The following is a 53941-nucleotide window of genomic DNA, read 5'->3' as shown; positions in this document are numbered from 1 at the left end:
GCCTCGCCCGTGAGACCGAGCTTCTCGGCCACGTAGTCGACGTCCTTGTCCCCGCGGCCGGAGAGGTTGACCAGGATCCGCTCGTCCCGTCCCATCTGCGGGGCGAGGCGGATCGCGTGCGCCACGGCGTGCGCGGACTCGAGCGCGGGGATGACGCCCTCGAGCCTCGTGAGCCGCTGGAACGCGTCGAGCACGGCCGCGTCGTCCTCGGCCACGTACCGGACGCGGCCGACGCGCGCGAAGTGGGCGTGCTGCGGACCGACGCCCGGGTAGTCCAGGCCCGAGGCGATCGAGTGCACGGGGTCTGGGGTGCCGTCGTCGTCGGCGAGGACGAGGGTGGCCATGCCGTGGAGGACGCCGTCGCGGCCCTGGGTCATGGTCATCGCGTGCTCGCCCTTGGTCGCGGAGCGGCCGCCGGGCTCGACGCCCACGAGCGCGACGTCGGCGTCGTCGAGGAACGCGGTGAACGCGCCCATCGCGTTGGAGCCGCCGCCCACCGCGGCGACGACGGCGTTCGGCATCGCCCCGAACCGCTCCTGGAACTGGGCGCGGGCCTCGCGGCCGACCACGGACTGGAAGTCGCGGATCATCGTGGGGAACGGGTGCGGGCCCACCACGGAGCCGATCGCGAACAGGTACTTCTCCGGGTCCGCCGCGTACACCTCGAACGCCGAGTCCACGGCCTCCTTCAGGGAGCGGCCCTCGCGCTCCACCGAGACGACCTTCGTGCCGAGCAGGCGCATGCGCACCACGTTGGGGTGCTGCTTGGCCACGTCGATCGCGCCCATGTGGATCTCGCAGTCGAGGCCGACCATCGCGGCCGCCGTCGCCAGGGCCACGCCGTGCTGGCCGGCGCCGGTCTCCGCGATCAGGCTGCGCTTGCCCATGCGCTTGGCGAGCAGCGCCTCGCCGATCGTGTGGTTGATCTTGTGGGCGCCCGTGTGGTTCAGGTCCTCGCGCTTGAGCACGATCCGTGCGCCGCCGAGCTCGTCGGAGAGGCGGTCCAGCGGGGTCAGGGGGGAGGGGCGCCCGACGGCGTCGCGCAGCAGGCGTCGGTATTCGGCGTAGAACTGGGGGTCCTGGCGGGCCTCGGCGTACGCGCGGGCGACCTCGGCCATGGGGCCGGCCAGCTGCGGGGGCAGGTGGGCGCCGCCGTACTGGCCGAACATGCCGTCCGCGGAGACGTCCAGGTCCGGGGTGGTGACGAGGTCGCAGGCCTCGGCGAGGGTGCGGGGTTCGGCGGCGCCTCTCAGGGCGTTGTCCTCGGGGTTGCGGTGGGTCATCGGGGGTCCTTCTGGGATGGGGCCCGCCGAGCCGCTCATGATCGAGCCGCCCGGCAGGCGAGCGGCTCGTCGTGTCAGATGCGCATGACCGGGGCCGCCCTCAGGCGGTCCACCACTGCTGCGCGTGCATCTGCATGGGGCCAGCGTACTGCACGTCGGGGCAGGCGTGCGTCTCACCATGTGATTGCAAATCTCAGAATATGGACATCTCTCCCTGTCTCAGTGAATCGCGATTCACCCTGGATCCATGACCATCACCGCCGTCGACACCCCGTCCCTGACCACCGAGGCCGCCGCTGTGCTCGCCGCCACTCCGGGCATGCGGTACGCCGATTTCCTCACCGCCGCCCCCGCAGTGCCCGGCATCGTGGCCGTGGTGGCCGAGGAGTCAGCCCGTGCCGCCCTGGGCCTCACCCCCGCCACCGGTGACGTCCTCGCCGTCGACGTGGCCGACGAGAGCCTGCAGTGCCGCGAGGTGCGCGCCGCCTTCCAGTCCGGTCGTACCGGCGCCTCGCAGCTGCGCCAGGGCCTGGCCGCGCTGCTCAGGGACGTGCTCGCCCTGGATGTGGAGCGCACCAGCCCGGGCGCGGCGGGGGCGGGCTTCGCCCTCACCCCGGAGTCCGAGGAGACGCTCACGGCGTGGATGCGGGAGCACCTGACGCTGCGCGCCTGGGTCGCCCAGGACGCCTCCGCCCTCGAGGGGGTCGCCCGAGAGGTGGCCGCCGACCTCGCCCCGGCCCTGCAGCCGGGCGCCCTGGAGGCCTCCGTGGCGCAGCGGGTCGCGGCCATGCGGGCCTCCGCCCGCCGTTCCGCCACGCTCTGAGCCGGCCGGTCGCCCGGGCGACGCCCTCGCCCGTGGCGCTCGGTCTCGTCGTGCCGGGAGATCGCCCCGAGGCCGCTGACAGGATGGGTGCATGAAGCACGAGATCGTCCTCACCCGCGGGGACCTCACCCTGCGCCCCCTCGCCCCCGAGGACGGCCCCGCCCTGCGTGAGCTCGTCGACGCGGCCATGTGGGCGGGGAACAGCGCGCCCCTGCCGGTGGACGGCGCGGCCATGTCCGCACACCTCGCCGAGCTGATCGAGCGGGAGGGCACCTTCGCGTTCGCCGTCGAGCAGGGCGGGGAGCTGGTGGGGCGCACGAGCCTCTATGACCTGGTACCGGGGCTGCGGGTGGAGGTGGGGCACACGGTCTACGCCCGTCGGGTGTGGGGCACCTCCGTGAACCCCGGCTGCAAGCTGCTGCTGTTCGGGCACGCGTTCGAGGAATGGGCGCTGGAGCGGGTGGCCCTGCGCTGCGACCACCGCAACGCCCGTTCACACGCCGCCATCGCCCGCCTGGGCGCGACGTTCGAGGGCACTCTGCGCCGCTTCCGCCCGGCGGCGGACGGCACGATCGCCGACGTCGACTACTTCAGCGTGGTGCGCGAGGAGTGGCCCGCGGTGCGCGCCGGGCTCGAGGCGCGCCTGGCCGCCTAGAAGTGTACAACGGGGGGATGCCACCCGAATCCTCTGCCCCGTCCGCCGAGCGCGGACCCGCCCGCCCCCGCCCGGCCGACGTCGCCGCCCGCCCGGACGCCCCTTCCCCGCGGGCGACCGCCCTGCTGTTCGCGCTCGCGGTGGCCGCCGGCTCCGTGATGCCGCTGCAGGGCCGCATCAACTCCCGCCTCGCCCACCTGACGGGCGACCCCGTCCTCGCCGCGCTGTGCTCCTTCGCGGCGGGCTTGGTCGTCATGGTGCTCGTGAGCGTGCTGACGCCGCGGGGCCGCCGGGGCCTGGCCCGCATCCGCCCGGCCCTGGCCGCGGGGTCCGTGCGCCCGTGGTATGCGGTGGCGGGCGTGATCGGCGGGCTCCTGGTGCTCACCCAGTCCGCGACGATCGGTCCCCTCGGCGTGGCCGTGTTCACGGTCGCCGTGGTCACCGGGCAGGTGGTCGGCGGGATGGTCGTGGACCGGCTCGGGCTCAGCCCCGCCGGGGTGCAGCGCCTGACGCCGCGGCGCCTCACGGGGGCGGCGCTCGCCCTGGCCGCGGTCGCCCTCGTGGTGTGGCCCTCACTCGGCGAGGTCGGCGGCGGGCCCGGCTGGGCGCTGCTGGCCCTGCTGCCCCTGCTGGCCGGTCTGGCCACCGCCGGACAGCAGGTGTTCAACGCCCGTCAGACCACGGCCTACGGCACCGCCATCCCGGCGACCCTGGTCAACTTCACCGCCGGCGTCCTCTTCCTCGGGATCGTGTGGGGCGGGATCGCCCTGGCCTCCGGCCACGGCCTGCCCGCGCTGCCGCACGACTGGCGGCTCTACCTCGGCGGCCCGCTGGGGTGCGTGTTCATCGGGGTGGGCGCCATGGTCGTCCCGCGCCTGGGCGTCTTCGCCGCCACCCTCGGTCTGGTCTCGGGCAACCTCCTGGGCTCCCTCGTGGTGGACCTGGTGGCCCCCACCGACGGATCCACGGTCACCACGACGACGGTGCTGGGCACCCTGGGCGCCCTCGCCGCCGTCGCGCTCGCGTCCTGGCCGGCGCGGCGCCGGTAGCGCCGCCCGCGGCGGCAGGCCGCCGTCACCGCGCGGGACTCAGGCGCGGGCCACGGTCTCCCGCCGCCCGTGCCGGCGTCCGTGCATCACGAAGTAGTACCCGGCGGCGACCACGAGCACGCCCGCCAGGGCCGCGTACATGGCGCCGTAGCCGGCTGAGGCCACAAGCCCGCCGAGGAGCACGGGACCCAGGCCCAGCCCCACGTCCGCGAACAGCATGAGGGTGGAGATGCCGGCGCCGAGCTGGTGGGAGGGCACCGCGTTCACGGCGATCGCCTGGGCCGCGGGCATGAGCGTGCCGTAGCCGAGGCCGCTCAGCGCCCCGGCCAGCACCACCTGCCAGTCGCGCGTGGCGAAGGCCAGCACCAGGAGCGCGGCTGTGAAGCAGAGGAGGGCGGGGTAGACGACGGCGTCGTCCCCCCGGCGGTCCTGCAGGGTGCCCAGGGTGAGGCGCATGACGAGCATCGCCGCGGCGTAGGCCAGGAAGAAGAGGCCGGCGCCGGCTGTGAGCCCGCGCTCCACCGAGTAGGCGTTCAGGTAGGTGAGGATCCCGGCGTAGCTCAGGCCCACCAGCAGCATGAAGCCACTGATCGGCAGCACCGCCGGGTGCAGCACGGAGCGCAGGCGGAAGCCCACCGCGGGGGCGGGGTGCTCCAGGGGGACCTCGCCGGCGGCGCGCTCGCCGTCGACGTCCGCCGCGGCGGGCGCCTCGCGCACCAGCGGGCCCAGCACGAGGCTGACCACCGTGATCCCCAGAGTCGCCCGGAACAGCCACACGTAGCCGATGGAGCCGGCGAGGAAGAGCCCCAGGGCGGGGCCGATCGCGGTGGCCAGGGTGGTGCCCAGCGCGAGGTGGCCGGTGGCCTCCGCGCGTCGCCCGTCGGGGATGGCCGCCTGGGCCAGGGCCATGACGGCGGTGCTGGCGAAGGCGTAGCTGGCGCCGTGGAGCATGCGCACCGCCACCAGGGCCGGCAGTGAGGAGGCGACGAGGTAGAGCGTGCAGGACAGTGCGACGGCGACCAGGGCCACCACCAGGACGCGGCGCTTGCCGAAGCGGTCCACCACGTGGCCGGTGACCACGCGGCTGAGGGTGGCGCCGATGACGAAGGCGCTCGAGGCCAGCCCCGCCCCGGCGTCCGAGGCGGCGAACTGCCGGACCGCGTACACGGCCATGGTGGTGACGAGGGCGTAGAACGCGAGGAACTGGAGGAAGGAGACCACCCAGGCGAGGACGAAGGTGGGGGAGGCGATGCGTTCCTGCTCGGCGATTTGCATGATGCAAAAGGTAGCATCGTTTGCATGATGCAATCATCTGAGGGGGCGTGGCCCGACCCGGTCCGCGGGATCATGTACGAGCACATGCTCCTGCTGCGGGTGGCCACGCAGGGGGTGGCCCCCTACGGTCGGTCGAGTGCGCTGGAGCGCAGCGCCACCGTGCTGCTCGCCCGCCTGGAGGCGGGCGGGGCCATGAGCGTCGCCGAGCTGGCCGAGGCCTTCGACCTCGACGTCTCCACCGTCCACCGGCAGGTGGCCGCCGCCATGAAGGCCGGCCTCGTCGAGCGGGTGGAGGACCCCGACGGCGGCCCCGCCCGGCTGCACCGCCCCACGGAGGAGGGACGCGCCCGCCTCACCGCGGAGCTGAGCTCCCGCGCGGACAACGTGGCGCAGATCGTCGCCTCCTGGCCCGCCGAGGACGTCGCTGAGTTCTGCAGGCTTCTGCGACGCTTCAACGAGGGGGCGGAGGAGCGCCGGGGCCACCCGTGGCCCCGGCCGCAGGCTGGCCCCGGGGCGGAGGACCCCCGGCCCTGAGCACCGCGCCCGCCCTCAGGTGTGACGGATGCGGGCGGCCAGCGCGGCCGACTCCGCCGGGTCCAGCACGGCCGCCGGATGCGGACCCGCCGCGGCGAGGCGCTCCGTGCAGCCGGCCTCTCCCAGCGGCGCCCCCGCGGCCAGCACGACGTTGCCCCAGTCCAGGCGCTCCAGCATCCCGTGGTCCGCGAGCGTCCACGGGCCGGGCACCCCGGCGTCGGCGGCCGCCTCCTCGAGGGCGCCCAGCTCCGCGCCCAGGAAGCGCAGGCCGGCGTCGTCGCCGATGTTCACCAGCAGCACCCCGCCCGCCGTCAGCAGCTCGAGCAGCTCCCCGTAGAACGCGGCGCCGCGCAGGTGCTCGGCGCCCTCCTCGCCGGTGCCGATGTCCAGCACGACGGCGTCGAACCGCTCCCCGTCCATCGCGAGGTCGACGGCGGCCAGGCGCGCGTCCGCGACCACGGAGACGAGGTCCGTGCCCGCCGGCAGGGGCAGCTCGGCGAGCACGAAGGACACGAGCTCCCGGTCCAGGTCGACCACCGTCTGCTCCGAGCCGGGTCGGGTCGCCTGGAGGTAGCGCGGCAGGGTCAGCGCGCCCGCGCCGAGGTGCAGGACCCGCACCGGCGCGCCCGCCGGAGCGACGCCGTCGAGCACGTGGGCCATGCGGCGCAGGTACTCGTAGCGAATGCGCAAGGGGTCGGCCAGGTCCACGTGGGACTGGACGGCCCCGCCGATCTCCAGGACGAACCCGCCGAACTCGTCGGGGGCGATGCGGGCGTCCACGCCCGACGTGGACAGGTGGACGGTGCGGCCGGAGGGGGAGGGCTGGGCGGGCATGCCCCCAGCATCCCACCCCTCAGTACGCTGGACGGATGAGTCAGAACGTCCTCACCGTCTACGGCGCCGACTGGTGCCGCGACTGCCTGCGCACCAAGCGCCAGCTCGACGAGCTCGGCGTCGCCTACGACTACGTGGACCTCGTCGCCGACCCGGCCCAGGCCGATGCCGCCGAGCGGATCTCCGGCCGGAAGAACATCCCCGTGGTCGTGTTCCCCGACGGTGACCACCAGGTGGAGCCGACCAACGAGGAGACCGCGGCCAAGCTCACCGCGCTGGGCCTGATCTGAGATCGGGGGCCGCTCCCGGAGCGAGCCCCGCCGACCCTCTCGGCGGGCGCGCACCGGGGTCTACGCTCTCCCCATGGAGCACTTCGACGAGACCACCCTGCCCGCCCCTGAGGACCGCGTCGTGTCCGCGACCCACCACGTCGACGCCCCGGCCGGCGTCGTCTTCGAGCTGATCGCGGACCCCTCCCGCCAGCCCGAGTGGGACGGCAACGACAACCTGGCCGAGGCCGCCCCCGGGCAGCGGGTGACCGCCGTCGGGGACGTGTTCGTGATGACCCTGCAGAAGGGCGTGGACCGCGCGAACCACGTGGTCGAGTTCGAGGAGGGCCGCCGCATCGCCTGGAAGCCCTCCGAGGTCGGCGGGGAGCCGTTCGGCCAGCTCTGGCGGTGGGAGGTCGACGGCGACGACGAGGGCGGCTGCCGCGTCACCCACACCTACGACTGGACCGCCCTGACCGACCCGAAGCGCATCCAGAAGGCGCTGCGGACCGGAGAAGAGCAGCTCCGCGCGTCGATCGACCGGCTCGCGGACCTCGCCGAGCGTCAGGGCTGAGCCGGCCGCGCACCCGGCCGAGGGGAATCCGTTGCGGTTCTGACCCTTCTGGCGGTCGAACGAGCAGCCAGAAGGGTCAGATCCGCAGAAGATCCGGCCCGGGCGCGGGGCGGTGCCGGCGTGGACGGCCACGTCGCGCGCCGCTTCACGGCAGCGCCAGCCGGAACACCTTCTTCCACGCGGAGCCCACCTGCCGCAGCAGCGGGCCGGTCGTGTACGGCAGGCCGTAGCGGGCGCAGATCTCACGGACCTGGGGCGCCACCTCGGCGTACCGGCTGGACGGCAGGTCCGGGAACAGGTGGTGCTCCACCTGGTGGGAGAGGTTGCCGGTCATGAAGTGCATCAGCTTCGAGCCGGAGATGTTCGCGGAGCCGATCATCTGCCGCACGTACCAGTCGCCGCGGGTCTCGCCGTCCACCATCTCCTCGGAGAACGTCTCCGCACCCTCCGGGAAGTGCCCGCAGAAGATGACCGAGTGCGCCCAGATGTTGCGCAGGCCGTTGGCCAGCAGCGTGCCCGCGAGCGTGGCCTTGCCCGAGCCGGTCAGCACCTCGGCGACGGCCGGCGTGGCCACGTAGTCCTTCGCGAACTGCCGGGCCGCCTTGACACCCACGGAGCGCAGATCCGTCATCAGCTCCTCGCGGGACTTCTCGCGGGCCTTCACGCGGTCCAGCTCGAGGTCGTAGAGGGCGATGCCCCACTCGAAGATCGGGGCGAGGCCCGCGTTGATCACCGGGTTGAGCAGGTGGCGGGGCCGCCACGGCTCGGACTCGTCCATGCGCAGGACGTTGTAGCCCACGTCGCGGTCCTTGCCCACCACGTTGGTCCAGCGGTGGTGCAGGTCGTTGTGGGTGTTCTGCCACGCCCGCGACGGCGTCACGAAGTCCCACTCCCACGTGGTGGAGTGGATGTCCGGGTCGCGCATCCAGTCCCACTGGCCGTGGAGCACGTTGTGCCCGATCTCCATGTTCTCCACGATCTTCGCGACCGTGAGCATGGCCGTGCCCGCCACGAACGCGGCGGGGTGTCGTGCGTTGAGCAGGAGGGCGCGGCCGCCGAGCTCGAGCCGGCGTTGCCAGCGGATGACGCGGCGGATGTAGGCCGCGTCGGAGGCGCCGCGGCGGGAGAGCACGTCGTCGCGGATCGCGTCCAGCTCCCGGCCCAGCTCGGCCACCTGCGCGTCCGTCAGGTGGGCGGCGCCGGGCGGGCGCACCGCCGGGCTCCCGACGACGCCCGGCAGCCCCGGCGTCGCGGTGGCGGTGGTGGGGCGGGACTCGGGGGTGTGCGGAGCCCAGCTCGTGGTGTCGGGGCGGTCCTGTGGCAGGACCCGGGCGGCGCGGCCGCGCACGGTGGTGCCGGGGATGGCCAGGGCCAGATCGTCCGGGGCGGTGGCGCCGGTGCGGCTGGGGGTGGTGGGGGTCTGGGTCATGCGGTGCTCCTGGGGACGGGAGGCGGGGGATGGTCGGGGAGGCCCGGGTCGCGGGCCGGGCGTCAGGTTCAGAGGTCGAGGCTCAGCGGGCCGGCGGCGGCGCTCACGCAGGTCTGGACCAGCTCGCCGGGCTCGCCGTGCACCTGCCCGGTCCGCAGGTCCGTGACCTGGCCCGAGCGCAGCGGCGTGAGGCACGCGTGGCAGATGCCCATGCGGCAGCCGGCGGGCGCGGCGACGCCGGCCTCCTCGGCCACCACGAGCAGCGGCACGTCGCCGGGAGCGTCCACTTCGACGTCGGCGTGCTCGAACACCACGCGGCCGCCGGCCCCCGCCACGCCCGGGGCGAAGTCGGCCTGGAACCGCTCGATGGTGAGGTCCGCGGCCGCCTCGCGCCGCCACAGGGCCTCGGCGTCGTCGAGGAACCCGGCCGGCCCGCACGCGTAGGCGGCGCGCTCGCGCCAGTCGGGGCAGACGCCTTCGAGCTGCGCGGGGGAGGAGAGGTCGAGGCGGCCCGCCTCCGCGGTGTGGTGGTGCACCACGCGCAGGCCCGGGAACTGGTCGGCCAGCTCGGCCAGCTCCTCGCGGAACAGGGCGTCCTCGGGGGTGCGGGAGGAGTGGATGAGCACGACGTCGGCATCCCGGCGCGCCGGCACGAGCGTGCGGATCATGGACATCACCGGGGTCAGGCCCGAGCCGGCGGTGAGCATGAGCAGCGGGCGCGGCTCATCCGGCAGGGTGAAGTCGCCCTCGGGGATGTCGAGGAAGAGGACGTCGCCGGGCTTCGTGTGGCGCACGAGCGTGCCGGAGACGAGGCCGATGTCGGACACCGTGATCTCCGGGTCCGCGCCCGCGGGTGCGGAGAGCGAGTAGGAGCGCCACTGCCGCACCCCGTCCACGTCGACGCCGACGCGTGCCCACTGGCCGGCGTCGTGGGCCCGCCAACCCGGTCCGGGGCGGAACGCGATGGTGGCGGCGCCGGGCGTCGCGCGGGTGACGGAGGTGACCACCCCGCGCAGTTGGCGGGAGGAGTGCACGGGGTCGAGCAGGCCGAGGACATCCTGCGGCGTGAGCGGGTGCAGGAGCGTCGACGCCAGACGGGAGAACAGAGACGGGCCGACCATGGCTCCAGTCTATGGCTCGGCATGCCGCAGTTCTTCGTCTTCAGCGTACGATCTGGGCCATCACTTCATCGCGAGGAGACAAGATTGAGTGTGACGCAGACCACCCCCGCCCCCGACTGGCGCCCGCCCTGGCAGTCCCTCCCCGACGACCTCGCGGAGCGCCTGGCCCCGGCGATCCCCGGGATCATGGAGCGCATCATCGAGACGGTCCCGGACCAGATCCCCGCCTACGCGGCGGCGCGCGACGGCCACTACGGCAAGAACCTCACCGCCGGCGTGACCACCGCCCTCGAGCAGCTGATGAGCCTGCCCGGCACCACCCGCCCGGCCCTGAACAGCGAGTCCCGCGTCCTCATGGCCCGCCTGGGGGCCGGCGAGTTCCGCGAGGGGCGCTCCATGGACGCCCTGCTCGGCGCGTACCGCACCTCCGCGCGGATCGTGTTCCGCGAGCTCTCCGCCGAGTGCGCGCGCCTGGGCCTGGAGATGTCCGTGGTGATCGAGCTGGGCGAGTCCATCTGGGCGTACATCGACGAGCTCTCCTCCGTCAGCGCCCAGGCGTACGCGGAGGCGCAGTCCGCCCAGGCGGGCGTGCTCGAGCTGCACCGCGCCGCCCTCGCCACCGCCCTGGTCCGGGGCGGGACCGAGGAGAAGGAGGTGCAACGGCTGGCCGCGCTCGCGGACTGGCGGCTGCCGCGCCGGCTGGCGGTGGTGGTGCTGCCCGCGGACGCCGGCGTCGCCGTCCGGGAGAGGCTGGGCCGGGCCGGGCTCGTGGTGGAGCGGGACTCGGAGGTGGTCGCCGTGATCGACGCGACGCCCTCCCAGGGCCGCCGCGAGCGCATGCTGCGCCTGCTGGCGGGGACGGCCGCCGTCGTCGGGCCGGCCGTGGACTGGCCGCTCGTGCCCCACTCCTACCGGGTGGCCCGCACGCTGGCCGTCCAGGAGGCGGCGGGCCGGACGGCGGAGCCCGCGCAGGGGGAGGACGACGACGGCGCCCCGTCCCCGATCCTCGCCGCGGACCACCTGGCGCGCGTGGTGCTGGGGGCCGAGCCGCGCGTCGTGACGCAGCTGGCCGAACGCGTGCTGGCGCCCCTGGACGAGGTGAGCGAGGCGAAGCGGGCGGTGCTGGAGGAGACCCTGCTCGCCTGGCTCACGCACTGGGGCCAGCGGGCGCCGATCGCCGCGGAGCTCGGCGTGCACCCCCAGACCGTGGGGTACCGGGTGGGCCGGCTGCGCGAGCTGTTCGGGGAGGCCCTCGAGGACCCCGACGCGCGGTTCGACCTGGAGATCGTGCTGCGGGCGCGGCGGGACGGGGTCGGGTGAGCGGGGCGGCAGGGGGTGCCGTCTGACGGGGGCCTTCACTAGCGTGGGTGGACCACGCATCCCGACGAGGGACCCCGACGAGAGAAGAGGGACAGTGCCATGACGAACGCCCCGAACCGCGACGAGCTCCCCCTGCCGGACTACGACCACATCCCCAACGGCACGCTGCCGACCCGGATCACCGGCCTCGACGAGTCGCAGGTGGAGCAGCTGCTCGCCTACGAGCGCGCCCACGGCGACCGCCTGCCCGTGGTGCAGGTCCTCGAGACGCGGCTCGAGGCGCTGCGCTCCGGCGCCCAGCCCTCCGGCGATCAGGTGCCGGACACCCCGGAGGTCGGCGGCTCCCGCACCGGCTCGCCCGTGACCCCGGAGACGAGCGGCCCGCCCGTGGAGCCCCTGAGCCGCGGCATCCCGGCCGACCCGCAGCACCCCGGCAACCGCTGAGCCGGCCGGGCGTCGCCTGACAGGGCGGCCCCCCGCGGAACGCGGCCACGACGCCCCGTCTCCTTCCTGTGAGAGGCGACGCGTCGTGGCCGCCTCGCGTTCCGGGCGATCCCGCGGTCCGGCCACGGAGCGCCTGCGAGGGTCCCCGTAGCGTGTTTGTGAGCTGGGTTATATTTCGACACAGCTGCGGCGGGCCTTCGGGCGCTGACGTGCGAGGCTGCCGGATTCCCGGCTGTCCGGCTCCTACTCACGGATGGGTGAAACGGCATGACTGAATTCGAGGACAAGCTTGCGCAAGTGGCTCGGCGAGCCCGCGACTACGCAAGCTCCCTGGACACGGAAGAGGCGACGAAGAACGCGCTCGTCATGCCATTCATCTCGCAGGTGTTGGGCTACGACGTGTTCGATCCCCAGGAGGTCGTCCCGGAGTTCGTCGCAGATCTGGGCCTGAAGAAGGGGGAGAAGATCGACTACGCCATCATGCGGGAGGGGAAGGTCAACATCCTCGTGGAGGCCAAGAAGGTCGGCTCGGAGCTGTCCCTGGCGCACGCGAGCCAGCTGGTGCGCTACTTCCACACCAGTGAAGCGCGGATCGGCGTGCTCACCAACGGGCGGGTGTGGAACTTCTACACGGACCTCGACAAGGCCAACATCCTCGACGAGCGTCCGTTCCTCGTCCTCGATCTTCTGGACATCGACCCGGTCACCGTGCCGAAGCTCGAGCAGCTGGCGAAGGGATCCTTCGATCTCGACTCGGTCATCGCCGCAGCCGAGGAGCTGAAGTACGTATCGGCCATCAAGCGCGAGATTTCTGCCGAGATGGCTGCGCCGAGCGATGAGTTGGTGAAGGTCCTCGCCAAGCGCGTGTACTCCGGGTACATGAACGCCAAGGCGGTGGAGACCTTCACCCGGCTCACCGAGGAGGCTGCGCGCCAGTACATCAACGATCGCGTCAACGCGCGGCTGAAGACTGCCCTGGGCGACCAGGTCGCTCCGGTACTGGCGGCTCCCGCTGAACCCGTGGCCACCGGCGATCAGACGGTCCTGTCCGACGAGGAGAACGGTCAGGAGGGCCAGCTCAAGCCGGGCGTGGTGACGACCGAAGAGGAGATCGAGGGTTTCCGCATCATCAAGGCGATTCTCGCCGGAATCGTGCCGATGAACCGCGTCTACATGCGCGACGCAGCCTCGTACTGCAGCGTCATCCTGGACGACAACAATCGGAAGCCGATCGCGCGCCTTCACTTCGACGGGAAGGTGAAATATCTGGTGCTGTTCGATGCGGACAAGAACAGGACGCGGGCCGACCTCGAGAACTTGGAGGACATCTACGAATCCGCCGAGGCACTGCGGAGCGTCGTCAGCTCCTACGTCGGGGCCTGAGCGGACTCTGACCCGCCTACTGACCGGATCCGGCCCGCGGGCGGGCAGGACTGTGCCCCGCCGCCGTCGATGCGCCACCCTGGTGCGCACGCCCCGGTGGGACAGACCCGCCGGGCGCCGACCCGAGAGGACGTCATGACCCATCACGAGCGCGACGACCGCCAGGCCCTGGCCGCCGGCGAGACCTACCTGATCCACGTGCTGGAGACCTCCGACCCGCCCGGCAACCCGGACCACTACCGGATCACGGACGCGGTCGAGGCCCACCACGCGTCCACCGGCTCCTACGACGTCGAGGCCGGCGGCCTGGACGCCGCCCGCGAGCTGCTCGCCCGCCACGCCAAGTGAGCGACCGGGGCTGAGACGTCCGGCCGGGCCGCGCCTCACGCGCCCGGCCGGAGCCTCATCCCCAGCACGGTGCGCGCCTCGAGCCCCAGAGCCGCGCGGGCCTCGGGCGCGCCGGTGCGGTCCTCGCCCACCACGGTCATCCCGATCCGCTCGGCCACCCGGCGCGAGGCCGTGTTCTCCGGGTGGATGATCGCCACGAGCTCGTGGTGCCCCAGCACGTCCCGGGCGTGGTCCCGGCAGGCGGCGGCCGCTTCGGTGGCGTAGCCGCGCCCCCACAGGTCGGCCCGCACGTGGTAGCCGACCTCCAGGCGAGGCTCCCCGTTGACCTCCTGCCACGTCAGGCCGCAGTCGCCCACGAAGCCGGACCCGCCGTCGTCGTGGGTCTCGATGATCCACAGCCCGTGCCCGTCCTGCGCGTACCGGCGCCGGTTGCCCGCGATCCACGCCGCCGCCTCCGCGCGCGTGCGCGGGGCGGGGTAGAAGCGCATCACCACGGGATCGGCGAGGAGGCCGGCCAGGTGGTCGAGGTCGGCGTCGGCCATCTCGCGGAAGCGCAGACGGGCGGTGGGGGCGGGCGGCATGCGCCCAGGCTAGCGGCGGGCGGATGCGCCCCGCCTCTTGTCTGCGCGGGGCCGGGCTGGTCGACTGTGCCCATGCCGCATTCCCTCTCCCTGCGCCCGTTGCGGGTGGATGACGCCGAGGCCATGGCCGCGGTCCTCGCCGACCCGGACCTGTACACGTACACCGGCGGGACGCCGCCGGGCGAGGAGGAGCTGCGGCAGCGGTACGCGATCCTCGCGCGCGGTCGCTCCGAGGACGGCGCGGAGGACTGGGCCAACTGGATCGTGGTGCTGGAGCCGGAGGGCCGGCCGGTCGGCTACGTCCAGGCCACCATCCCCGTGGACGGGGGACCCACGCAGATCGCCTGGCTGATCGGCACGCCGTGGCAGGGCCGCGGGCTGGCGAAGGAGGCCGCCGGCCTCCTCAAGGGCGAGCTGCGGGACCGGGGGGTGCGGCGCCTCGTGGCGGATGTCCACCCCGAGCACACGGCCTCCCAGCGGGTCGCCCAGGCGATCGGCCTGGCGCCGACGGACGAGGTCGTGGACGGGGAGGTCCGCTGGGCCGGGTCCGTGGACGACGGCGGCGGCCCGGTCACCGGCTGAGGCCGCGGCGCCGCTCCGGGTAGGAGCCGCCGAGCTCCACGCCCCGCTCGGCCAGGTAGGCCTCCGGGTCCACCGGCTCGCCGTCCACGCGCAGCTCCAGGTGCAGGTGCACGCCGGTGGCGGCGCCGGTCTGCCCGACGCCGGCCAGGTGGTCCCCGGCGGAGACGCGCTGGCCCGCGTCCACCACGGTGGAGTCCGGGGCGGCGTGCAGGTAGCGCCACACGTGGCCGTCCCCGGCGTCCACGGCGAGCAGGTTGCCGCCCGCGTCCCCGCCGGCCTCCACGAATAGGACTCGGCCGTCGGACACCGAGTGGAAGGGCGTGCCCTCCGGCACCCCGCCGAGGTCCACGCCGTCGTGGCGGGTCAGGGCCTCCTCGGACACCCCCGAGGGCACCACGCCCTCGCCGAACGGGTTGGGGCGGGGCCCGAAGCGGGAGGTCACGCGGCCCTGCACGGGCTCGGCGTACCCCTGCGTGTTCACCGTGGGCGGGGCGGGGGTGAAGCCGCCGTTCCAGCGCCGCCGCTCGGCGCCCGCGCCGGCGTCGTCCCGGCCGGCCGGACCGAACGCGAGGACCAGCGCCAGGACGGTCGCGATCAGGGCCAGCGCCCCCACTGCGGCCAGCACGCCCCCGGCCACCCCGCTGCCCGGGGAGCCGGCGCCGGGGGTCGGGGTGGTCATCCCCTCAGTCTGTCATGCAGGGTCGGGACGGCCTCGGCCTTCGCCCACGGCATCCCGGCCCGCCACCAGCTCCCGCCCGCGCTCGTAGTCCTCGTCCGCGTTGTAGGTCAGCACGCCCACCACGCGGTCCTGCGCGTCCGTGTACCAGAGAGTGAACCCGCCGGTGCGCTCCACCATGCGGGCCTGCTCGTGGCCGTCGCCCCACGCGGCGTGCTTGAGCGTGTGCTCGCCGATGGTGCTCCAGAACCCGGGCACGGCCTCCCACCGCCGCAGGGACTCCGGGTCCGCCGTCGCCGCGTGGGCCAGCACGGAGGCCTGGCCGGCGCCGCCCGGCACGCCGACCTCGGTGCGGGCCGCGTTGTGCCCGGCGACCTCGCCCATGCCGAGGGCGTCGCCCCAGTGCTCCACGGGGATCGGCCGGCCGGCCACGGCGTGGTGGGCGCGGGCCACGTCCCCGGCCACCCACACGCCCGGCGCCGCCGCCAGGTGCTCGTCCGCCACGATCCGCCCCTCGTGCATGGTCAGCTCGGAGTCCTCGAGCCACCCGCCCCCCGGCTCGACCCCCACCGCGGCGAGGATCAGGTCCGGGGCGAGCGTGGCGCCGTCGTCGAGGTGGACGGTGCGCGGGGCGCGCACCTGCCTCACCCGCACGCCCGTGCGCAGCGTGACGCCCGCGCCCGTCAGCCACTCGGCGATCCGCTCGCCCGCGGCGCGGCCCAGCCGTCTCTGCTGCGGCACCTCGTCCGGGGTGACCAGGGTGGTCTCCACCCCGCGCAGCGCCAGCGAGGCCGCCGCCTCGCAGCCGATGAACCCGGACCCCACCACGACGGCGGAGCGCGCGTGCCCGGCCGACGTCACCAGGCGGCGGGCGTCGGCGAAGGAGCGCAGCAGGTGCACCTCGGCGTCGGCCTCGACGTCCGGCAGGGGGACCGGACGGGCGCCCAGGGCCAGGATGAGCCGCTCGAAGCGGATCGGCTCCTCGGCGGCCCACAGCGTCCGCGCGCCCAGGTCCGCACGGGTGACGGTCACGCCCCGGCGCAGCTCGACGGCGTCCGGCAGCTCGTCCAGCACCGTCGGCTCCGGTTCGGCGGTGCCGCGCAGCACCTCCTTGGACAGCGGCGGGCGCTCGTAGGGGTGGTCCACGTCCGAGGTGAGCATGAGGACGGGGCCGGGTCCCCCGGCGTCGACGTAGGCGCGGGCGGCGCTGACGCCGGCGGGGCCGCTGCCCACGATCACGAGCGGGTACGGGGTGGAGCTGTGCTGGGCCATGGGGCCAGCATGCGCACCCGTCACGGGCGGGCGCCAGGGCCGACGGACACCCCGGCTCCGGCATACTGCCCGCATGGACCCCTCCCTGGTGTGGCTGCCGGCCGTCGTCGCGCTGGCCGCCATCACCGTGGGCGGCACGCTCCAGCGGGTGAGCGGAATGGGCGTCGGCATGATCGCCGCACCCACGCTGTCCCTGCTCCTGGGCCCGGTGGCGGGGGTGACGCTGTCCAACGTGGCCGCCTCGGTGTCCGCGGTGCTGCTGTTCGCGGTGCTCCACAGGCACGTGGACTGGCCGCGCTTCGTCCGCCTCGCGCCCCTGCTCGTGGCCGGCTCGTTCGCGGGGGCGTGGGCGGTGCGGGTCCTGGACGCCCACGCCCTCGAGATCCTCCTGGGGTCCTCCGTGCTGGTGGCCGTGGCCGCCGTCCTGGGCCTGCAGCAGCGCTTCACCGCGCAGGGCGACGGGGCCGTGTTCGTCTCCGGCGCCGTGGCGGGGTTCATGAACACCACCGCGGGCATCGCCGGGCCGGCGCTCGCGGTCTACGCGGTGGCGAGCCGGTGGGACCAGCGCTCGTGGGCGGCCACCCTCCAGCCCGTGTTCCTGCTGGCCAATCTCACCTCGCTGGTCACCAAGTCGCTGTTCGGCGCGGCCGTGCCCGCGGGGCTGCACGTGCCGTGGCCGGTGTGGGTCGCCGTGGTGGCGGGCGGTCCGCTGGGTGTGCTGCTCGGTTCGGTGGTGGCCCGCCGGGTGGACCCCGCGAAGGCGCGCGTCCTCGCGATCTGCCTCGCCGGCGTCGGGGGCACGGTGGCGCTGGTGCGCGGTGTGGCCGGCACCCTGGGCTGAGGCGGGGCCGGCGCGCAGGCGTCAGGGCAGGAGGGACCGCACGGCCGCGGCCAGCGTGGCCCGCACGTCGTCCACCGTCAGGTCCTCCGGGGCCAGGTGCCGCTCGACCGACAGCGTGTGCACGAGCATCAGGAGCATGGCCGCGGTGTGCGTGACCTGCTCGTCCGGGACGTCGGCCAGCACGCGGTGCTCACGCAGCAGGCCGGCCAGGAAGTCCCGCCGCCGGACGGTGAGCGTCCGGTAGGCTCTCCCCACGGCGGGCTCGCGCAGGCCCACGGCCTGGAACTCGTGGAGGAGCAGGGGCCAGGAGCCCGTGGTCTCGAGCACGACGTCGGCCAGGGCCTCCGCCACGCGGGCCACCAGGTCCTCGCGCGGCAGGTCGGGGTCGTCCAGGGCGTCGGCGACGCCGTCCATGGCTCGGGTGGTCGCCCGCTCGAACTGGACGGTGCAGGCGGCGGCGAAGAGGTCCGGCTTCCCCGCGAAACCGGAATAGACGGCGCCCTTCGTGTAGCCGGCCTCCGCCGCGATGCGGGCGAGGGAGGAGCGCGCGTAGCCCTCCCGTCCGAACACCCGGGCCGCGTGGTCGAGGATGGCCGCGCGGACATCCTCGCGGCGGGGTCGGGTGGCCATGTTGCCCTCTCGATGCCGATGGTATTGAATACCGATGGTATTGAATCCGCCTCGACTCGGCAAAGAGGGCCTATGTCTTCCACTCCCACCGACGCCGATCACCATGGCCCCGGGCCCGCCCCCGTCCCGGCGCACCTCGACGACCTCCCGCCTGCCACCCTCGTGGCGCGCGGTCTGACCCTGCGCGGCGGTCGCGGGCCGGTGTTCGGCCCCCTCGACCTGGTGCTGCCCCCGCAGACCCACCTGGCCGTGCTCGGAACCCAGGGCTCGGGCCGCTCGGCCCTGCTGCTCGCCCTCACGGGGCGCATGCAGGGCGTGCGGGGCGAGCTCGTGCTCACCGGCGGCCCCGTGGACGTCGCCCTGGACGGGCCGGAGCGGCCCGCCGCCCGCGCGTACCGGCCCCCGATCGACGCCGCGCGCCACCCGCACGCCCTCCGTGCCCGCACCGCCGTCGCCCACACCACCGACGTGGTGGAGCTCGAGCCGGCGCTGACCGCGGCCGAGGTCGTGGACGAGCGCTGCCTCGCCGACGGCGTGCGCCGCCGCGTCGGCCGCGCGCGCTTCGCCCTCCTCGCGGACGCGGTGCGGCTGAGCGTGGCGCCGGAGGCCGTCGTCGGGGAGCTGCCTGCACCCGAGCGCGCGCTGCTGGCCGCCGTCGTCGCCTGCCTGCGCCCGGCCCGCCTCGTCACCTTCGACGACGTGGACGCCACCCTGACCCTCGATGAGCTGGCCGCGCTCCACGCGGCCCTGGACGTCCTCAAGGACCACGGCCACCCGTTCGCGGTGAGCGCCGTGGCCTCCGCGCCCGTGCCGCGCGACGCCGTCGTCCTCACCCTGCCCCCCGTCCGGGAGAACTGATGCTGTTCCGCTACGAGCTGCGACGCTTCCGCCGTGGCCTGCCCCTGCTCGCCCTGCTGTTCATCTTCCTCGTCCCCGCCATCTACGGCGCCCTGTACCTGTCCGCGAACTGGGACCCCTACGGGGCCATGGACCGTCTGCCGGTGGCGATCGTCAACGAGGACGAGCCCGTCCAGCGCGGTGACACCACGCTGCGCACCGGCGCGGACATGACCGAACGCCTCAAGGACGACCGCGCCTTCGACTGGCGCGAGACCACGCGGGAGGAGGCCGAGGAGGGACTGCGGGAGGGCCGGTACTACCTCGTCCTGGAGATCCCCGCCGAGCTCAGTCGTGACCTCGTCAGCCCCGAGGGCGGCGGGACACCGCGGCAGGCGCAGATCACCCTGCGCCGAGACGACGCCAACGGCTTCGTGATCGGCTCCGTCACGAACGCGAGCCAGGCCAAGGTCGAGGCCGCCGTGAACCGGTCCGCGATCGAGGCGTACTTCGAGTCCGTCTTCTCCAGCCTCGGCGAGCTGCGGTCGGGCATGGTGGACGCCGCCGACGGCGCCGCGCAGCTGGCCGACGGCACGGCCTCCGCGGAGGACGGCGCGAGCCGGCTGGAGGACGGGATCGTCCAGGCCCACGACGGCTCGGGCAAGCTGGCCGAGGGCGCGGGCCAGCTCGCCACGGGTGCGGGTGACCTCGCGGACGGCGCCGCCCAGGCCGACGACGGCGCCCAGCGACTCGCCGAGGGCGCCGCGTCCGCGCAGGACGGGGCCGGGCGCCTGGCCGACGGGCTCGACCAGGCGCGCGAGGGCTCCCAGGCCCTCGCCGACGGCGCCGGGCAGCTCGCCGAGAACGCCCCCGCCCTGCGTCAGGGCGCCACGGACCTCTCCGACGGGCTGGCCCAGCTGCAGACCGGATCGGCCGAGCTCACCGACGGCGCCACGCAGGTGGCCGACGGCACCCAGCAGCTCTACGACACGGTGGTCCCCGGCCTGGACCAGGTGATCGAGCGCCAGGACGCGGTGGCCGCCGACGTCGCCGCGGTGGACGAGGACGTCCAGCGGGTCGCCGAGGTGGCCGGCACGGCCGAGGACGGCGCGGGCGCCCGCATCGCCGACGCGCAGACCGCCCTGGCCGCGCTCGCCGAAGAGGACCCGACGCTCGCCGAGTCCGAGCAGTACGCCGCGCTCCAGGAGGCGCTCACCGGCGCGGACGAGCGGGTGACCGCCGTCGCCGGCCGCGCCGAGGAGGCCGCCGCGACCTCCGCGGCCGCCAACGAGCGCGTCCAGGGCTTCGTCGAGGACGACGTCGCCGCCTCCGCCAAGGCGGATCTGACGGACCTCAACGACGGCGCCCACGCCGTGGCCGCGGGCGCCGAGAAGCTGCAGGGCGGGATCGGTGAGGCGAAGGACGGGGCCGACTCCCTCGCCGACGGCGCCGGGAAGTTCGCGGACGGCCTCGAGCAGCTGGGCTCCGGCGCGACCGAGCTCGACGGCGGCCTGGCCCAGCTCCAGGACGGCGCCGGGGAGCTGCAGTCCGGCCTCGGCGAGCTGACGGACGGGGCGACCACCCTCGCCGAGGGCAACGCCGCGCTCCACGACGGGGCGCTGACCCTGCAGGACGGTGCGGGGCAGCTGGAGTCCGGCGCGACCGAGCTCGACGGCGGCCTGGCCCAGCTCCAGGACGGCGCCGGGGAGCTGCGCGCCGGCCTCGGCACCCTCGACGACGGCGCCCACGAGCTCGCCTCCGGGCTCTCCGACGGCGCCGACCGCGTCCCCGCCCTGACCGAGGACGAGCGGGACGAGGCCGCCCTGGTGATGTCCCGGCCCGTGGAGGCCGTGATGCAGGTGGACAACTCCGCGGAGGTCTACGGCCGCGGCATGGCGCCGATGTTCTTCTCCATCGCCCTGTGGGTGTTCGGCATCGCCGCGTTCAACATCATGCGGCCCATCAGCGGGCGGCTGCTGGCCGGGCGCCGCAACCCGGTGGCGATCGCGCTGGCCGCGTGGCTGCCCGTGGGCATCGTGGCCGTGGGCGGCGGCCTGCTCATGCTCGCCGCGACGCTGCCGCTGGGCCTGGCCCCCGTGCACCCGGTGCGGGCCGTGGCCCTGACGGTGCTCGTGGCCGTGGTGTTCTCCCTCATCGCGCACCTGGTGCAGACGGCGCTCGGCACCCCCGGTTCGGCGCTGCTGCTGGTCCTGCTGGTCCTGCAGCTGGCCTCCACCGGCGGCACCTACCCGGCCGAGGTGCTGCCCGGCTTCTTCCAGGCGCTGCACCCGTTCATGCCGATGAGCTACTCCATCGAGGCGTTCCGCAACGCGATCTCCGGCGGTCCGGACCAGCGCTTCTGGGTGCCGGTGGTCGTGCTGATGGGCATCGGGGCGGCGGCGCTCGCCCTGGACGTGCTCGTGGTGCGGCGCCGGCGCCGGTTCCGCATGAAGGACCTGCACCCCGCGCTGCAGGCCTGAGCGGAGATGACTTCCGCACCCCGCGCCGCCGTCGTCCGTCCGGCCCGCCCCGAGGACGCGCCCGCGATCGCCGCGATCGCCGCGGCCACCTTCCCGGACGCCTCCCCGTCCTCGCTGCCGCGTGCCGCGGTGGAGGCGCACATCGCGTTGCACCTGAGCGAGGCCGCCGTGGCCGCGTGGATCGCGGACCCGGAGCGGATCGTGCTCGTGGGCGCCGCGGCCGACGCCCCGGAGACCCTGCTCGGCTACGCCATGTACGAGACCGCCGCGACCCCCGAGGCACCCGTCACGGAGCGGCTCGGCGACGTGCCGGCCGGCCACCTCTCGAAGCTGTACGTGCTCGCCGAGGGGCGCGGCACCGGGCTGGCCGAGGCCCTCGTGCACGACGGCGTCGAGCGGCTGAGGCGGCTGGGGTTCCGGCACGTGTGGCTCGGCACGAACGCGCAGAACACACGGGCCAACCGGTTCTACGAGCGCCTTGGCTTCGCGACGATCGGGGCGCGGCAGTTCGTGGTCGGCGGGGAGCGCGTCGAGGACGACTGGGTGCGGCTGCTGACGGTGGAGTGAGCCCGCCTCCGCTCAGCAGGCCTCCGGGCCGTCGGGGTCGTCGTCGGGATCGATCCACGCCGACGGGTGGTAGTGCACCGCGGCCAGCCCGTCGTCGTCGGCCAGGTGGGTCTGCGCCTCGGGCACGGAGTCCGTGTTCTGTCCGGCCACCGCCTCCCACGCCCCGGCCTCGGTGCGGCGCACCACGAGCAGCAGGACGCCGGTGCGCTCGCCGGCCTCGTCGCCGTCGGGCGCGGTCTGCCCCGTCATGGTCCACGGCGCGTGCACCACCGCCACGTCCCCGAGCTCGCGCACGCGCACCTGCCCGAGCACGAGCCGGGAGGCCGGGAACATCCAGCGGAAGCCGAGCGCGTGGTTCACCCGGATCTGCCGACGCCGCGTCCACCACACGCCCACCACGTTCACGAAGTCCGCGTCCTCGGCGAACAGGTCGGCGAGCGCGTCGGCGTCGGCGGCGTTCCAGGCGGCCGCGAAGGCCTCGGCCACCGCGGCGGGGCCGGCCGGCCCGGCCGCGACGTCGGCGGTGGGGTCCGCGGGGGACATGACTGCTCCTGGATCGGGGAAGGACGGGTTCAGCGGGCGGGCCCGTAGGCCAGCGTCAGCACGACGGCGGCGAACAGCACCGCCATCACGGCCAGGACCGTGAGCACGGCGCGCAGGGCCGCACGCGCGCGCGGGTCGGCCGGGGGTGGTGCATCCGGACGTCGGGTCACGCTCGCCAGTGTGGCATGCGGCACGGCACGAGGGGCGCGTGCGTCGGCGCGCGTCGAAGGTGCCTCCCAGCCGGGGCTCAGTCGACGCTGAAGCTGCGGATGTGGTTGCCGAACACGAAGCGGTCGAACACGGTCCGCGCCGAGCTCGGGTCGTCCGCGTGACCACTCTGTGCCGTCTGCGGCGGATCGAGCCCCGCCGCTGGCCGGCCTCCCATGCCGCGCCGTTCCCACCTCCGCCCGCCCGCCCGGCAGGGGTGGTCTCGGGCCGGGCGGCCTTGGGATGATGGGTGCCCCCAGAGAAAGGTGCCCGATGCCCCCGCCCGTGCCGCAGCCGACCCGTCGACAGATGCTCCTGGCCGGTTCCGCCCTGCTCGGATCGGGACTGCTGGCCGCCTGCGGGCAGGACGGGGAGGACGCGGCGTCGTCGTCCGTGCCGACCTCGTCCGCGCCCACCTCCGCCGCCCCCGCTGGTCCGCCGCCCGCCGGCGAACCGGTGGCCTGGCCGGACGTGGCCCGGGTTCCGCACCTGTTCTTCCACTCCCTGGTGGTGGACCCGGCGCGCGCCTTCGACGGCGACGACAAGGCCCGCGGCTACCTGGACTTCATGGTCACGGTGGACGAGTTCGACGCCGTCATCCGGCAGGTCTACGAGCGCGGTTACGTGCTGGTCTCCCCGCACGAGCTGTACGAGGTGGGGGAGGACGACGTCGTGCGCCCGAAGACCCTCATGGTCCCCGAGGGCCGGACCCCGCTGATCCTCTCCTTGGACGACTGCTCGTACTACCTCTACATGGACGGCGACGGCTTCGCGGACCGTCTGATCGTGGCCGAGGACGGCCGCGTCCGCAACGAGTACACGGACGCCCAGGGCACCACGCACGTCGGGGCGTTCGACGTCGTCCCGCGTCTGGACGACTTCCTCGCCGAGCACCCGGACTTCAGCCTCAACGGCGCCCGCGGCGTGCTGGCCATGACCGGCTACGACGGCGTGTTCGGTTACCGCACCTCGGCCCGCGAGTTCGGGGACAGCCCCACGTTCGACGCCGACGTCGCGGCCGCCACCGAGGTCGCCGACGCGCTCAAGGACAGCGGCTGGGAGTTCGCCTCCCACACGTGGGGCCACCGGACGGTGCCGAAGCTGACCATGGAGGAGCTCGAGTTCGACATGGGGCACTGGCACGAGGAGGTCGAGCCGATCCTCGGCCCCACGGACATGCTCATCTACCCGTTCGGCGCGGACGTCACCGGCCCCGGCAAGTACACGGAGGACAACGAGCGGTACCGCTACCTCCGCGAGCTCGGCTACCGCTCCTTCTTCCTCGTGGACGGCACCTCCAAGGCGTGGGGCCAGCTCGAGCCCGGCTACTACCGCGGCTCGCGCATCAACGTGGACGGCATCAGCCTCGCCGCGGCCGTCTCGGGCGAGCGGCCCGTGCTGGAGGAGTTCTTCGACCCCCGGTCCGTCCTGGACCCGGCCCGCCCCGAGTCCATCCGCGGCCCGAAGAAGCCGAGCCCGGCGCCGTCGTCGCCCGCCGCGGCCCCGAGAACCCCGCGACCCTGAGGAGAGCACCATGTCCATCCCCGCCACCGAGGTCGAGGCCCGCTGGAACGCGGCCGCCGAGCCGTTCACCGCCGTCGTCCGGGAGGTGCGGGACTGGGACGCCGCCACCCCGTGTGAGGGCTGGGACGCGCTGGACCTGCTGGACCACGTGATCGCCGGCCAGCGCGACTTCGCCGCCCGCCAGGGCCGGGAGGTGCCCCTCTTCGACGGGTCCCGCCAGCAGCTGGCCACCCAGTGGGCCAAGCACGCCGCCGCCATGTCCGCCCTCGCCGGTGACGAGGAGTTCATCATGCGGCCCATGAAGACCGCGCTCGGGGAGATGCCCGTGGGCGAGGCGTTGATCCGCTTCCACGCGTTCGACGTGATCGTGCACCGTTGGGACCTGGCCCGCTCGCAGGGCGTGGACGCGCGGTTCACGGACGCGGAGATCGACTGCGTGGAGGAGTCGCTGGAACTGTTCGGCGACGCCGCCTACACGCCCGGCATCCTGGGCGAGCCCGTCCCCGTGGCCGACGACGCCGACCGGCAGACCCGCCTGCTCGGTCGCCTGGGCCGTCGGGGCTGAGACCCGGGCAGGACCCGTCCCCGCACCCCAGGAGGCACCGTGAGCGAGTCCACCGGTTTCAGCGCCGCGGAGCAGGCCGCGATCGCCGAGCGCGCGCAGGAGCTGCGCGCCCAGCGCGGCGGCAGGAAGAAGGCCGACGCCCTGCAGGACCTGCTGGTGAAGATCGAGGAGATGCCCGAGCCGGACCGCGCCATGGCGGTGGGGGTGCACCGGATCGTCACGGAGGCGGCCCCGGAGCTCGAACCCCGCACCTGGTACGGCATGCCCGCCTACGCGCGCGGCACGGACGTGCTCGTGTTCCTGCAGGTCAGCAGCAAGTTCGGCGTGCGGTACACAACCCTCGGCTGACGTCCGGCGCAGAGTGGTCACGACACGCCGCGTCGCGCACGCGGAGACGGCGTGTCCTGACCACTCCGCGGGCTTTCCGGCCCCTCCGAGCCCGCCGGCTCCTCCGCGGACCGGGCCGCCCGTCGCCAGTGGCGCACCGCCCACAGGGTCAGACCGCCCACGGTGAGCCAGCCCACCCCGAGCAGCACGCCGTTCACGACGCCCGGGCGCACCGCGAACGCCCCCATCGCCACGAGGGAGAGCTGTCCGGGGATCACGCCGACCGCGGTGGAGCCGGCGAAGATCCCCAGCGGCACGGCGAGCGCGCCCGCCCCGTAGTTCACGGGCCAGTACGGCAGCCCCGGGGCGACGCGCAGGGTCAGCAGGGCGAGGAACCCGGTGTCCTCGAGCCGCCGCTCCACGGTCTCGGCGTGGCGGCCGAGCCAGCGCAGGGCCACCTCGCGCCCGACCGCGCGCGCGATGCCGTACGCCCCGAGCGAGCCCAGCAGGGCTCCGACGACGGACAGCACCGTCCCCTCGATCGCGCCGAAGAGCACACCGGCGGTGACCGCCATGATCGTCACGGGGATGGGGGTGAGCGCCACGGCCGCGTACAGCACGGTGAACGCCAGCCAGCTCCACCAGCCGAAGCCGTCCAGTTGGGCGCGCAGCTCGTCCACACCGGGCAGGCGCACGGTGAGTGCCAGCCACACGAACGCCGCCACCACGAGGACGAGGGCGGCGGTGCGCAGGATCGACACCCCGCGGTGCCCGGTGCGGGCGGGCAGGGTGGAGGCGGCGCCGGAGTCGCGCGGCGGCACGGCGGTGGAGGGCATCGACTCAGGCTACCGGGAGTCGCCCCGCCCCGTTCCGTCAGCATGTCCTCCCCGGTCTGCGGCCACGCCCCGCGCTGCTTCGGTGGATCACACGCGTGTGACTCATCCACACCTGTGGACAACTCTGTGGAGAACCCTGTGCACGCGGCCCGCCGGGTGTGGACGGAGGGGCTCAGACGGTGGACGCGCCGGGCGCGTCGTCACCCGGCCGCGCCTCACCCGGACCCGCGCCATCCGGCCCCGCCGCCGGCTCGTCCTCGAAGGCGGGACCGCCGTCGTCCTCCCAGGCCGCGGCGGCGTCGTCGTCCCTGTCGGTCTCCTGCACCTGGTCATGCAGCCGCTCCATGCGGGTGTCCAGATCCGCGGCCACGCGGGCGGCGGCCACGAGCTCGGTCGCGATGTCCGGGGGCACGCCGCCGTCGAACTTGTAGTTGATCTTGTGCTCGAGCGTGGCCCAGAAGTCCATGGCGCTCGTGCGGAACTGCATCTCCACGGTCACCGGGATCGTGCCGGTGGACAGGTGGATCGGCACCTGCACGAGGCAGTGCAGACTGCGGTAGCCGGAGGGCTTGGGCCGGGAGATGTAGTCCTCCACCTCGAGCACCCGGATGTCCGGCTGCTGCGTGAACTGGCGGAACACGCGGTACACGTCCCGGGCGAAGCTGACGATCACGCGCGCCCCGGCGATGTCCGTGACGTTGGTGCGCAGCGCGTCCAGGTCCAGGGACAGCCCGCGGGCGGAGGCCTTGCGCAGGATCGACTCCGGCGACTTCACCCGCGTGACGATGTGCTCGATGGGGTTGTAGTCGTGCAGGTGTGTGAACTCGTCCCGCAGCACCTCGAGCCGCGCCTCCACCTGGAGCAGGGCCGAGCGGTACTCGAGGTCGAAGCGCTCGACGTCTCGGCGCAGCCGCTCCAGCGCCACGGACGTCGCGGGGGAGAGCTGCGTCAAATCGGATACGGGGGTGCCGCGCAGCGCCTCGACGTCCGCCGAGGGCGCGGGCGCGTCCGGGGAAGGGTCCTGCTCCATGGCCTCAGAGCCTACGGCGGGATCCTGCGAGACGGCGGGCCGTCCACAGGCCCGACGGCGGCCCGTCAGTCCTCGGCGGGGATCAGCACGCGTTCGAAGACGGCGCGCTCCTCGTCGGAGACGGCCACGGGCCGCCCGGCCGCCGGGTCCACCTGCACGAACACGGCGTCGCACAGCACGCAGCGCCGCCCGTCCTGCCACAGCTCGTGGCGCAGCGTGAAGGACGTCCGGCCGATCCGCAGGATCCACACCCGCGCCGTCACCTCGGGCCCGGCGTAGACCACGGGCGCCTCGTACTGGACCTCCATGGACCGCACGACGCGCTGGACGTCCCCGGACGCCGTCGTCGTGGCCCACGCGGCCAGGGCGCGCACGCGCGCCTCCTCGGTGAGGGTGAGCAGGCGGGCGTTGTTGACGTGGCCGTAGCGGTCCTCGTCGGACCAGCGCAGCTGCAGCCCGACCTCGAACGGGGTCGGTGTGCCGGCGTCGGCGGGGGTCTCGGGGGTGGTCGGCTGAGTCACGGGGTGAACACCTTTCCTGGGTTGAGGATGCCGTGCGGGTCGAACACGGCCTTGATGCGCTGCTGGAGGTCGTGCTGGGCGTCGCCGAGCTCGTCCCGCAGGAACGCGCGCTTGAGCAGGCCCACGCCGTGTTCGCCGGTGAGCGTGCCGCCGAGTTCCAGGCCGGCGCGGAACAGCTCGCCGGCGGCCTCCCACACGTCCGCCGGGATCGACGCGGCGTCCTCGGCCGCGCCGCCCACCTGCGCCGCCGCGCCGAACAGCAGGATCGGGTGCAGGTTGCCGTCCCCGGCGTGGGCCGTGGTGGGGATGGCGACGCCGGTGCGTGCCTCGATCTCACGGATCCGCGCGAACATCTCGGCCATGCGGCTGCGCGGGACGGCCACGTCCTCCACGAGCGGGGTGCCGAGGCGCTCGAGCGCGGGGAACGCGGTGCGGCGCAGGGCCATGAGGGCCTCCCCCTCGGCGGGGTCCACGGTCACGGTGACGTCCCCGCCGTGGGCGCGCATGAGGGCGGCCATGGCCTCCCCGTCCGCCTCGGCGCCGGCGCCGTCGGCCTGCACCAGCAGGAACGCGCCGGACTCGGGCAGGGCGGCCCCGCGTTCGGGCCCCGCGTGCGCGCGCACCGCGGCGAGCGTCGCCTCGTCCATCAGCTCCATCAGGGCGGGCACGTGACCGGCCCCGGTGATCGCCTCGGCCGCGGCGGCGCCCGCGACGACGTCCGGGAAGAACCCGCCGAGCGTCACCGGCACGCCGCGCACGGCCGGCCGCAGCGCCAGCGTCGCGCCCACGATCACGCCGAGCGTGCCCTCCGAGCCGATCATCAGCGCGACCAGGTCGTAGCCGGTCACCCCCTTGACGGTGCGGTGGCCCAGCCGCAGCAGGGTGCCGTCCGCGAGCACCACGTCCAGGCCCAGCACCGCCTCGCGCGTCACGCCGTACTTGGCGCACAGCAGCCCGCCGGCGTTCATCGCGATGTTGCCGCCCACCGTGGAGATGTCCTTCGACGCGGGATCCGGGGCCCACCACAGCCCGTGCTCGGCGAGCGCGGCGTTCAGCGCCCCGTTGAGGATCCCCGGCTCGACGACGGCCACGCGGTCCGCGGGGGAGACCTCCAGGATCCGGTCCATCGCGGTCATGTCCAGGACGATCTCGCCCGCCCCCGCGACGGCGCCGCCGGCCAGCCCCGTGCCCGCTCCGCGGGTGACCAGCGGGGTGCGGGTCCCGTGCGCGATCCGGCACGCGGCCTGCACGTCCTCCACCGTCCGCGCGCGGACCACGGCCCGCGGCGCAGCCGGGGAGCGATGCCCCGAGCGGTCCGCCCGGGCGGCCTCGAGTGCGGCGACGGAGACGTCCACGCGGCCGGGCAGCTCCGCCTGCAGACGGGCGACGACGTCGGCGGGCGGGGCGTCCGCGGCAGGCGGGGCGGCGGGGGTCGGGTCGAGGGGCGCGGAGAAGTCCATGCCCACCAGTGTCGCCGATCACACGGGGTGGGGCGTGCGTCGGCCGGTCCGATGACGCGCCCGGCCCCGTCCCTAGACTGGCGGCCATGACCTCCCCGGACCCCGCGCCCCCGCGCCCCCGCGTCCACGTGCTCACCCTGCGCCCGGATGGAGCCCGTGAGGACACCGCCCGCCGCGTGGGCGCCGTCCTCGCCGAGGCCTTCGCCACGGACCCGTACACGCTCGGGCTCGTGCCCGAGGACCGGCGCGGGCCCCGCCTCGAGCGCAAGTTCACCGCCGCCGTGCGCCAGGGGCTGCGCGCGGGGGCCGACGGCGCCCCGCTGGGCGCCGTGGACGTCGCCGTGGACGCGGCCGACGGCACGCTGCTCGGCGCCGCCGTGTGGACCTCCCCCGCCGCCCCCGCGGGGTCGACGTGCCGGGCCTGCTGGCGGGGCTGCCCACCGCCGTCGCCGTCCACGGCCGCCACACCCTCGCCCTGAAGCGGATCCAGGCCGCCTGCGAGCGGGCCCGCCCGGCAGGCCGGCACTGGTACCTTGAGGAGGTCGGCACCGTCCCGTCCGCCCGCGGGCGCGGGGCGGCGAGTGCGCTGGTGCGCCACGGCCAGCGCCGCGCGTCGGGTCTGCCCGTGCACCTCGAGGCGTCCGTGCCCGCCACCGTCCCGTTCTATGAGCGGCTCGGCTTCCGTGCGACCGGCCACGTGCCCGTGCCCGGGGGCGAGCCCCTGACCTGCCTGCGCTGGGAGGCCTGAGATGAGACACCCGATCCCCGACTACCTGGCGAGCCTGGTCACCGAGCTCGGCGCCGTGAACCCGGGCGAGACGGCCCAGTACATCCCCGTGCTCGCGGAGGCGGACCCGGACCGCTTCGGCATCGCGTTGGCCACCCCCACCGGGCGGCTGCACTGCGCGGGCGACGCGGACGTGGAGTTCACCATCCAGTCCGCGTCCAAGCCGTTCACGTACGCGGCCGCGCTCGTGGACCGGGGCTTCGCCGCCGTGGACCGGCAGGTGGGGTTGAACCCCTCGGGCGAGGCCTTCAACGAGCTCTCCCTCGAGGCGGAGTCGCACCGCCCGGACAACGCCATGATCAACGCCGGCGCGCTCGCGGTGCACCAGCTGCTCGTGGGACCGGAGGCGAGCCGGAAGGAGCGGCTGGACCGGGCCGTGGAGATCATGTCCCTGCTCGCCGGGCGTCGGCTCTCGGTGGACTGGGAGACGTACGAGTCCGAGATGGCGGTCTCGGACCGCAACCTCTCCCTGGCGCACATGCTCCGCAGCTACGGGGTGCTGCAGGACTCCGCCGAGGAGATCGTGGCCGGGTATGTGGCGCAGTGCGCCGTGCTCGTCACCGCCAAGGACCTCGCTGTGATGGGCGCGTGTCTGGCGACCGGCGGCATCCACCCGATGACGGGAGAGCGGATGCTGCCGTACATCGTGGCGCGGCGCGTGGTGTCCGTGATGACCTCCTCCGGCATGTACGACGCCGCCGGGCAGTGGCTCGCCGACGTCGGGATCCCGGCCAAGTCCGGGGTGGCCGGCGGTGTGCTCGGCGCGCTGCCGGGCCGCGTGGGGATCGGCGTGTTCTCGCCGCGCCTGGACGAGGTGGGCAACTCGGCGCGCGGCGTGCTGGCGTGCCGCCGCCTCTCCGAGGACTTCCGGCTGCATCTCATGGACGGGGACAGCCTGGGCGGCACCGCCGTGCGCTTCGTGGAACGCGAGGGTGACCGCGTGTTCCTGCACCTGCAGGGCGTGATCCGGTTCGGCGGCGCCGAGGCGGTGCTGGACGCGCTCACGGACCTGCGCACCGGTGCGGAGAAGCCCGGCACCGGGTGGGACGCCGCCGTCTACCCGCGGTGGCAGGAGGCCGCGGCGGACAGCGCGGCGCTCTCGGCCGCGACCGGCGGCGGGGCGGTGCACGAGGCCGCCGCCGTGGCCGCCCGAGATGAGAACGACGGGCCCATCCGCACCGTGGTGCTCAACCTCACGCGGGTGGACCGGATCGACGACGTCGGCCGACGGCTGATCGCCGAGGGCGTGCGCCGGCTGCAGGCCGACGGCGTGCGGGTGGAGGTCGAGGATCCGGAGCGCATCCTGCCGCTGGAGGAGGCCGGCGCCCACTGAGGCGGCGGGGCGGGCAGGAGGGGGGGCGCGGCGGTGTTCTCCGTCTCGCCCCCTTTCGTTCAACTGCTGTTCATGTGAGAATGGGCGGTCTCATCCCTTGACCCCGCCGTTCGAGGACGACCCCCCATGCCCCTTTCCACCCTCCGCGTCAGCCTGCCCTCCGTCCGCCGCACCCGCCCCGCCCCGCAGGGGGTCCGTGAGCGGATCGCGCACGCCGTCGTGTCCCGGCTGCAGCCGCGTCCCGTGCCGCCGGTGGACCGTCGGAGCCGCCTGGCGTGGCAGGTCTCGGGGGCACTGCCGCTGATCGGGTGCCTGACCTCGTTCCCCATCGGGATGTCCAAGGACTCCATGGTGATCCCGGGCGTCGGCTATCAGGGCGGGTTCCCCGCGGGCTGGTCCCACGCCCTCAACCAGCCGGCGTACTTCACGTGGCTGTCCAACGCGCTGGTCGCGGGCACGTCGCTGACGCTGGCCGCGCGTCGTGAGGCGCCCACGTCGGACGCGTTCTGGGCCGTGCGCACCGCCGGACTCGGCTCGGTGATGGTCACGGGGATCGTCTACAACGCGGTGCTGCGCGGCCGCGAACAGGACACCTTCCTCTACCGGTTCAACGACGCGCTGCAGCACATCGTCAACCCCGTGCTCGCCCCGGCGGTGTGGGCGCTGTGCGACCCCCGCGGGCAGATCACGCCGCGGCGCGCCGGGCTGGCCTCGGTCATCCCGCTGATGTGGGCGGCGGCGACCATGGCGCGCGGGCCCCGCATCGACTGGTACCCGTACCCGTTCCTCGACGTGCCGCGGCTCGGCCGACGCAGCGTGGGCGTCGTGCTCGCCGGGATCCTGGCCGGCTTCACCGGGCTCATGGGTGTGCTCGGCACCGTGGACCGCCGCCTCGGCCTGGCCTGAGGGGCGGTCCCCGGCGCTGGCGGCGCGTCAGTCGCCGCGGACGGCCTCGGCCACGGGCACGTCGCCGTCCACGAAGTCGATCTTGCGGCCCACCGTGCCCGGCTCGTTGAGCACGGCCACGATCGCCCGGGCGACGTTGCCGCGGCTGGCCTCACGCTGCGAGGCGTCGGAGTCGGACAGGTCCGGGTCCACGGTGATGCGGCCGGACGCCTCCTCCTCGGTCAGGGCGCCGGGGCCGAGGATGGTCCAGGCCAGCCCGGAGTCCCGCAGTGCCTCGTCCGCCTCTGCCTTGGCCTGCGCGTACGTGTAGAAGGGGTCGTCCTCGGGCACGTCGTGGTGCAGGGACGCGCCGAGGTAGGACACCATCACGTAGCGCCGCACACCCGCGGCCTCGGCGGCGCGCATGCTGGCGACGGCGGCGTCGTGGTCCACGGCCCGGGTGCGCTGGGCGTCCCCGCCGCCGGCGCCCGCGGAGAACACGACGTTGTCCGCGTCGCGCAGCGCGTGGAGCAGCTCCTCCTGATCCGCCTTCTCGATGTCCAGGACGAGCGGTTCGGCGCCGGCGGCGCGGACGTCCTCGGCGTGGTCGGGGTTGCGGATGAGGGAGACGACGTCGTGGCCGGCCTCCGCCAGCAGGGGTGCGGCGAGCAGGGCCACTTTGCCGTGGCCGCCGATGATCACGGTGCGGGTCATGGGGATCTCTCCTTCGGTTCGATCGGGTGCTGGACTTCCACAGTAGGGAGAGCCCGCCGCCGGTGCGAGGGTGGAGCGGCGCGCGACCGCCACCCCACTCCTCAGCTCTCCGCCTGACCCTCCCGCCAGTAGCCCATGAAGGAGACGTGCTTCTTCGGCACGCCGCCGGGGCCCACGCTGAGCCGGCGCAGGGCGCGCACCATCGCGGACTCCCCGGCGAGGAACACGTAGGCCTCGGGCCGTTCGTCGGCCTCGAGGGCGGCGACGGTCCACTCGCGCTCGACGGAGGCCGCGGGCGGCGCGACCGGCCCGCCGGCGTCGTCGGGGTCCACGCCCAGCAGGGCGGCGAGGCGGGCGTGCGCCCAGGACCCCGACGGCGCCCCCGGCGCCCGGCGGCCCACGTGCAGGCGCACGCGGCCCCGGTCCGCCAGCTCCGTCACGGCCCGCCAGTCCCACGGCTCGGGGACGGCTAGGCGCTCGGCGATGAGGTCGGCGGCCTGACCGTCGTGGGGCAGCTCGAGCACGAGGTCCGCCTCGCCGTCGAACCCGCCGAACGGGTCCGCGAGCTCCTCCGCCACGGACACCAGGGCGGGGACGGCGGTCTCGTCGCCCACGGCCAGCACACGGCGCGCCCTCGTCTGCCGCCACCCGGACCACGCCGGCGCCTCCGCCGAGGGCACCAGCACGTTCACCGCGTCCCCCGCCTGGACGGCGCGCGCCCAGCGCAGGCCCGGCCCCTGATGCGGGTCGGCGGGGTCGTCCGGGTCGCCGTGCAGCACCACGTCCACGGTCAGCGAGGGCACCTGCCGCCCGTCGAGCCGCACGAGCCCGGCCGAGCGCACCGTGTACGTGCGCATCCAACCGCGCTCCTCCTCGGGGATGGCCAGGAACCCGGCGCGGAACCCGGCGGACAGGTCCGGGTCCGCCGACGTCCCGCCCGGCGGGGGGATCAGCAGCTTCACATAGGAGTCCCGGCGCGGCCGCGCGCCCCGGTACAGGGCGTGCAGGTCGGCGACGCCGGGCGGCAGCAGTCCCAGCAGGTCCCCGCTGGCGGCCTCCAGGTCCGGGCCCGCCAGCACGATCCGCCGGAACCCGCGGCACGGCTGCTCCACGGACACCACGCGCGTGTGCGCCACGATCATGCCGTCGGCGCTCATCGGCGGTCCCCGGCCCCGCGCGGCAGCACCACGGGGTGGCCCAGCAGCGGGTCGGCCACCACGTCCGCGTCCAGGCCGAACACCTCGGCCAGCACCTCCGGCACGATCACCTCGCCCGGCGTGCCCTGCGCCACGACCCGGCCCGCGGCCATCGCCACGATGTGGTCCGCGCTGCGCGCCGCCAGGTTCAGCTCGTGCAGCACCGCGACGACGGTCGCCCGGCCCCCGCCGCGCGGGTCCGGGAGGGCGCGCACCAGGTCGAGCACCTCCACCTGATGGCTGAGGTCGAGGTAGCTCGTGGGCTCGTCGAGGAGCACCACCGGGGTCTGCTGGGCGAGCACGAGGGCGAGCCACGCCCGCTGCCGCTGCCCGCCGGAGAGCGTGCCGGCCTCGCGCTCGGCGAGCTCCACGAGGTCGGTGCGCTCGAGCGCCGAGGCGATCGCGGCGTCGTCGCCGGCGGCCCGGCCGCCCAGGAGCCCGCGGTGCGGGTGACGGCCGCGCGCCACGAGCTGCGCCACCGTCATGCCCTCGGGCGCCACGGGATGCTGGGGCAGCAGCGCCACGGTGCGGGCGTAGTCGCGCGCGGACACGCGGGCGGCGTCCCGGCCGAGCACCTCCATGCTCCCGGCGCGCGGGGCGAGCTGGCGGGTCAGGCCGCGCAGCAGCGTGGACTTGCCGCAGCCGTTGGCGCCGATGATCGCGGTGACGCGCCCGGCGGGCACGTCCAGGTCGAGGTCCTCGACGATCGGCGGTGCCGAGACCGGGCCGTAGCCGAGCGTCAGGCCGCGCAGGCGGATCGCGACGTCGTCGGCGGCCCCGGCACGCGGTGCGGCGGGGGACGGGACGGTGAGCGGGGGAGCGGTCATGCGGAGCGCACGCCTCCTGGGGTCCGGCCCTGGCGCAGCAGCAGCCAGAGCATGAGCGGGGCGCCGGCGGCGCCGGTGAGCACACCGGTGGGCAGGGCGGCGCCGGTGAGCAGGGGGACGGCCTCGCCGGCCACGAGGTCCGCGAGCAGCACGAGCGCGGCGCCCGTGAGCGCCGCCGCCGGCAGGGAGGGCAGGCCACGGGTGAGCCCGCGCGCCACCGGGGTGGCCAGCAGCGCCACGAACGCCAGCGGTCCCACGACGGCGGTCGCCACGGCGGCCAGCACCGCGCCGAGCCCCAGCGCCGCGGCCGAGGTGGGGCGCGGTCGGGCGCCGAGGGCGTGCGCGAGGTCCGGGCCGACGTCGGCGGGGGCCAGCCGCGCGTGCAGCACCCCCGCCAGCGGCAGGGCGGCCACGAGCACGCCCGCGAGCAGCGCGATGCGCCCCCACGTGACGCCGTTGAGCGAGCCGGCGATCCAGACGGTGGCCGACTGCAGGTCGTGCTGGGCCAGCGAGAGCATGGCCCCGGCCACCACGGCATGGCCCGCCGCCGCCACCGCGATGCCGGCCACGACGAACCGTTCGCCGCCCACCGAGCGGGCCGTGGCGAACACGGCGACCACCGCCGCGAGGCCGCCGATCAGTGCCGTGGCGGCGCGCATCAGGTCCGATCCGCCGCCGGTCTGCCCGGCGGTCGCCAGCATCCCCAGCACGACCGTCGCCGCGGCGCCCTGGGTGACGCCCAGGATGTCCGGAGAGGCCAGGGGGTTGCGCAGGGTGCGCCGGTAGAGCGCGCCGGCCGCGCCCAGGGCGGCGCCGGTGAGCACCGCGGCCACGGCGCGGGGCAGCTTCTCCTCCAGCACGATGAAGCTCGCTCCCGGGATCGTCTCCCCGGCCAGGATCCGCACGAGGTCCGGGACGGTCACCTGGTACGTGCCCCACACCACGCGCAGCAGGGCGAGGACCAGCACGGCCACGGCGAGGCCCGTGCAGGCCCCTCCGAGGCGGCGCCGGTCGGAGCGGCGCAGGCGGGCGACGACGTCGTCCGAGGCGGTGCGCTGGACGCTCATGCGGCCACCCCCGGGCGGCGCAGCAGCGCCAGCAGCACGGGCACGCCGAGCAGGACGGTGGTCACCCCGAGGTGGATCTCCCCGGGCGCCACGACGAGCCGCCCGGCGAGGTCCGCGAGGATCACGAGGACGGCGCCCCACAGGGCGCAGCCGACCATCAGGGCCCGCGTGCTCGGCGGCCGCAGACGGCGCAGCGCGTGGGGCACGAGCAGCCCCACGAACCCGACCGGCCCGGCCAGCGCCACCGCCGCGGCCGTGAGCAGCACGACCGCGCCCAGCAGCACCGCGCGCACCCGCTCCGGGCGCCCGCCCAGGCCGTGCGCGAGGTCGTCGCCGAGGGCGAGGGCGTCGAGCCCGGGGGCCACGGCGACGGCGGCGAGCAGCCCGACGGCGATCACGGGCGCCAGGGCGAGCGCCTCGCCGAGGTCGGCGCGGGCCACCGTGCCCACGGCCCAGAACCGCAGTCGGTCCTGGACCGTGGGGGAGAGCACGAGCAGCGCCGTGGTGCCGGCGGTGGCGCCGGCGGTGATCGCGGCGCCGGCCAGCACGAGCGCCATGGGGGAGGGGGCGCCGGGCGTCCGGCCCCTCCGCGTGGCGGCCGCCGCCACCGCGTAGCCGAGCGCCGCCGCGACCAGCGTCCCGACGGCGGCCAGCGCCAGCACCCCGAACGTGGAGCCGGCGACGCCGAGCGCCATGCCCGCCGCCACGGCCAGCCCCGCGCCGGCGGAGAGCCCGAGCAGCCCCGGGTCACCGAGCGGGTTGCGGGTGGCCCCCTGCAGGGCCGCGCCGGCCACGGCCAGCGCCGCCCCCACCAGCGCCCCCGTCACCACGCGGGGCACGCGGGAGGCCACGGCCGCCGCCTCGATGCCCTCCGGCACGGGGTGCCCGGTGAGGACCGCGCCCAGGGTGTCGAGCGCCGTCGTCGCCGGCACGGTGCGCGCGCCGAGGGCGACGCCGGCCACGAGCGCCGCCAGCAGCAGCGCCGCGGGCAGGGCGCCCATCAGCACGCCCGCGCGGACGCGGGCCGGGGAGGCCAGGGCCGTGGACGGCATGGGGAGGGATCAGCCCTGCGCGGTCTTCGCGGCCTCGGCGATCGGCGGGACGACCTTCTCGAGCGCGAACGGGATGGACAGCGGGGAGATCGCGGAGACGGAGAGGACCTCCTGCTCGTCCGTCTGCAGGACGAGGGCGCCGGCCTTCACGGCCGGGATCGAGCCCAGCAGGGGGTCGGACTCGATGGCCTCGCGGACCGAGTCCTGGGCGGCCCAGGAGACGAACACGTCCGACTCCAGCTCGTCCGCGCGCTCGGGCGACCACGTGAAGAAGAACGCCTGGTCCTCCGGGGAGTTCTCCGTCACCACCGGCGCCTGCTCCATGCCGAGCAGCTCGAGGAACTTCGGGCGGTTGTCCACGTCCGTGTAGATGCTGATCTGGTCCGCGGCGGCGGGGTCGATGGTGCCGTAGACGAAGGACGCGCCCTGGAGGCCCGCGTGCTTCTCGCCGGCGTCCTTGATCTGCTGCTCGAGGTCCGCGATGAGCTCCTCCGCCTCCTGCTCCTTGCCGAGCACGCGGCCGATGACCTCCGTGGACTGCTGCCACGAGGTGCCGTAGGCGGGGACGTCCTTCGGGTAGGCCACGGTGGGGGCGATCTTCGAGAGGCGGTCGTAGTCCTCCTGCGTGATGCCGGAGTAGACGGCGAGGATGACGTCCGGCTTCACGGCGGCGATCGCCTCGGCGTCGATGCCGGAGGCCTCGGACCACTGCACGGGCTTCTGGGCGCCCTCGGTCTCGGCGAGCTTCGCGTCGAACCAGTCGGTGGACTTCTCCGCGTTCCCGCCGAACTCCACGGCGGCCATGCCCACCGGCACCACCCCGAGGGCGAGGGCCACGTCCTGGTTCACCCAGGACACGGTGGCCACGCGGGCCGGGCGCTGCGGGATCTCGGTGGTGCCGTAGACGTGCTCGATGCTGCGCGGGAACGCGGCGTCCCCGCCCGCGGCGTCTGACGACGACGCACCGGCCGACGAGGACGAGGCCGAGCCTCCGGCCGGGCCGGTGGAGCACGCGGCGAGCAGGAGGGTGAGCCCGACTCCCCCGCTGGCGAGGAGGGAGCGGCGGGACAGGGGGGACGGTGCCATGGTGGTGGCCTTTCACGGTCGCGACGCGCGGGCGCCGGGCGGAGGGGGTCGGGTCTGCGGTCGGAGGATGCGTCGGCCCTGCCGGGCCGGTATTAGCAAACACCGACGTGAGGTAACTCTGGAAGATTAGGGCAACCTAACTCCCCTGTGCAATCCCGGTGAGGGGCGTCGTCGGGGGAGGTGGGCGGGATACGGTGGCCTGGTGAGCCAGAACCCCCTCCCCGCCCCGCGCGGCGACGCGCAGCGCGGCGCCGCCGACCACCACGACCGGGTCTCCGCGATGTTCGACGCCATCGCCGGCCGCTACGACCTGATGAACGCCGTCATGACATGGGGTCAGGAGCCGCGCCTGGTGCGCCGCACGGTGGCGCGGGCCAACATCCCCGCGCAGGCCCGCGTGCTCGACCTGGCCACCGGCACCGGGGACCTCGCGTTCGAGGTGCTCAAGCAGCACCCCGACGCGCAGGTGGTGGGCGCCGACATCGCCGCCGAGATGATGGAGGTCGGCCGTGCCCGCGCGGGCGGGGACCGCATCGAGTGGGTCGTCGCGGACGCCACGGACCTGCCGTTCGAGGCCGGCTCGTTCGACGCCGTGACCCACGGCTACCTGCTGCGCAACGTCGCGGACATCCCGGCGACCCTCGCCGAGCAGTTCCGTGTGCTGCGCCCGGGCGGCTGGGTCGCGGCCCTCGAGACGTCGCCGGCGCCGGACAACGTGCTCAAGCCCTTCTCCTCCTTCTACATCCACCGGGTGATGCCACAGCTGGCGAAGCTGATCGCCGACCGGCCGGAGGCCTACGCGTACCTGTCCTCCTCGACGAAGGCGTTCCACACGCCGGACGAGGTCGCGGACCTCTTCGCCGAGGCCGGCTTCGTGAACATCGGGCACGAGACCCACATGTTCGGCACCCTGGCCACGCACTGGGCCATGAAGCCGGTCGACTGACGCGGGCCACGCGGCGCGGCGTCAGCACAGGGCGGCCCCGGTGGCGCCGCCGGATGCGTCAGGGCTGTGACGAGTCACGCTGATGTCCGCAATCCGAGAAGACTCTGGGCCGACCCGGCTGATCCGCGTAGCATGGGGCTCCGTCGAGGGGGGATCCGCGCACCCCCCGGCCTCCGGTCGCCGCCCGTCCGCCATCCCCCGGAACGGCGTCGCCCCTCCGTCGCGAGGCGCTCGTCCCCCGCAGCCCGCGACGTCCGCGTGGGCACCGTGAACCGTCTCTTGAACGTAGAGGAACCTTGTGAGCCCCATCCAGAGCACCACCGGCCCGTCATCCATGGCGGAGCTGAAGAAGGTCCTGCCCGAGCTCTCGCACCCGGACGGCGCGCCGGTGCGGGTGCTCGTCGTGGACGACGAGCCGATGATCGCCGACCTGCTCTCCATGGGCTTCACCCTCTGCGGCTGGGAGGTGATCGTGGCCCACGACGGCGCGACCGCCGCCGAGCTGGGCACCGCCGGCCGTCCGGACCTGGCGATCCTGGACGTCATGCTGCCGGACATGGACGGCCTGGACGTCCTGGAGCGCCTGCGCGCCCACTGGTCGGAGATGCCCGCCATGTTCCTCACCGCCAAGGACGCGACGGAGGACCGCGTGGCGGGCCTGGCCGCCGGCGGCGACGACTACGTGACCAAGCCCTTCTCCATGGAGGAGGTGCTGATCCGCGCCCACCGGCTCGTGCAGCGCTCCGGCGTGGTCTCGGGCGGCTCCGAGGTGCTCGTGGTCGGCGACCTGGTGATGAACACCCGCACCCACGAGGTGACCCGCGGCGGCGACGAGATCGAACTGACCGCCACGCAGTACAACCTGCTGAAGTTCCTCATGGCCAACGTCCGCACGGTGCTCTCCAAGGAGCGCATCCTGCAGGACGTCTGGGGCTACGACTTCGGCGGCCGCGCGAACATCGTCGAGCTGTACATCTCCTACCTGCGGAAGAAGATCGACGCGGACCGGGATCCGATGATCCACACCATCCGCGGCGCCGGGTATGTCATCCGGCCTGCCTGAGACCGCCGCGGTCCCGTCGGGGCACGGCAGCACCCGCCGCACGCAACCCACGTCGCTGGCCCGACGCATCGGCGCCGGCGTCCTTCTGATCCTGGTGGCCACCATCCTGGCCTACTCGTTCTTCGCGGCCGGCATCACGAAGGCCCTGCTGGCCGAATCCGCCTCCCGGGACGCCTCCGAAGCGTGGATCCGCGCCTCGGAGCAGCTGACGGCCCCCTCGCCGGGCGGAGGGGGCGACGCCCGCCCCGGGGAGGGGTACCTGCGCGCGCCGGGCACCCTCGGCCAGCCCGAGGGCACGGTGGTCGCGCTCGTCCCGCTCTCCGGTCTGGAGGCGCATCAGCAGGACGCCCTCACCGGGCACCGGGTCGGTGACACCGGGGAGTCCGTGCCGCTCACGGCGCAGGAGGCCCACGACCTCCTCCACGCCGTCCGGGACAGGCCGGGCGGGCCGATGCTGGACGCCGTCGTCGGCGACGTCTCCTATCGCGTCCAGGCCCAGACCCTGACCGCGCCGGGCCCCTGGGTGGCCGCGGACCAGGTACTCGTGGTGGGGGCGCCGACGGGCGCCATGTCCGACGTCGCACGGCAGGCGCTGCTCGCGGTCGCCGTCGGACTGTCCGTCACCGTCCTCACCACCGCGATCCTGGTGACCCTGTGGCTGCGTCGGGGACTGGCCCCGCTGCGCGAGGTCGCCGCCGTCGCCGAGCGGGTCGCCCAGGTGGAGATGGCCCGCGCCGGGCTCGATCCGGAGGACTCACGCATGCCGCCTCGGCTCCTGCAAGGGCCGGACGAGGTGGCTGTCGTCGCCCAGGCGCTCGAACGGTTCACCGGCTCGGTCGAGGCGGCCCTGGAGCAGCGACGCGTGCAGGAGCAGCAGATGCGCCGGTTCATGGCGGACGCCTCCCACGAGCTGCGCACGCCGCTCGCCTCGGTGCGCGGCTACGCCGAGATGATCGCGATGACGGAGGAGCTCTCCGCGACCGGCCGGCGGTCGCTCGGCCGGGTGCTGTTCCAGGCCGACCGGATGGCGGCCCTCGTGGACGACATGCTCCTGCTCGAACGGCTCGAGTCCGTCTCGCGCGGCCGGGCCATGGGTCTGGAGCCCTCCGAGGAGGTGGCGCTGGCCGAACAGGTGGACCTGTCCGAGGTGGTCCTCGAGGGCGTGATGGACGCCCGCGCTGCGTGGCCGGACCACACGTGGGTGGTGGACCTGCCCGAGGGGGCGGAGCCGGGCACCCAGCGGTCCGTCACCGGCGACCGGTCGCAGCTGGCCCGCGTGGTCGGCAACCTGCTCTCCAACGCGGCCAAGCACACCCCCGTCGGGACCACCGTCACGGCCTCCGTGCGGGAGGACCGGCCCCGGCCCGGCCTCATGCTCGTCAGCGTCCACGACGACGGCGGCGGCATCCCGGCCGACCGACACGCCACCCTCTTCCACCGCTTCGTCCGCGGCCCCGGGAAGGGCCGGTCGAGCGCCCCGGGCACGGAGCCGTCCACAGGTCTGGGGCTGGCCATCGTGCGCTCGATCGCGCGCAGCCACGGCGGGGACGTGACCGTGGCGTCCGAGGACGGGTGGACGCGTTTCGACGTCGTCGTGCCCTGCACCCCGGGGCGCGCCGGGCCGGGGGCTGCGGGCTCCTGCTGCGGCTCCGCCCGGGCCGGCCGGCCCTGACCCCGGGACGGCAACCGTTGACGTACCCCCACCCCCCTGTATGTACGGTGCCTGTGTATGACCGAAAGGGTCGTCCGGGACTTCCGGCCGATCCACCCCGACGCCGGTCGGCGAAGGCCGCCGGTGAGAGGAGCACGAACATGACTGACATCCGCCGAACCGCCACTGCCCTGACCCTCGCCGCCGCCGTCGTCACCGGCCTCGGTGCCCCCGCCGCCGTCGCGCAGACCACGGCCCCGGCCACCGAGGCCGCCACGACGGCACCGGCCTCCGAGTCGCCCGCCCCCCAGGAGGAGGAGAAGGACGACAACGGCAACTGGGGCCTGTGGGGCCTGGCCGGCCTGCTGGGCCTGGCGGGCCTGGCCGGCCGCCGCAAGCGTGAGGTGCACGCCGAGCCCGTGCGCCGCGACCACCACGTGGGCGGCGCGCACCGCGACCATGACGTGCACCGCGTGGACGACCGCGCCGGCGACGTGCGCGCCGAGGGCGCGGACACCCGCCGCCCGGGCACCGGCGACGCCCGCTGACCCGACCCCGGCCGCCCCGAGCGGCCCGTGACCGCGACCCCCGCCCCTCCGGCGGGGGTCGCGGCGCGTCCGGGGCGGGTCTCGAATGCGCCCGTCAGTCCGCGGTGTCCCCCGCCGAGGGCGCGGCGCGCAGCACCGCGTCCGTGAGGCGGTCCAGGGCCGCGGTCCCGGCCGTCCAGCGCTGCCAGTACAGGTGCACGTCGGCTGCGCCGAGGGCCGGGATCGGCTCGAGGTCGGGGTGCCGGCCCTCGAGCACGCCCGGCGGGATCTGCACCGAGGGGAGCATGCCCCAGCCCAGCCCGAGCTCCACCGCCCGCAGATACGCGTGCACGGACGGCACGAGGTGGGTCGGCGGGTCGGCCACGGGCCGGCCGCGGGTGACGCGGCGCAGCACCGTGTGCTGCAGGCCGTCGCGGGGGCCGTAGTCCACGATCGGCAGCGTGCCGAAGTCGACCCGGCCCCGCGCGTCGCGGTGCAGCTCCAGCAGGAAGGACGCGCACACCGCGTGATAGCGCATCGTGCCCAGCGGGGTGGAGGTGCACCCGGCCACGGGCGTGGGGTCGTCCGTCACGGCCGCCACGACCGCGCCCTCCCGCAGCAGGACGGCGGTGTGCTCCTGGTCCTCGGACTGCATCTGCAGGACGACGTCGTCCCACGTCGCCGCCTCGCGCAGCACGGGCTCCCACCACGTGTCGAGGGAATCCGCGTTGAGGGCCACGCGCAGCGGCACGCGGCCGCCATCGCCCCGGCCGAGCGCGGCGAGCGCCTCGTCCTCGAGTGCGAGGGTCTGCCGGGCGAGACGGAGCATGCGCTCTCCGGCCGCGGTCGGCCGGACGGGGACGGTGCGGGCCAGGAGCACCTGGCCCACCTGCCGCTCCAGGGCCTTGATCCGCTGCGAGAAGGCCGAGCCGGAGATCCGCAGGGAGTCCGCGGCGGCGTCGAAGGTGCCGTGGTCGACGGCCGCGACGAGGGCGCGCAGGTGGTCGGAGTTCATGCGGTCCAGGGTAGGGGTGGCCATGAAGGATGTCTTCAGATCCTGAAGAAAATCGCGATGGCACGGACGTGGGGCGACTCCTATCCTCGCTCGGTGACCATCTTCGCCACCGGATTCCTGACCTACCTCGCCCTCATCGTCGCCATCGGCGCGCAGACCCTGTTCCTGCTGCGCCAGATCGTCCGACGCGACCGCGTGTGGACCGTCCTGACCGTGTGCTTCGTGGCCGATGTGGCGCTGCTCGTGCTCGGCGCCGGCGGCGTGGGCGTGGTGGCCGAACGCTGGCCGTGGCTCGTGCCCGCGCTGACCGTGGCCGGCGTGGTCTACCTCCTCGCGTTCGCCGTGGGCGCGCTGCGCTCCGCCTGGCGCGGGGACCGGACCCTCACGACCGCGGCCGCGGACGCCGCGGGGACCGGGCACGGGCCCGACCGCATCGACCTCGCGGTCCTCACCGGCGAGCTGCCCCTGATCGACCCGGCGACCGGCCGCCTGGCCGAGCGCGAGCCGGCCGGGGCCGGCGTCGGGCAGCACGACGACGGCGCGCCCGGCGTGGGCGCTCCCTCGGGCGGCGGGTCGGTGGCGGCGCGGCAGCGCGTGCAGCCGCGCCGCGTGGCGCTGGACCGCCCGCAGACGCCGCTGCCGCGGATCATCCTGCTGGCGCTGTCCGTCTCCCTGGTGAACCCGCACGCCATCCTCGACACGGTGGTGATGATGGGCACCTTCGCGCAGACGTTCGGGGCGGCGAAGTGGACGTACGTGGGCGGCGCGGTGGCGGCCTCGCTCGTGTGGTTCACCGCGCTCGGCTGGGGCGGCACGAAGCTCGCCCCGTCCATGGACTCGGCGCGGACGTGGCGGATCGTGGACGCCGTGGTGGGCGTGCTCATGCTGGGAATCGCCGTGAAGGTGGGGCTCACGCTCCTCTGAGCCGCCCGGGGAGGATGATGGGGGCATGAGTCCTTCCCCCTCCGACTCCTCCCGCACGCCGACCGTCGCGGCCGGGGAGGTCATCCGCGTCTCCGCCGTCGTGCTGGCCCGCCCGGACCGCCGCGTGCTGACCGTCCGCAAGGCCGGCACCGCCATGTTCATGTTCCCCGGCGGCAAGCACGTGCCCGGCGAGGCCCCCGTGGACACCGCCGTCCGCGAGGTGGCCGAGGAGACCGGGCTGCGCCTGCGCCCGGACGAGCTGACCCGCCTCGGCGCGTGGGACACCGCCGCCGCCAACGAGCCCGGCGCCGCCCTGCACTCGGAGGTGTTCGCGCTGTGGCGGCCCGTCGCCCGGCACGAGGTCCCCGAGCCGACGGACGAGATCGTCGAGCTGCACTGGATGGACCCCGCCGCCCCGGCCGCACCGGGCGGGCACGGCGTGGCCCCGCTGCTGCACCCCGTGCTGGCCGCCGTCGCGGCAGCGCCCCCGTTCTGACCTCCAGGCGGGCCGACCGGCCCGCGCTGATGTCCGCACCGGCCACTAGCCTGGCCCGGTGACGTCGCTGCTCCGCATCCTGCGCTTCGCGCCCCAGCTCCACCGCCTCTACCTCGGCATCGCCGTCAGCTCCGTGCTGGCCGCGGTGCTGGCCCTGGCCACCCCGTTCCTGATCGGTGCGGCCACGGACCGGATCGTCGCCGCCGTCGCGGGGGAGACCGACGTGGCCGAGGCCGTCACCGCGGTGACCTGGCTGGCGGTCGCGTTCCTCGCCGTCGAGGTGGCGACCACCCTGGTGGTGAGCGTGGGCGGCTACTGGGGCGACGTGATGGCCGCGCGCATGCGCACCATTCTCTCCACGCGGTACTTCGAGCAGCTGCTGCACCTGCCCCAGCGGTACTTCGACACCGCGATCACCGGGCGGGTCGTCAACCGGTTGAACCGCACCATCAACGAGATCACCCAGTTTCTGCAGTTCTTCGCGAACAACGCGTTCACCATGCTCGTCACCACCGCCGCGATGCTCGTGATCACGGCGTTCTACTGGTGGCCGCTGGCGATCCTGCTGGCCGTCGTCTTCCCCGTGTACATGTGGCTCACCGCGCGGACGTCCGCGAAGTGGCAGGTGTGGGAGGGGGAGAAGAACACGGAGGTGGACGTCGCCTCGGGGCGGTTCGCCGAGGTGGTCTCCCAGATGTCCGTGGTGCGGGCCTACAACCGGCAGGACCACGAGCTCACCGGGTTCCGCGACCGGTTCCTGCGGACCGTGGAGATCACCCGGCAGCAGTCCCGGTTCTGGCACGGCATGGACGCCGGGCGCCGGCTCGCCCTGAACGTGGCCTTCGGCGCGATGTACCTGATCGTGTTCGTCCGCACCGCGCAGGGCCTGTTCTCCGTGGGCGACATGGTGATCCTCCTGCAGCTGATGAACATGGCCCGGCAGCCGATCTTCTCCATGAGCTTCCTCGTGGACTCCGCCCAGCGCGCCGTCGCCGGGTCGAAGGACTACTTCGAGGTGCTCGCCGAGGAGCGCGAGCGGGCCGGCGGGGCGGCGCTCGCGGCGGCGAGCGCGAGTGCGGAGTCGGCGGGTGCGGACGCACCGCGCGTGCCGGCGGAGCCGCGGGCCGACGTCGTGCCGGGTGCGCCGGACGTCCCCGCGGACGTGCCGGCCGTGCGCTTCGACGAGGTCTCCTTCGCCTACGACGCCGACGCCTCCCGCCCCGTGCTGGACCGCGTGTCCTTCGACATCCCGCGGGGTGCCAGGGTGGCGCTCGTGGGCGAGTCGGGCGGCGGGAAGTCGACCATCGCGCACCTGCTGCTGGGGCTGTACCCGGTGACGAGCGGACGCATCGAGGTGTTCGGACAGGACGTCGCCGGGCTGGACCTGGCCGTGCTGCGCGGGCGGATCGCCACCGTGTTCCAGGAGCCGAGCCTGTTCTCCGGGACGGTGCGCGAGAACATCGCCTACGCGGACCCCGACGCCTCCGACGAGCGCGTCCGGGCCGCCGCCGAGGCCGCGTACGCGCACCGGTTCGTGGAGGCGTTCGACGACGGCTACGAGCAGGTGATCGGCGAGCGCGGGCTGCGGCTGTCCGGCGGGCAGAAGCAGCGGATCGCGGTGGCGCGGGCCGTGCTGAAGGACGCGCCGATCCTCGTGCTGGACGAGGCCACCTCCGCGCTGGACACGAAGTCCGAACGGCTCGTGCAGGCGGCCCTCGAGGAGCTGATGGTGGGGCGGTCGAGCCTGATCGTGGCGCACCGGCTGAGCACGATCGCGTCCGTGGACCGGATCGTCACGCTGCGCGGCGGGCAGGTGCAGGAGATCGGGACCCCGGCCGAGCTGGCCGAGTCCGGCGGGATCTACGCGCAGCTGCTCGAGCTGCAGAGGGCCGGCACCCAGGAGGCCCGGAAGATGCTGAAGGAGTACGGGCTGAGCGGGTGATCCCGGAATCTTCTGCGGATCCGACCCTTCCGAGCGCTGCGCGGCGGCCCAGAAGGGTCAGATGTGCAACGGATTCCCAGCGCGCGGCAGGACGTCCACGACGACGTCGGCCCGACGCCTCCGCAGGGCCTGTGGACAACCGGGCCCGCCGACGTCGGGAGCGAGCAGGATCGGGGCCATGCGCGTGCCCGGACCCTTCCCCGCCCACCTCCAGGACGCCCCGTTCACGCGGGCGCAGGCGCTGGCCGCCGGGGTGTCCGGGTCGCGGCTGCGCAGCCGGGACGTCGAACGCGTCGCGCACGGCCACTACCGCTGGATCGGCCCCGTCACCGGGGCGACGCCGCCCGCGCGTCCCCTCGCCACCGAGCTGTCCCGGCTGCAGGACCTGGCGGCGATGCGTCCCGACGTCGTGGTGACCGGAGAGTCCGTGGCCCGGCTGCTGGGCTGGCCCCTCCCGGACGACGTGAAGGCCCGGGTGCGTCCTACCGTCCTGCGGTCCCGCACCCGCCGGGTGCTGCGGGAGCCCGGCGTGCGCACCCGGCTCGTGGACCTAGACCGCGTCCTCGTGCGGAGGGACCGGCTGCACGGGCTGCGATGGACCTCGCACGCCGACACCTGGTTCCACCTGGCCACCGTCCTGGACCGAGACGCGCTCGTGGCGGTCGGAGATCGGCTGGCACGGGAGGACGAACGGCGGGGGAAGGTCGCGCTGGCCACCCGCCGGGAGCTCGGCGCCGCGCTCGAGCGGCACACCGGCGAGGCCGGGATCGTGCGGGCGCGGGAGGCGCTCGCGCTCGTGCGCACCGGTTCCGACTCCCCGGCCGAGACCGAACTGCGCCTGGCGCTGATGGCCGCGGGGCTGCCCGAGCCGGACCTGCAGATCGAGCTCTGGGACCCGGACTACTCGCTGTGGCACCCCGCCAGCGCGGACCTCGGCTACCGGCGGTGGCGGATCGCGATCCACTACGAGGGCAAGACCCACGACGGCGCCGCGCAGGTCGGCAAGGACACCCGCCGGGACGCGGTGTTCCTGCGTCAGGGCTGGCTCAACATCCGGGTGGCGGGGACGGACCGGTGGCGGGGATTCGTCGAGACGGCGGGGCTGGTGCGGGCCGCGATCGCGGAGCGTGGCGGTCTCGACGCCGGTGGCGCGGAGGATCGTCTGCGGAACTGACCCTTCTGGGGCGGGAGCGGACGTCCAGAAGGGTCAGGGGCGCAGAAGATTCCGGAAGGCCGACGACGGCGCCGCGTCACGCGACGACGCACCGCGGCCCCGCTCTTACCATGACGGGATGACCGCACCGGATCCCGCCCCCACCGACGCCCGCCGCGCGGAAGACCGCTCCGCGCGCATCGCCGTCACCGTCTTCCCGCTGCTGGTGCTCGCCGCCGCGCTCGTGGGCTTCCTCGCCCCGACCGCCGCGAAGACGCTGCTGCCCCAGGTGAACCTGTTCCTCGGGATCATCATGTTCGGCATGGGCCTGACGCTGACCCTTCCGGACTTCGGCCTCGTCGCCCGCCGGCCGCTGCCCGTGCTGCTGGGCGTGGTGGCGCAGTACGCGATCATGCCGCTGCTGGGGCTCGGCGTCGCCGTCGTGCTCCAGCTGCCGCCCGAGCTCGCGGCGGGCGTGATCCTCGTGGGCTCGACCCCGGGCGGCACGTCCTCGAACGTGGTCAGCTATCTCGCCCGCGCCGACACAGCCCTCTCCGTGGCCATGACCTCCGTGTCCACGCTCCTGGCTCCGCTACTCACGCCGCTGCTCACCCTGTGGCTGGCCGGCCAGTACATGGCCGTCGACGGCGGCGCCATGGCCAAGTCCATCGTGAACATCGTGCTCCTGCCGGTCCTGGGCGGACTCGTCGTGCGCCTGCTGCTGCGCCGCGTCGTCGACCGCGTGCTGCCCGCCCTGCCGTGGGTCTCGGTGGTGTTCATCGCGCTGGTGGTGGCCGCCGTCGTCGGCAACAGCGCCTCCCGCGTGCTGTCGGCGGGCCTGCTGGTGTTCGCAGCGGTGGTGCTGCACAACGGGCTCGGCTACCTGCTCGGCTACGGCGCGGCGAAGCTGTTCCGGCTGCCCACGCCCGTGGCGCGCACGGTCTCGATCGAGGTCGGCATGCAGAACTCGGGCCTGGCCGCGGGCCTCGCCGCGCAGTACATCTCGCCGGCGGCGGCCCTGCCGGGCGCCGTGTTCTCGATCTGGCATAACCTCTCCGGGGCCGTGCTCGCGATGGCCTACCGCCGTTCCGACGGCCGCAGGGCCGCGGGCGCCCCCGGCTCGGCCCCGGCGAATCGTCTGCGGAACTGACCCCTCCGAGGCGGGATCGGACCCCCAGAAGGGTCAGTTCTGCAGACGATTCCGGACGGTCGACGACGACGCCGGCCGCCGGGCAGCGCGCGAGTGAGGGCCGTGGCGCGGCCCGCTCACACCGCGGCCCGCCCGCTCACACCGCGGCCAGGCCCGCTCACACCGCGGCCAGGCCCGCTCACACCGCGGCCAGGCCCGCTCACACCGCGGCCAGGCCCGCCACGGGGCTCAGCCGGGCCGCCCGACGCGCGGGCAGCAGCGACGCCGCCAGGCCGGCCAGCGCCGCCACGGCCACCACCAGCACGAGCTCGAGCCACGGCACGGCCGGGCGCACCGCGGTCCCGGCGCCCGCGGTCGCGGAGAGGTCGGCGAGGACCAGCTGCGCCCCCGCCCAGCCGTAGAACACCCCGAGGGCGCAGCCCAGCACGGCGGCCACGGTGGCGATCAGCACGGCCTCGATCGCGATCGCCCCGCGCAGTCCGCCTCGCGTCAGGCCGAGGGCCCGCAGCAGCGCGTTCTCGCGCGTCCGCTCGATCACGGACAGGCTCAGCGTGTTCGCCACGCCGATCAGCGCGATCAGCACGGACACCGCCAGCAGCGCCACCACGATCCCGAGCATCGCGTCGATGATTCGGGCGTAGAGCGCGCGCTCGCCGGCCCCGCCGTCGATCACGGCCGCCCCGGCGCCCGCGGCCCGGGTCACGTCCTCGCTCAGGCCCTGCAGGCGGTCGACGGGGACACCGGGGTCGAGCGCGACGAGCAGCTGGCCCGGCACGGCGGCGTCCGCGGCCCCGTCCCACCCGGCCTCGCGCAGCGGCTCGGCCGCCACGTACACGCCGGAGCTCAGCGAGCCCGCGCGCACCGGGACGAACGTCCGCTCGGCCCCCGCCACCTCCGCGCGGACCGGATCCGCCTCGACCCAGTCGGGCACGAGCGCCGTGCCGGGGTCGCCGAGGCCGGTCACGCCCTCGGGCAGGCGCGCGACGACGGCGCGCAGGTCCGCGGCCGGCGTCGCCAGCACAGGGGACCCGTTCTCCGTGGCGCCTACCGGGGTGGCCAGGGCCACCGCCTGCACGTCCTCCGTCGCGGCGACGGCCTCGGCCGCACGGGCCGGGTCCGCGTCGGCGGGCAGCTGCACCACCAGGTCCACCGGATAGGCGGTGTCCAGGGCGAGGGCCGTCTGCTCCTGGGCGGTGCGCCCGCCGGTGAGGAACAGCGCCACGAGGGTGGTGCCCACGAGCAGGGCCGCGGCGGTGGCGGCGGTCCGGGACCGATGGCGCACCGCGTTCAGCCCGGCCAGACGACCGGGGACGCCGGCCGGACGGGCCAGCACCGCCGCCCCCCGCACCGCGGCGGGCACGAACAGCCGCGCCAGCAGCAGCACGCCCACGAAGGACAGCGCGCCGCCGCCGATCGCCGAGACCGGCTCCCGCGTGGACACGCCCCCCAGCATGAGCGCGGTGCCGCCGACGGCCAGCACCAGCCCGATCGCCGTGCGGACCCGGCCGCCGCGCGATGCGGCGGTCACCTCGTCCTTGGGCCTCAGGGCCTCGAGCGGGGCGACGCGCGTCGCGGCCACCGCGGGGGCCAGCGCGGCCAGGACCGTCACCGCCACGCCCACGGCCACCGACACGGCGAGCCCTGCCGGGTGCAACCCGAACGTGAGGAACGGCAGGTCCAGCATCGCGCGGGCGGCCGCGGCCACGCCGGCCACGATCGCCACGGCGAGACCGGCGCCCAGCACGGAGCCCACCACGCCCACGACGGCGGCCTCGGTCAGCACGGAGGCCCGCACCTGGGCCGTCGTCGAGCCGATGGTGCGCAGCAGCGCGAGGTCACGGGTGCGCTGGGCCACGAGCACCTGGAAGGTGTTCGCGATGACGAGCGCGGTCACCAGCAGGGCCAGCGCCGCGAAGCCGCCGAGCACCCAGCCCAGCAGGTCGGTGCCGCCGCTCAGCTGCGTCACCGCCGAGCGCACGGCCTCGTCCGGGGTCGCGACGTCGACGTCCACCCCGGCCGCGGTGGCCTCGGCGCGGGCGGCCGCGGCGACGGCGGGGATGTCCGCCCCGTCGGCCAGGCGCAGCAGCAGGTGGGGGGTGAACCCGGCCTCCCCGTCCTGGCCCTGCACCGCGGTCAGCGCCGCGGGTGAGGCCCACACCTGTGCCTGCCCGGAGAGCATCGGGTCGGGGGAGGGCTGGGTCAGGCCCGTCACCACGGCGTCCACCGGCGTGGTGGCCGGGGCGGGCCCGGACTCGCTCGCCAGCGTGACGACGTCGCCCACGGTCACTCCGTGCCGGTCCGCGGTCTGCGCGTCGAGGGTGACGCCGCGGGCGTCGTCGGCGGCGGGCAGGGCGCCGGCGGTCACGGTCAGGCCTGCCAGGGCCGGGTCGCGGGGCAGGGGCATCACCGTGGTGCCGAACTCGGCGTCCGCGGCGCGGGCCGTCGCCCACGCCATCCGTAGGGCGTACGCCTCCTCGACGCCGTCCAGGCGGGCCAGCGGGCCGGGCTCGGCGGAGGTGCCGGCGAGGTCGGACACGTCCTCGGACCCGCCCGGCAGGACCACGAGGTCGGCGCCGGCGTAGGTGCTGCCGAGCGTGGCGCGCAGGGTGGCCTGCGCCGTCGAGGAGACGAGGAAGGAGGCCGCGAGGAACAGGGTGCCGATCAGGATGGCCAGCACCAGGGAGACATAGCGGCGCGGCTGGGTGCGCAGCTGGGAGCGGGCGACGGTCCACATGATCAGCGCACCCCGCCCTCGGCCGGGGCGGACAGGGCGGTCAGGGCCGCGGTGACGGACTCGACCGTGGGGTCCACGAGCTCGCCGGCCAGCCGGCCGTCCGCGAGCAGCACGACGCGGTCGGCGGCGGAGGCGGCCACGGGGTCGTGGGTGACCATGATGACGGTCTGGCCCATCTCCCGCGCGGACCGGCGCAGCAGGCCGAGCACCTCGGCGGAGGTGGCGGTGTCCAGGTTGCCGGTGGGCTCGTCCCCGAACACGACGTCCGGTCGGGTGAGCAGGGCACGGGCGACGGCGACGCGCTGCTGCTGACCGCCCGAGAGCTCGTGCGGGCGGTGGCCCAGCCGGTCCGCGAGGCCCAGGGTGCGGGTGATCTCGTCCAGCCACGCGCGGTCCGGGGTGCGGCCGGCCAGCTCTAGCGGCAGCACGATGTTCTGCTCGGCCGTGAGCGTGGGCACGAGGTTGAAGGCCTGGAACACGAAGCCCACGCGGTCGCGGCGCAGGCGGGTCAGGGCGGTGTCGTCCAGCCCGGTGATCTCGGTGCCGCCGATCCGCACGGAGCCCGAGGTCGGCGCGTCCAGCCCGGCCAGGCAGTGCATGAGCGTCGACTTGCCCGAGCCCGAGGGCCCCATGATCGCGGTGAACGCGCCCGAGGCGAAGTCCACGTCCACCCCGCGCAGGGCGTGCACCTGCGCGTCACCGCGCCCGTAGGCGCGGGTGAGGCCGCGGGCGCAGACGGCGGGCGCCGTCGTCGTGGTGGCGGACGACGACGGCGTGCCCGGCCCCGGCGTGACGGGGCCGGGGGTCGTGGAGGAGGCGGGGTGCGAGGTGCGTGGGGTGTCCATGGAACCCACTCTTCCGTGCGGACGCGGCGGGGCGGATCGGAGGAGGGGACCACCTCCGCGGGCGGCGGGTCATGCCCGGGGATGAGGCGGGCCGGCGAGGCGGGGACCCGAGGGCGTCAGGTCCCCGCCGCCGGGCGGAGCGGGGCAGGGTGGGATGATGGGGACATGAGAGCCGACGCCCGCGCCAACCGCCAGGACCTGCTGGCGGCTGCCGGCCGTCTCATCGCCACCCAGGGGGCGGCGATGTCCCTGCGCGGGGTGGCGCAGGAGGCCGGGGTCGGCGTGGGGACGCTGTACCGGCGCTTCCCCACGCGTCGGGATCTGCTGGACGCCGTGCTCGAGGACGTCGTGGCCCGCACCGGGGGGATCCTGCAGGCCTTCCTCGACGGGGCGGTCGGGGACGGGCACGACGGCGGGACCGAGGCGCGGTGGCGGCGGCTCGCCGAGGACCTGGGGGCCGTGAACCTGGCCTCGCTCGCGGCGGCCCGGGACGACTTCGACCCCGCCGACCGGCCGCCCGAGGCCCTCATCGCCGAGGCCGAGCGTGTGATCCTCGAGCTCGCGGACCAGGTGGTGGCCGAGGCGCGGCGGGCCGGGCTCGTGGGCCCGGACGTGACCGGGGCGGACTACCTGTTCGGCCTGCTCATGGTCACCCGGTCGCCGGAGTGCGCGCTGCCGGGCCACGGCCCGGACCAGCAAACCTGGCTGCTGGGCACGTACCTGCGCGGCCTGCGGCCCTGAGGGCGCGGCACGGTCAGTCGCCGGAGGCGTCGTCCTCCAGGACGGGGCGGGCGGTGGCCCACGCGACGGCGCCGGCGAACAGGCCGGCGCCCGCGGTGAGCGCCAGGCGGAGCAGCCCCTCGACCCCCGTGAACAGGCTCAGGCCCAGCATCACGACGGCGGCCGTCACCAGCGCGACGAAGAAGGCCACGCATTCGCTGTCCCGCTGCGCCTGCTCGGCGGTTGGGTCGGAGCCGCGGGACGTCGTCGGGGTGGGGTGGTCCAGGATGCTGCCGGTCATGGTGCCTCTCCTCCAGTGCGCGTCGGGCCGGGGGCGGCCGTCGGCGTGTGCACCCCGGCGGCGGACCCGCTGCGGGGCCTGCGTCCAGCATCGGGGAGCGGGTGGGCGCACCGGCAGGGCCATGAGGATGAACCTCGGGGCGCTCGACTCATACCCAGGTATGACCTGTGATTGTGCTGGCAGGTGCCTGGGGGGAGAGTCAGGGAGGGGCCCCGCCGCCCAGGCCGACCGTCGAGGCCCGCGGACACGCCGCTACGACGTCGGCGTAGCGGCGTGTCCGCGGGCCTCGACGAGGGGTGGGGCAGGGGGGAGGGGCTGAGGCAGGGGCTGGAGTGGAGCGGGAGCGAGGGGACGGAACGGCGGGTCAGAACTGCACGAGGCCCGCGCGGTGGGCGATGAGCACGGCCTGCACGCGGTCGCGGGCGCCGAGCTTGGCCAGCACCCGGCCCACGTGCGTCTTCACCGTGGCCTCGGAGAGCACGAGCTCGGCGGCGATCTCCAGATTCGCGGCGCCCTGCGCCATGAGCACCAGCACCTCGCGCTCGCGGGGGGTGAGGGACTCCACGGCGGCCTGCTCGTGCTCGCACTCGGCGGTGCGGGCGTGGTCCGAGCGCAGGCGCGGCGCCATGTGGGCCATGAGCCGCCGCGTCGTGGAGGGGGCGATCACGGCGTCGCCGCGGTGCACCGTGCGGATCGCGGCGAGCAGC

The 53941-nt window shown here is 74.9% G+C and carries 58 protein-coding genes (2 of these 58 cut by a window edge); 32 read left to right on the top strand and 26 right to left on the bottom strand.

Annotation, left to right across the window (positions count from 1 at the left end; translation table 11 throughout):
* On the bottom strand, positions 1–1283 hold the 5' portion of the coding sequence (gene trpB, locus DE149_RS07715) for a tryptophan synthase subunit beta (protein ID WP_199489695.1). Its footprint begins 19 nt before the window's first position; the window shows 1283 of its 1302 coding nt (coding positions 1–1283); it begins with the start codon at positions 1281–1283; its stop codon lies off the left edge, out of view.
* A 247-nt stretch (positions 1284–1530) separates the two neighbouring features.
* Here trpB and DE149_RS07710 point away from each other — a divergent pair, with 247 nt between their 5' ends.
* The 3 genes from DE149_RS07710 to DE149_RS07700 all read left to right on the top strand — a co-directional run bounded on the left by DE149_RS07710 (position 1531) and on the right by DE149_RS07700 (position 3810).
* Entirely contained in the window at positions 1531–2106 is a 576-nt protein-coding gene (locus tag DE149_RS07710) for a hypothetical protein (RefSeq protein ID WP_002855485.1), read from the top strand.
* 91 nt (positions 2107–2197) lie between these two features.
* Positions 2198–2761, top strand: coding sequence for a GNAT family N-acetyltransferase (locus DE149_RS07705; protein WP_113914269.1), 564 nt, complete (start codon positions 2198–2200; stop codon positions 2759–2761).
* Between the two features lie 17 nt (positions 2762–2778).
* Positions 2779–3810 (top strand): DMT family transporter, encoded by a 1032-nt coding sequence (locus DE149_RS07700; protein WP_113914268.1) that lies wholly within the window; start codon positions 2779–2781, stop codon positions 3808–3810.
* A 39-nt stretch (positions 3811–3849) separates the two neighbouring features.
* On the opposite strand, the gene DE149_RS07695 is transcribed toward DE149_RS07700, so the two are convergent.
* Positions 3850–5085 (bottom strand): MFS transporter, encoded by a 1236-nt coding sequence (locus tag DE149_RS07695; RefSeq protein WP_113914267.1) that lies wholly within the window; start codon positions 5083–5085, stop codon positions 3850–3852.
* A 24-nt stretch (positions 5086–5109) separates the two neighbouring features.
* Here DE149_RS07695 and DE149_RS07690 point away from each other — a divergent pair, with 24 nt between their 5' ends.
* Positions 5110–5619: a MarR family winged helix-turn-helix transcriptional regulator gene (locus DE149_RS07690; RefSeq protein WP_113914266.1), complete on the top strand. Its 510-nt coding sequence runs from the start codon at positions 5110–5112 to the stop codon at positions 5617–5619.
* Positions 5620–5634: 15 nt separating this feature from the next.
* Here DE149_RS07690 and DE149_RS07685 read toward each other — a convergent pair whose 3' ends face one another.
* Positions 5635–6453, bottom strand: a complete 819-nt coding sequence (locus DE149_RS07685) for a spermidine synthase (protein ID WP_113914265.1) — start codon at positions 6451–6453, stop codon at positions 5635–5637.
* Positions 6454–6488: 35 nt separating this feature from the next.
* Here DE149_RS07685 and DE149_RS07680 point away from each other — a divergent pair, with 35 nt between their 5' ends.
* Together DE149_RS07680 and DE149_RS07675 are read left to right on the top strand one after the other, a co-directional pair.
* Entirely contained in the window at positions 6489–6743 is a 255-nt protein-coding gene (locus DE149_RS07680) for a glutaredoxin domain-containing protein (protein WP_020624868.1), read from the top strand.
* Positions 6744–6816: 73 nt separating this feature from the next.
* Entirely contained in the window at positions 6817–7296 is a 480-nt protein-coding gene (locus tag DE149_RS07675; protein WP_113914264.1) for an SRPBCC family protein, read from the top strand.
* 145 nt (positions 7297–7441) lie between these two features.
* Here the strand turns inward: DE149_RS07675 and DE149_RS07670 are convergent, their stop codons facing one another.
* Positions 7442–8725, bottom strand: coding sequence for an acyl-CoA desaturase (locus DE149_RS07670; protein WP_113914263.1), 1284 nt, complete (start codon positions 8723–8725; stop codon positions 7442–7444).
* Between the two features lie 68 nt (positions 8726–8793).
* Positions 8794–9846: a ferredoxin reductase gene (locus tag DE149_RS07665; RefSeq protein WP_113914262.1), complete on the bottom strand. Its 1053-nt coding sequence runs from the start codon at positions 9844–9846 to the stop codon at positions 8794–8796.
* Between the two features lie 90 nt (positions 9847–9936).
* On the opposite strand from DE149_RS07665, the gene DE149_RS07660 reads away from it, so the two are divergent.
* From DE149_RS07660 to DE149_RS07645, 4 genes are all read left to right on the top strand, one after another.
* Positions 9937–11166, top strand: a complete 1230-nt coding sequence (locus DE149_RS07660; RefSeq protein ID WP_020624876.1) for a CdaR family transcriptional regulator — start codon at positions 9937–9939, stop codon at positions 11164–11166.
* 99 nt (positions 11167–11265) lie between these two features.
* Complete coding sequence (locus DE149_RS07655; protein ID WP_010079880.1) at positions 11266–11610, top strand: hypothetical protein; 345 nt, start codon at positions 11266–11268, stop codon at positions 11608–11610.
* 267 nt (positions 11611–11877) lie between these two features.
* Positions 11878–12993, top strand: coding sequence for a type I restriction endonuclease (locus tag DE149_RS07650; protein WP_036314529.1), 1116 nt, complete (start codon positions 11878–11880; stop codon positions 12991–12993).
* 135 nt (positions 12994–13128) lie between these two features.
* Entirely contained in the window at positions 13129–13341 is a 213-nt protein-coding gene (locus DE149_RS07645; RefSeq protein WP_010079881.1) for a hypothetical protein, read from the top strand.
* A gap of 35 nt (positions 13342–13376) precedes the next feature.
* Here DE149_RS07645 and DE149_RS07640 read toward each other — a convergent pair whose 3' ends face one another.
* The gene (locus tag DE149_RS07640) at positions 13377–13922 is read right to left on the bottom strand and encodes a GNAT family N-acetyltransferase (protein WP_113914261.1); all 546 of its coding nucleotides are present in this window, start codon (positions 13920–13922) and stop codon (positions 13377–13379) included.
* A 72-nt stretch (positions 13923–13994) separates the two neighbouring features.
* On the opposite strand from DE149_RS07640, the gene DE149_RS07635 reads away from it, so the two are divergent.
* Positions 13995–14504, top strand: coding sequence for a GNAT family N-acetyltransferase (locus tag DE149_RS07635; protein ID WP_044659331.1), 510 nt, complete (start codon positions 13995–13997; stop codon positions 14502–14504).
* Here DE149_RS07635 and DE149_RS07630 read toward each other — a convergent pair.
* Positions 14494–15183, bottom strand: a complete 690-nt coding sequence (locus DE149_RS07630; protein ID WP_020624712.1) for a M23 family metallopeptidase — start codon at positions 15181–15183, stop codon at positions 14494–14496. The genes DE149_RS07635 and DE149_RS07630 overlap by 11 nt on opposite strands.
* A 12-nt stretch (positions 15184–15195) precedes the next feature.
* Positions 15196–16452, bottom strand: a complete 1257-nt coding sequence (locus tag DE149_RS07625) for an NAD(P)/FAD-dependent oxidoreductase (RefSeq protein ID WP_113914260.1) — start codon at positions 16450–16452, stop codon at positions 15196–15198.
* A 73-nt stretch (positions 16453–16525) separates the two neighbouring features.
* On the opposite strand from DE149_RS07625, the gene DE149_RS07620 reads away from it, so the two are divergent.
* Entirely contained in the window at positions 16526–17293 is a 768-nt protein-coding gene (locus DE149_RS07620) for a sulfite exporter TauE/SafE family protein (protein WP_113914259.1), read from the top strand.
* A gap of 21 nt (positions 17294–17314) precedes the next feature.
* Here the strand turns inward: DE149_RS07620 and DE149_RS07615 are convergent, their stop codons facing one another.
* Positions 17315–17923, bottom strand: coding sequence for a TetR/AcrR family transcriptional regulator (locus tag DE149_RS07615; RefSeq protein ID WP_113914258.1), 609 nt, complete (start codon positions 17921–17923; stop codon positions 17315–17317).
* A 72-nt stretch (positions 17924–17995) separates the two neighbouring features.
* Between DE149_RS07615 and DE149_RS07610 the strand changes: the two genes are divergently transcribed.
* The 3 genes from DE149_RS07610 to DE149_RS07600 are packed head-to-tail and all read left to right on the top strand — an operon-like array spanning position 17996 to position 21807.
* A complete protein-coding gene (locus DE149_RS07610) occupies positions 17996–18781 on the top strand; it encodes an ABC transporter ATP-binding protein (protein ID WP_113914257.1) in 786 nt (261 codons plus the stop codon).
* Positions 18781–21240: a YhgE/Pip domain-containing protein gene (locus DE149_RS07605; RefSeq protein ID WP_113914256.1), complete on the top strand. Its 2460-nt coding sequence runs from the start codon at positions 18781–18783 to the stop codon at positions 21238–21240. Before DE149_RS07610 ends, DE149_RS07605 begins: the two co-directional genes overlap by 1 nt.
* A gap of 6 nt (positions 21241–21246) precedes the next feature.
* Positions 21247–21807 carry a GNAT family N-acetyltransferase gene (locus DE149_RS07600; RefSeq protein ID WP_073117326.1) on the top strand — a complete coding sequence of 187 codons (561 nt, stop codon included), beginning with the start codon at positions 21247–21249 and terminating at the stop codon, positions 21805–21807.
* Positions 21808–21819: 12 nt separating this feature from the next.
* Here DE149_RS07600 and DE149_RS07595 read toward each other — a convergent pair whose 3' ends face one another.
* Together DE149_RS07595 and DE149_RS11710 are read right to left on the bottom strand one after the other, a co-directional pair.
* A complete protein-coding gene (locus DE149_RS07595; protein ID WP_078025649.1) occupies positions 21820–22350 on the bottom strand; it encodes an SgcJ/EcaC family oxidoreductase in 531 nt (176 codons plus the stop codon).
* A gap of 29 nt (positions 22351–22379) precedes the next feature.
* On the bottom strand, positions 22380–22520 hold the full coding sequence (locus DE149_RS11710; protein ID WP_167755872.1) for a hypothetical protein: 141 nt from the start codon (positions 22518–22520) through the stop codon (positions 22380–22382).
* Between the two features lie 310 nt (positions 22521–22830).
* On the opposite strand from DE149_RS11710, the gene DE149_RS07590 reads away from it, so the two are divergent.
* From DE149_RS07590 to DE149_RS07580, 3 genes are read left to right on the top strand one after another with little or no spacing between them, the layout of a single operon-like run.
* A complete protein-coding gene (locus tag DE149_RS07590; RefSeq protein WP_078025650.1) occupies positions 22831–24081 on the top strand; it encodes a polysaccharide deacetylase family protein in 1251 nt (416 codons plus the stop codon).
* A gap of 10 nt (positions 24082–24091) precedes the next feature.
* Positions 24092–24646 carry a TIGR03086 family metal-binding protein gene (locus DE149_RS07585; RefSeq protein ID WP_036339014.1) on the top strand — a complete coding sequence of 185 codons (555 nt, stop codon included), beginning with the start codon at positions 24092–24094 and terminating at the stop codon, positions 24644–24646.
* Positions 24647–24685: 39 nt separating this feature from the next.
* Positions 24686–24994: a hypothetical protein gene (locus DE149_RS07580; protein ID WP_049147058.1), complete on the top strand. Its 309-nt coding sequence runs from the start codon at positions 24686–24688 to the stop codon at positions 24992–24994.
* Positions 24995–25011: 17 nt separating this feature from the next.
* On the opposite strand, the gene DE149_RS07575 is transcribed toward DE149_RS07580, so the two are convergent.
* From DE149_RS07575 to DE149_RS07560, 4 genes are all read right to left on the bottom strand, one after another.
* Positions 25012–25809 (bottom strand): TVP38/TMEM64 family protein, encoded by a 798-nt coding sequence (locus DE149_RS07575; RefSeq protein WP_049146992.1) that lies wholly within the window; start codon positions 25807–25809, stop codon positions 25012–25014.
* Between the two features lie 172 nt (positions 25810–25981).
* Entirely contained in the window at positions 25982–26839 is an 858-nt protein-coding gene (locus DE149_RS07570) for a GTP pyrophosphokinase family protein (protein ID WP_049146993.1), read from the bottom strand.
* A 65-nt stretch (positions 26840–26904) separates the two neighbouring features.
* Entirely contained in the window at positions 26905–27360 is a 456-nt protein-coding gene (locus DE149_RS07565) for a thioesterase family protein (RefSeq protein WP_113914255.1), read from the bottom strand.
* Positions 27357–28820: an FAD-binding oxidoreductase gene (locus DE149_RS07560; RefSeq protein WP_370446028.1), complete on the bottom strand. Its 1464-nt coding sequence runs from the start codon at positions 28818–28820 to the stop codon at positions 27357–27359. The genes DE149_RS07565 and DE149_RS07560 overlap by 4 nt, the downstream gene beginning before the upstream one ends.
* A gap of 86 nt (positions 28821–28906) precedes the next feature.
* On the opposite strand from DE149_RS07560, the gene DE149_RS11835 reads away from it, so the two are divergent.
* The 4 genes from DE149_RS11835 to DE149_RS07545 all read left to right on the top strand — a co-directional run bounded on the left by DE149_RS11835 (position 28907) and on the right by DE149_RS07545 (position 31846).
* Positions 28907–29299, top strand: coding sequence for a hypothetical protein (locus DE149_RS11835; RefSeq protein ID WP_233490723.1), 393 nt, complete (start codon positions 28907–28909; stop codon positions 29297–29299).
* A complete protein-coding gene (locus DE149_RS11830; protein ID WP_233490722.1) occupies positions 29233–29568 on the top strand; it encodes a GNAT family N-acetyltransferase in 336 nt (111 codons plus the stop codon). The genes DE149_RS11835 and DE149_RS11830 overlap by 67 nt, the downstream gene beginning before the upstream one ends.
* 1 nt (position 29569) lies before the next feature.
* Positions 29570–30940, top strand: coding sequence for a glutaminase A (gene glsA, locus DE149_RS07550; protein WP_101965886.1), 1371 nt, complete (start codon positions 29570–29572; stop codon positions 30938–30940).
* A 126-nt stretch (positions 30941–31066) separates the two neighbouring features.
* The gene (locus DE149_RS07545; protein ID WP_049146999.1) at positions 31067–31846 is read left to right on the top strand and encodes a Pr6Pr family membrane protein; all 780 of its coding nucleotides are present in this window, start codon (positions 31067–31069) and stop codon (positions 31844–31846) included.
* Positions 31847–31873: 27 nt separating this feature from the next.
* On the opposite strand, the gene DE149_RS07540 is transcribed toward DE149_RS07545, so the two are convergent.
* The 6 genes from DE149_RS07540 to DE149_RS07515 form a co-directional block, all read right to left on the bottom strand.
* The gene (locus DE149_RS07540) at positions 31874–32539 is read right to left on the bottom strand and encodes an SDR family oxidoreductase (protein ID WP_102708656.1); all 666 of its coding nucleotides are present in this window, start codon (positions 32537–32539) and stop codon (positions 31874–31876) included.
* Positions 32540–32640: 101 nt separating this feature from the next.
* Entirely contained in the window at positions 32641–33696 is a 1056-nt protein-coding gene (locus tag DE149_RS07535; RefSeq protein WP_063189394.1) for a siderophore-interacting protein, read from the bottom strand.
* Positions 33693–34562 carry an ABC transporter ATP-binding protein gene (locus tag DE149_RS07530; RefSeq protein ID WP_102708655.1) on the bottom strand — a complete coding sequence of 290 codons (870 nt, stop codon included), beginning with the start codon at positions 34560–34562 and terminating at the stop codon, positions 33693–33695. Before DE149_RS07530 ends, DE149_RS07535 begins: the two co-directional genes overlap by 4 nt.
* Positions 34559–35629: an iron chelate uptake ABC transporter family permease subunit gene (locus tag DE149_RS07525; protein WP_102708654.1), complete on the bottom strand. Its 1071-nt coding sequence runs from the start codon at positions 35627–35629 to the stop codon at positions 34559–34561. Before DE149_RS07525 ends, DE149_RS07530 begins: the two co-directional genes overlap by 4 nt.
* Positions 35626–36681 carry an iron ABC transporter permease gene (locus tag DE149_RS07520; protein ID WP_113914254.1) on the bottom strand — a complete coding sequence of 352 codons (1056 nt, stop codon included), beginning with the start codon at positions 36679–36681 and terminating at the stop codon, positions 35626–35628. Before DE149_RS07520 ends, DE149_RS07525 begins: the two co-directional genes overlap by 4 nt.
* A 9-nt stretch (positions 36682–36690) precedes the next feature.
* Positions 36691–37767, bottom strand: a complete 1077-nt coding sequence (locus DE149_RS07515; protein WP_102708653.1) for an iron-siderophore ABC transporter substrate-binding protein — start codon at positions 37765–37767, stop codon at positions 36691–36693.
* A 202-nt stretch (positions 37768–37969) separates the two neighbouring features.
* Between DE149_RS07515 and DE149_RS07510 the strand changes: the two genes are divergently transcribed.
* The 4 genes from DE149_RS07510 to DE149_RS07495 all read left to right on the top strand — a co-directional run bounded on the left by DE149_RS07510 (position 37970) and on the right by DE149_RS07495 (position 41975).
* Positions 37970–38713 carry a ubiquinone/menaquinone biosynthesis methyltransferase gene (locus DE149_RS07510; protein WP_036314489.1) on the top strand — a complete coding sequence of 248 codons (744 nt, stop codon included), beginning with the start codon at positions 37970–37972 and terminating at the stop codon, positions 38711–38713.
* 334 nt (positions 38714–39047) lie between these two features.
* Positions 39048–39776 (top strand): response regulator transcription factor, encoded by a 729-nt coding sequence (locus DE149_RS07505; protein ID WP_060974070.1) that lies wholly within the window; start codon positions 39048–39050, stop codon positions 39774–39776.
* Positions 39777–39870: 94 nt separating this feature from the next.
* On the top strand, positions 39871–41448 hold the full coding sequence (locus tag DE149_RS07500) for a cell wall metabolism sensor histidine kinase WalK (protein ID WP_233490721.1): 1578 nt from the start codon (positions 39871–39873) through the stop codon (positions 41446–41448).
* A gap of 140 nt (positions 41449–41588) precedes the next feature.
* Entirely contained in the window at positions 41589–41975 is a 387-nt protein-coding gene (locus DE149_RS07495; protein ID WP_036314487.1) for a WGxxGxxG family protein, read from the top strand.
* A 94-nt stretch (positions 41976–42069) separates the two neighbouring features.
* Here the strand turns inward: DE149_RS07495 and DE149_RS07490 are convergent, their stop codons facing one another.
* Positions 42070–42993 (bottom strand): ArgP/LysG family DNA-binding transcriptional regulator, encoded by a 924-nt coding sequence (locus tag DE149_RS07490; RefSeq protein ID WP_113914253.1) that lies wholly within the window; start codon positions 42991–42993, stop codon positions 42070–42072.
* A gap of 69 nt (positions 42994–43062) precedes the next feature.
* Here DE149_RS07490 and DE149_RS07485 point away from each other — a divergent pair, with 69 nt between their 5' ends.
* The 5 genes from DE149_RS07485 to DE149_RS07465 all read left to right on the top strand — a co-directional run bounded on the left by DE149_RS07485 (position 43063) and on the right by DE149_RS07465 (position 48634).
* The gene (locus DE149_RS07485) at positions 43063–43893 is read left to right on the top strand and encodes a LysE/ArgO family amino acid transporter (RefSeq protein ID WP_223247484.1); all 831 of its coding nucleotides are present in this window, start codon (positions 43063–43065) and stop codon (positions 43891–43893) included.
* A 25-nt stretch (positions 43894–43918) separates the two neighbouring features.
* Positions 43919–44389 (top strand): NUDIX domain-containing protein, encoded by a 471-nt coding sequence (locus tag DE149_RS07480; RefSeq protein ID WP_036314485.1) that lies wholly within the window; start codon positions 43919–43921, stop codon positions 44387–44389.
* Positions 44390–44447: 58 nt separating this feature from the next.
* Positions 44448–46331, top strand: coding sequence for an ABC transporter ATP-binding protein (locus tag DE149_RS07475; RefSeq protein ID WP_036314483.1), 1884 nt, complete (start codon positions 44448–44450; stop codon positions 46329–46331).
* Between the two features lie 178 nt (positions 46332–46509).
* On the top strand, positions 46510–47505 hold the full coding sequence (locus DE149_RS07470; RefSeq protein ID WP_036314481.1) for a hypothetical protein: 996 nt from the start codon (positions 46510–46512) through the stop codon (positions 47503–47505).
* Positions 47506–47623: 118 nt separating this feature from the next.
* Positions 47624–48634: a bile acid:sodium symporter family protein gene (locus DE149_RS07465; RefSeq protein WP_036314479.1), complete on the top strand. Its 1011-nt coding sequence runs from the start codon at positions 47624–47626 to the stop codon at positions 48632–48634.
* 199 nt (positions 48635–48833) lie between these two features.
* Here the strand turns inward: DE149_RS07465 and DE149_RS07460 are convergent, their stop codons facing one another.
* Both DE149_RS07460 and DE149_RS07455 read right to left on the bottom strand, forming a co-directional pair.
* A complete protein-coding gene (locus tag DE149_RS07460; RefSeq protein ID WP_233490720.1) occupies positions 48834–51368 on the bottom strand; it encodes an FtsX-like permease family protein in 2535 nt (844 codons plus the stop codon).
* 2 nt (positions 51369–51370) lie between these two features.
* A complete protein-coding gene (locus tag DE149_RS07455; protein ID WP_113914252.1) occupies positions 51371–52213 on the bottom strand; it encodes an ABC transporter ATP-binding protein in 843 nt (280 codons plus the stop codon).
* A 165-nt stretch (positions 52214–52378) separates the two neighbouring features.
* Here DE149_RS07455 and DE149_RS07450 point away from each other — a divergent pair, with 165 nt between their 5' ends.
* A complete protein-coding gene (locus tag DE149_RS07450; RefSeq protein ID WP_113914251.1) occupies positions 52379–52954 on the top strand; it encodes a TetR/AcrR family transcriptional regulator in 576 nt (191 codons plus the stop codon).
* A gap of 13 nt (positions 52955–52967) precedes the next feature.
* Here the strand turns inward: DE149_RS07450 and DE149_RS07445 are convergent, their stop codons facing one another.
* Positions 52968–53234: a hypothetical protein gene (locus DE149_RS07445; RefSeq protein WP_113914250.1), complete on the bottom strand. Its 267-nt coding sequence runs from the start codon at positions 53232–53234 to the stop codon at positions 52968–52970.
* A gap of 364 nt (positions 53235–53598) precedes the next feature.
* Positions 53599–53941, bottom strand: the final stretch of a protein-coding gene (locus DE149_RS07440) for a response regulator transcription factor (protein ID WP_113914249.1). It continues 350 nt past the right edge of the window; only the last 343 of its 693 coding nucleotides appear in the window; its start codon lies beyond the right edge, outside the window; it ends in the stop codon at positions 53599–53601.

This window comes from Micrococcus sp. KT16, assembly GCF_003315015.1.
GTDB lineage: Bacteria > Actinomycetota > Actinomycetes > Actinomycetales > Micrococcaceae > Micrococcus > Micrococcus luteus.
Note: the sequence above shows the minus strand (reverse complement) of the source record. Positions and strands in the feature narration are given on the sequence as shown.

Coding starts and splice junctions, on each gene's coding strand:
- DE149_RS07710 (WP_002855485.1), top strand. CDS start 1,531: ATGACCATCACCGCCGTCGACACCCCGTCCCTGACCACCGAGGCCGCC.
- DE149_RS07705 (WP_113914269.1), top strand. CDS start 2,198: ATGAAGCACGAGATCGTCCTCACCCGCGGGGACCTCACCCTGCGCCCC.
- DE149_RS07700 (WP_113914268.1), top strand. CDS start 2,779: ATGCCACCCGAATCCTCTGCCCCGTCCGCCGAGCGCGGACCCGCCCGC.
- DE149_RS07695 (WP_113914267.1), bottom strand. CDS start 5,085: ATGCAAATCGCCGAGCAGGAACGCATCGCCTCCCCCACCTTCGTCCTC.
- DE149_RS07690 (WP_113914266.1), top strand. CDS start 5,110: ATGATGCAATCATCTGAGGGGGCGTGGCCCGACCCGGTCCGCGGGATC.
- DE149_RS07685 (WP_113914265.1), bottom strand. CDS start 6,453: ATGCCCGCCCAGCCCTCCCCCTCCGGCCGCACCGTCCACCTGTCCACG.
- DE149_RS07680 (WP_020624868.1), top strand. CDS start 6,489: ATGAGTCAGAACGTCCTCACCGTCTACGGCGCCGACTGGTGCCGCGAC.
- DE149_RS07675 (WP_113914264.1), top strand. CDS start 6,817: ATGGAGCACTTCGACGAGACCACCCTGCCCGCCCCTGAGGACCGCGTC.
- DE149_RS07670 (WP_113914263.1), bottom strand. CDS start 8,725: ATGACCCAGACCCCCACCACCCCCAGCCGCACCGGCGCCACCGCCCCG.
- DE149_RS07665 (WP_113914262.1), bottom strand. CDS start 9,846: ATGGTCGGCCCGTCTCTGTTCTCCCGTCTGGCGTCGACGCTCCTGCAC.
- DE149_RS07655 (WP_010079880.1), top strand. CDS start 11,266: ATGACGAACGCCCCGAACCGCGACGAGCTCCCCCTGCCGGACTACGAC.
- DE149_RS07650 (WP_036314529.1), top strand. CDS start 11,878: ATGACTGAATTCGAGGACAAGCTTGCGCAAGTGGCTCGGCGAGCCCGC.
- DE149_RS07645 (WP_010079881.1), top strand. CDS start 13,129: ATGACCCATCACGAGCGCGACGACCGCCAGGCCCTGGCCGCCGGCGAG.
- DE149_RS07640 (WP_113914261.1), bottom strand. CDS start 13,922: ATGCCGCCCGCCCCCACCGCCCGTCTGCGCTTCCGCGAGATGGCCGAC.
- DE149_RS07635 (WP_044659331.1), top strand. CDS start 13,995: ATGCCGCATTCCCTCTCCCTGCGCCCGTTGCGGGTGGATGACGCCGAG.
- DE149_RS07630 (WP_020624712.1), bottom strand. CDS start 15,183: ATGACCACCCCGACCCCCGGCGCCGGCTCCCCGGGCAGCGGGGTGGCC.
- DE149_RS07625 (WP_113914260.1), bottom strand. CDS start 16,452: ATGGCCCAGCACAGCTCCACCCCGTACCCGCTCGTGATCGTGGGCAGC.
- DE149_RS07620 (WP_113914259.1), top strand. CDS start 16,526: ATGGACCCCTCCCTGGTGTGGCTGCCGGCCGTCGTCGCGCTGGCCGCC.
- DE149_RS07615 (WP_113914258.1), bottom strand. CDS start 17,923: ATGGCCACCCGACCCCGCCGCGAGGATGTCCGCGCGGCCATCCTCGAC.
- DE149_RS07610 (WP_113914257.1), top strand. CDS start 17,996: ATGTCTTCCACTCCCACCGACGCCGATCACCATGGCCCCGGGCCCGCC.
- DE149_RS07605 (WP_113914256.1), top strand. CDS start 18,781: ATGCTGTTCCGCTACGAGCTGCGACGCTTCCGCCGTGGCCTGCCCCTG.
- DE149_RS07600 (WP_073117326.1), top strand. CDS start 21,247: ATGACTTCCGCACCCCGCGCCGCCGTCGTCCGTCCGGCCCGCCCCGAG.
- DE149_RS07595 (WP_078025649.1), bottom strand. CDS start 22,350: ATGTCCCCCGCGGACCCCACCGCCGACGTCGCGGCCGGGCCGGCCGGC.
- DE149_RS07590 (WP_078025650.1), top strand. CDS start 22,831: ATGCCCCCGCCCGTGCCGCAGCCGACCCGTCGACAGATGCTCCTGGCC.
- DE149_RS07585 (WP_036339014.1), top strand. CDS start 24,092: ATGTCCATCCCCGCCACCGAGGTCGAGGCCCGCTGGAACGCGGCCGCC.
- DE149_RS07575 (WP_049146992.1), bottom strand. CDS start 25,809: ATGCCCTCCACCGCCGTGCCGCCGCGCGACTCCGGCGCCGCCTCCACC.
- DE149_RS07570 (WP_049146993.1), bottom strand. CDS start 26,839: ATGGAGCAGGACCCTTCCCCGGACGCGCCCGCGCCCTCGGCGGACGTC.
- DE149_RS07560 (WP_370446028.1), bottom strand. CDS start 28,820: ATGGACTTCTCCGCGCCCCTCGACCCGACCCCCGCCGCCCCGCCTGCC.
- DE149_RS11835 (WP_233490723.1), top strand. CDS start 28,907: ATGACCTCCCCGGACCCCGCGCCCCCGCGCCCCCGCGTCCACGTGCTC.
- glsA (WP_101965886.1), top strand. CDS start 29,570: ATGAGACACCCGATCCCCGACTACCTGGCGAGCCTGGTCACCGAGCTC.
- DE149_RS07545 (WP_049146999.1), top strand. CDS start 31,067: ATGCCCCTTTCCACCCTCCGCGTCAGCCTGCCCTCCGTCCGCCGCACC.
- DE149_RS07540 (WP_102708656.1), bottom strand. CDS start 32,539: ATGACCCGCACCGTGATCATCGGCGGCCACGGCAAAGTGGCCCTGCTC.
- DE149_RS07535 (WP_063189394.1), bottom strand. CDS start 33,696: ATGAGCGCCGACGGCATGATCGTGGCGCACACGCGCGTGGTGTCCGTG.
- DE149_RS07530 (WP_102708655.1), bottom strand. CDS start 34,562: ATGACCGCTCCCCCGCTCACCGTCCCGTCCCCCGCCGCACCGCGTGCC.
- DE149_RS07525 (WP_102708654.1), bottom strand. CDS start 35,629: ATGAGCGTCCAGCGCACCGCCTCGGACGACGTCGTCGCCCGCCTGCGC.
- DE149_RS07520 (WP_113914254.1), bottom strand. CDS start 36,681: ATGCCGTCCACGGCCCTGGCCTCCCCGGCCCGCGTCCGCGCGGGCGTG.
- DE149_RS07515 (WP_102708653.1), bottom strand. CDS start 37,767: ATGGCACCGTCCCCCCTGTCCCGCCGCTCCCTCCTCGCCAGCGGGGGA.
- DE149_RS07505 (WP_060974070.1), top strand. CDS start 39,048: ATGGCGGAGCTGAAGAAGGTCCTGCCCGAGCTCTCGCACCCGGACGGC.
- DE149_RS07495 (WP_036314487.1), top strand. CDS start 41,589: ATGACTGACATCCGCCGAACCGCCACTGCCCTGACCCTCGCCGCCGCC.
- DE149_RS07490 (WP_113914253.1), bottom strand. CDS start 42,993: ATGGCCACCCCTACCCTGGACCGCATGAACTCCGACCACCTGCGCGCC.
- DE149_RS07480 (WP_036314485.1), top strand. CDS start 43,919: ATGAGTCCTTCCCCCTCCGACTCCTCCCGCACGCCGACCGTCGCGGCC.
- DE149_RS07470 (WP_036314481.1), top strand. CDS start 46,510: ATGCGCGTGCCCGGACCCTTCCCCGCCCACCTCCAGGACGCCCCGTTC.
- DE149_RS07465 (WP_036314479.1), top strand. CDS start 47,624: ATGACCGCACCGGATCCCGCCCCCACCGACGCCCGCCGCGCGGAAGAC.
- DE149_RS07460 (WP_233490720.1), bottom strand. CDS start 51,368: ATGTGGACCGTCGCCCGCTCCCAGCTGCGCACCCAGCCGCGCCGCTAT.
- DE149_RS07455 (WP_113914252.1), bottom strand. CDS start 52,213: ATGGACACCCCACGCACCTCGCACCCCGCCTCCTCCACGACCCCCGGC.
- DE149_RS07450 (WP_113914251.1), top strand. CDS start 52,379: ATGAGAGCCGACGCCCGCGCCAACCGCCAGGACCTGCTGGCGGCTGCC.
- DE149_RS07445 (WP_113914250.1), bottom strand. CDS start 53,234: ATGACCGGCAGCATCCTGGACCACCCCACCCCGACGACGTCCCGCGGC.